This window comes from Cupriavidus sp. 05T42, assembly GCF_056396345.1.
The window spans coordinates 225,920-273,022 of the sequence record NZ_JBFTLH010000007.1 but is presented as its reverse complement, the minus strand read 5'-3'; the positions used below and the strand labels follow the sequence as shown (position 1 = coordinate 273,022).

Genomic DNA, 47,103 nt, shown 5'->3' with positions numbered 1-47,103 from the left:
GCCCCGCCCGCCGCGACGCCACCGCAGCAGCCCGCGCCCGGCGCCGGTGCGCCGGTGGCGCTGCTGCCCTATGGCGGCCCGCCCGCCGCGCCCGCGCAGGCCCCGAGCKCCKCGATCCTGGCAGAACTGACGCGCCCGACCATCTTTCCGCTGACTACCGGCGTACCGGCGCAGCCAGCGCGCGGCCATGGCGCCGACGCAGGGAGCCAGGCCGGCCAACCGGGCCAGCCCGCCGGCGCCACGCCCGGCCAGGCCACGCCCTCGACACCGGCCGCCGAACAGCGCCGTGCCGCGCACGCCAATGCGGCGGCGCATGCTTACCAGATCACGGCCGAGGTGTCGCACGAAGGCCACCATATCGCCCAGGCCCAGCGCGCGGCGATCATCGCCAGCTGGAATGCGCCCGACCAGCCCGCCGCCGCGCCGCAGCCAGACGTCGGCCCGCCAGTCCACCCGGCCAGCGAAGGCGTGGTGCGCCACCAGCTCGAGCTGCTCGCCACGCAGCAGTTCCGCTGGACCGTGGAAGCCTGGCCCGGCATGCCGATGGACTGGGAAGTCACGCGCGAGCAGCAAGGTGAGCACTCGCCTACCTCGGCAGATGCCGCGACCTGGAGCACCCGGCTGCGGCTGGATCTGCCCCGGCTCGGGCATGTCGATGCCGTGCTGACTCTCGGCGCGCACGGTCTGGAAGCGCGACTGGTGGCCGATGACCGCGCCACCGCTGGCCGTCTGGCCGAAGCAGGCGCTGACTTCCGCGGCCAGCTCGAAGCCCACGGCATCTCCCTGCTGAACCTCAACGTCAGCGCAGCCACCGAGGTGGAAGCGCGCCTGGACGCCATTCCCGCAGCCCAGTCATGAGCGAGAACGATCCGAACCGCGGCGCCGCCGTCGCGCTCTCCTACCAGTCCGCCGACAAGGCCCCGCGCGTGGTGGCCAAGGGCTACGGCCTGTCCGCCGAAGCCATCATCGCGCGTGCCCGCGAGGCCGGCGTCTACGTGCACGGCTCCCCGGCGCTGGTCAACCTGCTGATGCAGGTGGACCTCGACAGCCAGATTCCCCCGCAGCTCTATGTAGCCGTGGCCGAGTTGCTGGTCTGGCTGCACCGGATGGAGCAGCCGGATGCGGCGGCATCCCTTCCGGCCCTCACCTGACCCCGCCTGACCCTCATCTGACCCGGTCCCCGAGGCGCCGAAAACGGCACCCCCGCTGAAATAGCGCCAATTTCGGCCCGTGTTCCGGCCGATGGCGCGGAACGTCCCTTGTTACTGTGCATGCATCGATCAGCCCGTCTGCTGTCCGGGCTGACACCGCGCCTTTGCAAAGCACAACGCCATGACCAAGAACGTTTCGAGTCCCGCGCAGCGGACGATCCAGCAGGCCTGGACTGCCTACAACGCCAGCAAGTATGCGGAAGCGCTGAAGCTCGCCCGCGCCGCCAAGCGCAGCGCCGGCACGCTCCCCGAACCGTATTACATCGAATCGCTGTGCCTGTCCGGCATGAACCATAGCGAGGAAGCCAAGCGGCTGGCGGAAGCCGGCATGAAGCGCTTCCCGAACCATCCGGGCTTCCTGGGCCTGGTCGGCGCGCTCGACGTGGCACTGGAAAACTACGCCGCCGGCATTCCGCTGCTCCAGCGCAGCCTGGAACTCCAGCCTGGCTCGGCCCATCTGTGGCAGGTGCTCGGCACGGCCATGTTCTATACCGGCGACTATTACGGCGCCCGCCTGGCCGGCGAGAAAGCCGCCGCGCTGCTGCCGAACGACCCGGTGGCGGTGGGCAACTACGCCTCGGCGCTGCGCGAATCGGGCAGCACCATCGAAGCCATTCCGGTGTTCCGCCGCGCCTGCGCGCTGGACCCGCTGCAGCGCGTGAACCGCTCCAACCTGCTGTTCTCGCTGCTCTACGACGAAACCATCGGCGCCKAGGAACTGCGCCGCGAGGCCACCGACTGGGCCCGCACGCTGGCCCGCACGCCCGTCGAAGCCCCGGCCTTGCAGGCCAGCCAGGGCGAGCGGATCCGCATCGGCATCCTGTCGAACGACTTGCGCCGCCATGCCTGCGCCTACTTCCTGATCCCGCTGATCGCCAACCTGGACCGCACGCGCTTCGAGGTGCACCTGTTCTCGCTGTCGAACGTCAACGACAACATCACCAGGAAGATCCGCGTCTACGCGGAAGGCTTCCACGACCTCTACAGGATGTCCGAGGCCGAGGTGGTCAAGGCCGTGCGCGCGCAGCGCTGCGACGTGATGATCGACCTGGGCGGCTACACGGGCGCCTCGCCGCTGACCTACATGGTCCACCGCCTGGCCCCGAAGCAGCTGACGTGGCTGGGCTACCCCGGCACCACCGGCATGGAACAGATCGAGTACCGCGTGACCGACTGGACCGCMGATCCGGAGGGCTTCGACCACAACTACACGGAAACACTGCTCCGTGCGCCGGTGTTCAGCGCCTACCACCCGATCGTCACCAACCCGCTGAAGATCTACGACCCGCAGTTCCGCGTGCAGCCGACCCCGGCGCTGAACAACGGCTACATCACGTTTGGCTCGTGCAACACCATCGCCAAGCTGGGTCCCAAGACCATGCGGCTGTGGAGCGCCGTGCTGGCACGCTGCCCGAACGCCCGCATGCTGGTGGAAGCCACCGGCTGCGACCGCGACAACGTGCGCGAGATGCTCTACGAGCGCATGGTCGCCCATGGCATCGACACCAGCCGTGTGGAGCTGATCAACCGTGACGGCGCCGCGCAGTACGTGACCTACAACCGCATCGACATCGCGCTGGACACCGCGCCCGTCACCGGCGGCACCACCACCTGCGACGCCATCTGGATGGGCGTGCCCGTGGTGACCTTCTCCGGCGACACCTTCCACCAGCGCGTGTCGGCCCCGTTCCTGCACGCCGCCGGCCTGGACGACCTGATCTGCGAGACCGAGGCCCAGTACGTCGACGTGGCCTGTGCCCTGGCTTCGGACGTGCAGCAGCTCAACKAGATCCGCATGTCGATCCGTCCGCGTGCCGAGCAGAGCGAGATGTTCGACGCGCAGCGCTTCGCCGCCTGGTTCGAGGACCAGTTGACCGAGATCTGCAGCGAGACCAAGCCGATTCCCGCCCGCACCGAACCGCGCCGCTCCGGCCTGTTCTTCGCCGGCGCGTGGTATCCCGCCGAGGACCTCGTGATGTCGGTGGCCGCTCACATCCACCTGAAGGAATGGGTGCCGCTGCTCAACGTGCTGGAGAACCTGACGTCCACCTGGTACCGCAACTGGGTGGTGGCCTACGGCCTGGCCGAATTCAAGTACCACAACGGCGAGGCTGACGCGGCCATCGACCTGCTGGTGGAAGCCATCGGCATGCGCCCGTACGCGCTGCCGCTGTACCGCAAGCTGGCGCTCTGGCTCGACGAACTCGGCCTGGACAAGTCCGCGCTCGCCCAGTTGCTGGACGAGCAGTTCGGCCTGGCGCTGGAAGTGCTGGAAGCCTCCCCACCGCCTACCGTGTTCGAGGTGATCGGCATCGAGGTGGCTACGCAGGCCGCCCCCGAAGCCGCCGCCGAGGAGGTGGCAGCATGAAGGCCGTCATCCTGGCCGGGGGCCTGGGCACCCGCATCTCCGAGGAATCGCACCTGCGGCCGAAGCCGATGATCGAGATCGGCGGCAAGCCCATCCTCTGGCACATCATGAAGATGTACTCGGCGCACGGCGTGAACGAGTTCGTGATCTGCCTGGGCTACAAGGGCTACGTCATCAAGGAATACTTCGCCAACTACTTCCTGCACATGTCCGACGTCACGTTCGACATGCGCGAGAACCGCATGGCCGTGCACCACCGCAAGGCCGAGCCGTGGAGCGTGACGCTGGTCGATACCGGCGAGGACTCGATGACCGGCGGCCGCCTGCGCCGCGTGCGCGAGTACCTGACGCCCGGAGAGCCGTTCTGCTTCACCTACGGCGACGGCGTGTCCGACATCGACATCACGGCCGAGATCGCGTTCCACCGCGAGCACGGCCGCCGTGCCACCGTGGCCGCCGTGCAGCCGCCGGGCCGCTACGGCGCGCTCGAGCGCGACAACGACAAGGTGTGCGGCTTCACCGAGAAGCCGCGCGGCGATGGCGCGTGGATCAACGGCGGGTTCTTCATCCTGCACCCGGAAGTGCTCGACCTGATTCCGGACGACACCACGAGCTGGGAAGAAGCGCCGATGCGCCAACTCGCCCGCTCCGGCCAGATGGCCGCGTTCGAACATACCGGTTTCTGGCAGCCGATGGACACGCTGCGCGAGAAGAACCTGCTGGAAGACCTCTGGCAATCCGGCAAGGCGCCCTGGAAGCGCTGGTAATGGTGTCGACTGCTTCCCCGTCGGCGGCGCTTTCCGCCTTCGCAGGCCGGCGCGTCTTCGTGACCGGGCACACCGGTTTCAAGGGCGCCTGGCTGGCGCTGCTGCTCGCGCGGCTGGATGCGCGCGTCAGCGGCTACGCCCTCGCCCCGAACACCACGCCGAGCCTGTTCGACGCCGCGCGCGTGGCGCCGGCGCTMGCGCAGCATACGGTGGGCGATGTCCGCGATGCCGCCGCGCTCACGCGCGCGCTGCACGCGGCCGAACCCGAGATCGTGCTGCACCTGGCGGCGCAGCCGCTCGTGCGCGCGAGCTACCGCGACCCGGCCGAGACGTGGTCCACCAACGTCATGGGCACGGTCAACCTGCTCGACGCGGTGCGCACCTGCCCGTCCGTGCGCGCGGTCATCGTGGTCACCACCGACAAGTGCTACGACAACAAGGAATGGCTCTGGGGCTACCGCGAGACCGATCCGCTCGGCGGCCATGACCCCTATAGCGCGAGCAAGGCCGGCACCGAACTCGTGGCCGCCAGCTATCGCAAGTCGTTCCTGGCCGAGCGTGGCGTGCTGCTCGCCACCGCGCGCGCCGGCAATGTGATCGGCGGCGGCGACTGGTCCGAGGACCGCCTGATTCCCGACGCCGCGCGCGCTGCCGCCCGTAGCGCCACGCTTGAGATCCGCAGCCCACAGGCGACGCGGCCGTGGCAGCACGTGCTGGAAGCGCTGCACGGCTACCTGCTGCTGGGCGCCCGGCTGCTGGCCGGCGACGCCGCGCTGGCCACCGCCTTCAACTTTGGCCCGGAAGCGCGCGACAACCTCCCGGTAGCGCGCGTGCTGGGCGGATTGCAGCAACACTGGCCGGAACTCCAGTGGGCGCATTGCCCGCCACCGGGCGCTGCGCCGCACGAGGCCCGCAACCTGTACCTCGATTCCTCCCAGGCGCACACGCTGCTGGGCTGGCAATCGCGCTGGACGCTGGACGAGGCGCTGGCCGCCACCGCACGCTGGTATCGCACCGTCCAGCACGAGCCGGGCCAGGCCCGCGCCATCACCGAACAACAGATCGAGCAATTCTGCGCATGACCACTGCTGCCACCGCTCCTACCCCCTGCTGCCGCGCCTGCGGCGCACCGCTGACGCAAACCGTCGTGGACCTCGGCCTGTCGCCGGTCTCCAATGCCTTCATCCGGCCGGAGCACATCGCACAGGGCGAGATGTTCTATCCGCTGCACGCCATGGTGTGCCACAAGTGCTGGCTCGTGCAGCTGCGCGACGCCACGCCGGCGGAAACCCATTTCCACGACGACTACGTCTACTTCTCGTCGTTCTCCACCTCGTGGCTCGAACACGCCCGCCGCTACGTGACGGCGATGACCGAGCGCTTCGACCTGACACCGGCGAGCAGCGTGATGGAGCTCGCCAGCAACGACGGCTACCTGCTCCAGTACTTTCACCAGAACGGCGTGCCGTGCCTKGGCATCGAGCCTTCCGCCAATACCGGCGAAGCCGCGCGCGCCAAGGGCATCGACAGCCGCGAGCTGTTCTTCGGCGAGCGCACCGCGCGCGCGCTGCGCGTGGAAGGCTGGGAGGTGGACCTGCTGCTCGGCAACAACGTGCTGGCCCACGTGCCGGACATCAACGACTTCGTGGGCGGCATGCCGATCGTGCTGAAGCCGGAAGGCGTGATCACGCTCGAGTTCCCGCACCTGCTGCGCCTGCTCGAACAGAACCAGTTCGACACGCTGTACCACGAGCACTATTCCTACCTGTCGCTGACGGCGCTGGTGCCGATCCTCGCCCGCGCCGGGCTGCGCGTGTTCGACATCGAGCACCTGCCCACGCACGGCGGCAGCCTGCGCCTGTTTGCCTGCCACCAGGCCTCGCGCCGCGCCACCACGCCGGCCGTGCAGGCCTGCCTGGATGAGGAGGTCGCCGGCGGCCTGACTTCGCCGGACCGCTACGCCCGCTTTGCCGAGCGCGTGCGCCAGGCCAAGCGCGACCTGCTGGCCTTCCTGATCGAGGCGCGCCGCGCCGGCAAGCGCGTGGCCGCCTACGGCGCCGCCGCCAAGGGCAACACACTGCTGAACTACTGCGGCATCGACGCCGACCTGATCGAGTACGTGGTGGACCGCAACCCGGCCAAGCAGAACAAGCTGCTGCCCGGCACGCGCATTCCGGTGCGCTCGCCCGATTCCATCTACGCCAGCCGGCCCGACTACCTGGTGATCCTGCCGTGGAACATCAAGGACGAGGTGATCGAGCAGATGGCCGGCATCCGCGCCTGGGGCGGCCGCTTCGTGGTGCCCATTCCCGATACCGTGGTCCTGCCGTGATCTTCACCCCGACCCGCATCGCCGGCGCCTGGCTGGTGGACCCCGAACCGCTGCCCGACGCGCGAGGCTTTTTCGCGCGCACGGTCTGCGTGGCGGCGTTCGCCGAGCACGGCCTCGACGCGCACTTCGTGCAGCAGAGCGTCTCGCGCAACACGCGCGCCGGCATCCTGCGCGGCATGCACTTCCAGACCGGCGCGCATGCCGAGGACAAGCTCGTGCGCGTGACCACCGGCGCGGTGTACGACGTGATCCTCGACCTGCGCCGCGCGTCCACCACCTACCTGCAATGGCAGGCCGTGGAGCTGTCGGCGGACAACCAGCGGGCGATCTACATCCCGAAGGGCGTCGCACACGGGTTCCAGACCCGCACGGCGCTCTCCGAGGTGTTCTACCAGATGACGGTGCCGTTCGCGCCCGGCAGCAGTGCCGGCGTACGCTGGGACGACCCCGCCATCGGCATTGACTGGCCAGACTGCGCGGACCGCATGGTCTCCGCGAAGGACCTGGCGCTTCCCCTGCTCGCCGGGCTTGGCGAGCATTGACAACCCCTTTTATTCGATCCTGACAATCCAAGCGGAGCCACCCATGACGACTGAACATCTGCAAAAGCTGTCCGACGCCCTGCGCACGGTGGGCGGCAGCGCCGCCGCCCGCGACAAGGTCATCGCCCTGTGCAAGAGCATCGAGCAAGACCTGGACGCCTACGAAGGCAGCGTGCGTGACGACATTACCGGCCCGATCGTCGACGCCATGTACAACGAGCAGTCGCGCCTGCGCAAGACGCTGGCCGACGGCACGGTGTTCGAATTCCTGTACCGCACCAAGATCGCGCGCGACTTCCTGATGAGCACGCCGCCGCAGCCGGACCACGTGTGGGAGCCGCAGACCACCAAGCTGCTGCTGAAGCTGTGCKAGCGCGGCGGCCATGCCGTGGTGGGGGGCGCCTACTTCGGCGACCAGGTGATCCTGATGGCGCGCCGCCTGGCGCAGGCCGGCGGCACCTGCCACGCGTTCGAGCCGAATGCCGACCAGCTCGGCATGCTGCGCAACAACGCCTCGCTGAACCACGTGGAGAACATCCGAAGCTGGCGCCTGGGCCTGTGGTCGGACAGCACCACGCAACTACGCCTGGTGGGCCACGACTCATTCGCCCATGCCGAGCACACCGACGGCCCCGCCGATGACGACAGCTTCTCGACGATCACCATCGACGAATACTGCGCCCAGCAGAACGTGGACAAGCTCGGCCTGATCATGCTCGACATCGAAGGCGCCGAACTGAACGTGTTCAAGGGCGCGGCGAAGCAGCTGGCCCGCCCGGCCGGCGAAGCCCCGAACCTCGTGTTCGAAGTGCACCGCCACTACGTGGACTGGAGCGCCGGCCTGCAGAACGCCGAGATCATCCGCATGCTCACCGGCTTCGGCTACCAGGTCTACGCCGTGCGCGACTTCAACTCGAACGTGAACATGGAAGGCCGCCCCGTGGAGCTGGTGCCGGTGGACCAGGTCTACCTGGAAGGCCCGGCGCACGGCTTCAACATGGTGGCCGTGAAGGACCCGGCGCTGCTGGCGGGCAAGGACTTCGCGGTCGTGCCGGGCGTGAGCCCCAAGCTGCTGTGGCACCGTGACCCGGCGCTCCACCATCCCGTCAACTGATCGACACCGAGGAAAGCAATGCGCTGTACGGTGATCGGCGGGGCCGGCTTTGTCGGCCGCCGCCTGGCGGACACGCTGCGGCGTGCCGGCCATGAGGTCTGGGTGCCCGCGCGCGGCGACCGCGCGCTCTTCACCCGGGACCTGGGCCATGTGTATTACTGCGCCGGCCTGACGGCCGACTTCGCGGCGCGCCCGTTCGACACCGTCACGGCGCACGTCTCGCTGCTGGCCGATGTGCTGCGCGCGAACCGCTTCGCGCATCTGGTCTACCTGTCTTCCACGCGACTCTACGACACCTCGCAGCTGCCCGTGGGCGACGAAGCCGCCGCGCTGACGCTGCAACCTGCCAGCCCGCGCGCGCTGTACGACCTGTCGAAGGGGCTGGGCGAGAACCTTTGCCTGACCGTGGCCGCCGGCCGCGCCGCCGTGGCGCGGCTCTCGTGCGTGTTCGACTGGGCGCCCGAAGCGCCGGGCTTCCTGTCCGAATGGCTGATCCGGGCCGCCACCGAGCGCGCGTTCACGCTCGACAGCGACGCCGGCTTCGTGCGCGACTACATCCACCTGGACGACGTGGTCGGCGCACTGACCGCGATGTCCACGGGCGGCGCGAGCGGCATCTTCAACCTGGCCAGCGGCGCCAATGTGTCCAACGGCGAGTTGGCCGAGGTCTTCAACCGGCTCGGCTGGGACATCGGGCTGACCCGCGCCTCGCCCGTGCAACGGGCCGCCGTGTGCAGCACCGAGGCACTGCGCGGCCTCGGCGTGGCCCCGCGCGACGTACGCGACGTTGTGGCGAGCTATCTGGAGGGGATCAAGCCATGGAACTGATCGGCCATACCCGCGAGTCGCTGGCCGCCTACACCTGCGCCCAGGTGGCCAACCTGGTGCCGGACGGCCGCCACGCGGCGCTGCTGCCCGTGGTGTCCCGGCACATGGACGAGGCCCTGACCCGCGTGGGCCACTGCATCGACGCCGTGCGCATGTGGCGCCCCGGCCAGTTCAACTACCTGCACTCGTCGCAGTACTGCCAGTACCTGTACTACCTCTCGAACACGATCTGGCGCAATGAGCGCCACGGCGAGGCCTGCACCAAGCTGTTCCTGCTCAACAAGGCCCTCAACGCGATCGACCTGTTCTACGAGATCGAGATGCCCGAGGTGTTCTTCATCGGCCACTCCGTCGGCATCGTGCTGGCCAAGGCCACCTACGGCAACTACCTCGTCCTGTACCAGAACTCCACCGTGGGCAAGAACCACGGCGTGGCCCCGGTCATCGGCGACGGCGTGGTCATGTACCCCAACACCGCCATCATCGGCCGCAGCCACGTCCGCAACGGCTCGGTGATCTCGCAGGGCGTCAGCGTGCTGAACCGCGACACCCCGGGCGACTGCCTGGTCTACGCCGGCGACGCCGGCGACCTGATCTGCAAGCCCGCCTACGAGCGGGCGGCGACGGAGTATTTCAGGGTCTGAGGGGGTGACAGACGGCAAAAAGGCCATGTCGCGGCAGCGCAACATGGCCTTTTTGTCGTTCCCGACCCACGCCCCAACCGCTGCACGGGTCGGAGAACTGCCATCAAACCGGCATATTCATCATTTCCTGGTACGCCGCCGCCAGGCGGTTGCGGACCTGGACGGCGGTCTGGAACGACACGTTGGCTTTCTGCATGTCGATCATCACGTCGTTCAGGGCCACGCCGGGCTTGCCCATTTCGAAGGCTTCGGCCTGGCCGTAGGCGCGGTCCTGCACGGCGTTCAGGCGTTGCATGGAGCGTTGCAGTTCGCCCGCGAAGCCTTCGGTGGAGGCCGCCGGGGCCTGGTTGGTGCTGCCGCCGCCAGCCACCTGCGCCAGGCCGCGCAGTTGCTGGAGCATGCCTTCAATCGAGGAGATCGTCATGACGCGTCCGGTTCTGTGAGAGGGGTTTCCGGAGCAACGCGCCTGATACATCACACGCAGTCCGTTTTCAGTGCTCGCACTGTACCCACCCCCGCTCCCGGCCCAAAGGATKAATTCGGCGGGAAAACCTAGCCTATTCAGCCGATTGTCCATCAGCCTTCTGGCCGATCATCGCTACCGTGCCGGATCTGGCGGATCCAAGCGTATCGACGCACCGCCCCGGCCTGTTATMAACCAGCGGGGAGTGCGCGTGTTTTTTCAGCAGCGTAATGTGAGCCAAGCCGAAATGATTAACGGCAGCCAAGGCGAAAGTGGCAAGGGCAGGACTAACCCTGCCGCGCCGGAGTCGCGCGCATGAACGCGGCAGCTACCCTGCCGAACGGCGCGGCACTGGTCGACAAGCTCAAGGCCAATCCGCGCCTGCCCATGATGCTGGGCGGGGCGGCACTGGTCGCGGCCATCGCCGTGGGCGTGATGTGGTCGCGCACGCCGGACTACAAGGTGCTGTACAGCAACCTGTCCGAGCGCGACGGCGGCGCCGTGGTGGCCTCCCTCCAGCAGATGAACGTGCCGTACAAGTTCGCCGAAGGCGGCGGTGCGCTGATGGTGCCGGCTGACAAGGTGCACGAAATGCGCCTCAAGCTGGCCAGCCAGGGCCTGCCGAAGAGCGGCAACACCGGCATGGAGCTGATGGACAACCAGAAGTTCGGCATCAGCCAGTTTGCCGAACAGGTCAACTACCAGCGTGGCCTGGAAGGCGAACTCGCCCGCTCGATCGAGTCGATCGGCGCCGTGCAGTCGGCCCGCGTGCACCTGGCCATCCCCAAGCCCACCCTGTTCGTGCGCGAGCGCCAGAAGCCCACCGCGTCGATCGTGCTGCAGCTCTACCCGGGCCGCGCCGTCGATGAAGGCCAGGTCGCCGCCATCAGCCACCTGGTTTCGTCCAGCGTGCCCGAACTCACGCCGAAGTCGATATCCATCGTCGACCAGCACGGCAACCTGCTCTCCGGCACCAACGACCGCTCGCTGGATGCCAGCCAGCTCAAGTTCGTGCAGCAGGTGGAACAGAACTACGTCAAGCGCGTGGAAGCCATCCTCGCGCCGATCCTCGGCAAGGACAACGTCCACGCCCAGGTCACCGCGGACGTGGACTTCTCGTCCGTCGAGCACACCGACGAAAGCTACAAGCCGAACCAGGACCCGACCAAGGCGGTCATCCGCAGCCAGCAGACCAGCGAGTCGAGCACGCAGGGCGCCACCCCCGTGGGCGGCGTGCCGGGCGCGCTGTCGAACCAGCCGCCGGCCGCCGCCGTGGCCCCGGTGACCACGCCGCAGCCGCCGCGCCAGCCGGGCCAGCCCAATCCGCCGGCCCAGGCCAACGCGAACCAGGCCACGCAGACCGCCGAGAAGACCGGCCCGAGCACCAGCCGCCGCGACGCCACCACCAACTACGAGGTGGACCGCGTGGTGCGTMACGTGCAGCAGGCTCCGGGCGGCGTGAAGCGCCTGTCGGTGGCCGTGGTCGTGAACTACCGCCAGAAGCTCGATGCCAAGGGCAAGCCGGTGACCGAGGCGCTGTCCGCCAAGGAACTGGCCCAGATCGAGAATCTGACCAAGGAAGCGATGGGCTACTCGGCCGACCGCGGCGACTCGCTGAACGTGGTCAACAGCCCGTTCACCGACAACGCGGAGAAGGAACCCGAGCTGCCGCTGTGGAAGCAACCGCAGATGATCGACCTGGCCAAGACCGGCGTCGGCTACCTGCTGCTGGCCATCCTGGCGATGTTCCTGTGGTTCAAGGTGGCGCGTCCGGTGCTGCGCAAGTACACCGCGCCGCCGCTGCCCGCGCCCTCCGAGACGACGGAAGCCAGCGAGGCCGTGCTCCTGCCGCCGGAAGAAGCCCAGAATCCGGAAGTCCTGCGCCTGGCCGCGAAGTACGAAAGCGATCTCGCCCTGGTGCGCGACGCCGCGCAACGCGACCCGCGCCTGGTCGCCAGCGTAATCAAGAATTGGATGGCCCATGACGAACGCCAGTAAGGGAATGCCCGAACAGGGCCTGCAGAAGAGCGCCATCCTGATGATGGCGATTGGCGAGGACGCTGCCGCCGAGGTTTTCAAGCATCTGTCGCCCCGTGAAGTGCAGGGGCTGGGTTCGGCGATGGCCAACCTGTCGTCGGTGACGCGCGAGGAAATGGCCGAGGTGCTGGCCGAGTTCCGCGGCGAGACCGAGCAGTACCTGGCGCTGAACGTGGACTCCAGCTCGTTCATCAAGAGCGTGCTGAACAAGGCGCTGGGCGAGGAACGCGCGCTGTCCGTGATCGAGGACATCCTGGAATCGCGCGATCCGGGCGGCGGCATCGACTCCCTGAACTGGATGGACGCCACCTCGGTGGCCGAGCTGATCAAGGACGAGCACCCGCAGATCATCGCTACCATCCTGATCCACCTGGACCGCCAGAAGTCGTCCGAAGTGCTGGGCTTCTTCACGGACCGCCTGCGCAACGACGTGATCCTGCGGATCGCCACGTTCGGCGGCGTGCAGCCGGGCGCGCTGCAGGAGCTGACCGACGTGCTGACCAAGCTGCTGGCCGGCCAGAGCCTGAAGCGCAGCCGCATGGGCGGCGTCCGCACGGCGGCCGAGATCATCAACCTGATGAGCACGGCCCACGAGGAAGCGGTCATCGACGGCGTGCGMACGCACGACACCGACCTGGCCCAGAAGATCATCGACGAGATGTTCCTGTTCGAGAACCTGCTGGAAGTGGACGACCGCGGCATCCAGCGCGTGCTCAAGGAAGTGGCTACCGAATCGCTCATCGTGGCGCTCAAGGGTGCCCAGCAGGAACTGCGCGACAAGTTCATCCGCAACATGTCCACCCGTGCCGGCGAGATGCTGCGCGAAGACCTGGAAGCGCTGGGACCAGTGCGTGTGTCGCAGGTGGAGGCCGAGCAGAAGGCCATCCTGCAGGTGGTGAGACGCCTGGCGGAATCGGGCGAAATCCAGATTGGCGGAGGCGACGATGCCTACGTTTGAGCGCGGCTTTGCCGCCAGCCGCGGGCCTGCCCGCGGCGACACCGGCACCAGCATCGGCAATGGCAGTGGCGCCGGTGCCAGCGACCCGTTCGACAACTTCAGCGCGTTCGAGCCGCCCAGCCCGGTGCGCGCCCGCTCGCGCGGGGACGCCTGGCAGCGCTGGCAGATGGTGTCGCTGGACCCGCGCGACGCGCTGAAGCGGGCGCTTGAGTCCGTCCAGCTCCCCGCCGAACCGCCGCCCCCGCCGTCCATCGATTTCGAAGCCCTGCATGCGATGCGCGAAGGCGCCCGCAAGGAAGGCTATGCGCAGGGCTACACCCAGGGCCAGACCCAGGGTTATGGCGACGGCCACCGCGAAGGCTATGCGCGCGGTCTGGAATCGGCCCGCAATGAAGCCGCCCGGCTGCAGGAGCTGGCCGGCAACTTCCGCGACGCGCTTGGCCGCGTGGATACCGAGATTGCCGACGCACTGGTCGGCCTGGCCCTCGATGTGGCCCGCCAGCTGGTCCGCAAGACCATGGAGACCGATCCCGCCGCGCTGCTACCCGCCGCGCGCGAACTGCTGGCGGCCGAGCCGCGGCTGTCCGGCTCGCCCTGCCTGCTGCTGAATCCCGAAGACGTGTCGCTGGTGGAAACCCACCTGGCCGGCGAACTGGAAGCCGCCGGCTGGACCGTGCGCGCCGACGCCACCGTGGCGCGCGGCGGCTGCATCGCCAGCGCCGCCAGCGGCGAACTGGACGCCAGCCTGGCCACCCGCTGGAGCCGTGTGATCAAGGCCCTGGGCCGCAACGACCCGTGGGAGCCCCCGCATGCATGACGCCCAGCCCGCCGCGCCGGCCCAGCCGATGCCCCCGTCGGCACCCGCCGATGTCGCTTCTGCCGCGCTGCACACCGCGCGCTGGCGCGACGCGCTGACCGGCGCCTCGGCAGGTATCGCCGAGGTGGACAGCAAGCGCGCCTGCGGCCGCCTGACGCGCGCCGCCGGGCTCGTGCTGGAAGCCGTGGGGCTGCGCATGCCGGTGGGCAGCGACTGCCTGATCGAACTGCCGGGCACGCAGCACGCCCATGGCGGCCCGCGCACGGCCGAGGCCGAAGTGGTCGGCTTTGGCGCCGACCGCCTCTACCTGATGCCGCAATCGGACGTGGCCGGCCTGGTGCCGGGCGCCCGTGTCTATCCGCTCGAACCGTCGCCGCAACCGTCCGGCATGGCTTCGCCGCGCGAACCCGGCTCGAAGCGCCTGCCGGTAGGCCACGGCCTGCTGGGCCGCGTGCTCGACGCCGCCGGTCGTCCGCTCGACGGCCTCGGCCCGATCACCGCCGCCACCGAAGTCCCGCTGGCCGGCCAGCAGATCAACCCGCTGATGCGCGCCCCGATCGAAACCGTGCTGGACACGGGCGTGCGCGCCATCAACGGCATGCTGACCGTGGGACGCGGCCAGCGCATGGGCCTGTTCGCCGGCTCCGGCGTGGGTAAGTCCGTGCTGCTGGGCATGATGGCCCGCTACACCAGCGCCGACGTGATCGTGGTCGGCCTGATCGGCGAACGCGGCCGCGAAGTGAAGGACTTCATCGAGAACATCCTGGGCGAAGAGGGCCGCAAGCGCTCGGTCGTGGTGGCCGCGCCGGCCGATACCTCGCCGCTGCTGCGCATGCAGGGTGCCGCCTACGCCACGCGCCTCGCCGAATATTTCCGCGACCAGGGCCAGCACGTGCTGCTGATCATGGACTCGCTCACCCGTTACGCGATGGCCCAGCGCGAGATCGCGCTGGCCATCGGCGAACCGCCCGCCACCAAGGGCTATCCGCCTTCGGTGTTCGCCAAGCTGCCCACGCTGGTGGAGCGCACCGGCAACGGCCCCGAGGGCGGCGGCTCCATCACCGCCTTCTACACCGTGCTGACCGAGGGCGATGACCAGCAGGACCCCATCGCCGATTCCGCCCGCGCGATTCTGGACGGCCACATCGTGCTGTCGCGGAGCCTGGCCGAGAGCGGCCACTATCCGGCCATCGACGTGGAAGCCTCGATCAGCCGCGCCATGACCGCGCTGATCGAGCCGCCGCAGTTCGCCTCCGTGCGGCGCTTCAAGCAACTGATGTCGCGCTACCAGCGCAACCGTGACCTGATCAGCGTGGGCGCCTACGTGCCCGGCAACGATCCGGAACTGGACCTCGCAATCCGCATGCACCCGCGCATGGAGTCGTTCCTGCAACAGGACATCCACGAGCGCGCGGACTACGAGGGTTCCATCGCCCGCCTGCACGATCTCTTCGAGAGGACGCACCATGGCTAAGCCCACCCCGCTCAACACGCTGGCCGAACTGGCCCAGGACAACACGGACAAGGCCACGCGCGAGCTGGGCCGGCTGCAGGGGCTGCGCACGCAGGCCGAGCAGCAGCTCCTGGCGCTGACCGAATACCGTCACGAGTACCGCACGCGCATGCAGGCCATCGCGGCGGAGGGCATGACCTCGGGGCGCTGGCAGGACTTCTCGCGCTTTCTCGACTCGCTCGACCACGCCATCCGCCAGCAGACCAGCGCGCTGGCCAAGGCCGAGGCCGACCTGCTGGCTGGCCGTGCCAACTGGCAGCAGCAGAAGCGCCGCCAGAACTCGTTCGACACGCTGATCACCCGCGCCGAAGTGCGCGAGCAGCAGGTCTCCGCGCGGCGCGAGCAGCGTTCCACTGACGAATACGCCGCCCGCATGGCCCGCCAGCCGGCCAGCGGCCAGAACTAACCTGCCAACAAGAACATGATCGATATCAGCCAGCTCGTCGGCAACGCCGGCCTGAAGACCCCGACCTCCGGCACGGCCGGCGACGCCCGCGCCAGCGCCGAAGCGAATGCGTTCAAGGACGCGCTGACCCGCGCGCGCGAGAGCGGCCAGCCCGCCGTGCGCGTGCCCGCCAAGCCGTCCGGCAACAAGGCGGACGCCAGGGACACGGCAGCCAAGGACAAGTCGGCCGAACCATCGACGCAGAACAAGGGCGACACCCAGACGGCGCAGGCCAATACGCGCCCGGCCAAGGATGCCGACGGGAAGACCACCGGCAAGGCCGATGCCGCCACGGACACCACGCAGGATGCCGAGAACGGCGAAGACAGCACTGTGGCCTCTGACGCCGCCGCCGCTGCCGCCGCGCTGGCCGCCGCGATGCTGCTGCAACCGCTGCCCCAGCAACCGGCCCCGACCGACAAGACCGCTGCCGACCCCACCGGGCTGAACAGCCTCGCTGGCCTGAATGGTATGAATGGCGTGAACGGTCTCAATGGTCTCAATGGCCCGGCCACGCTGACCGGCCAGGCTGCCGCGCAAGCCGCCGCACAGGCCGCACAGGCCGCACAAGCCGCACAAGCCGCCGCAGCGGCTGGCGATGCCGCCGCCCCGGCCCAGACCGACCCGCTGGCGCAACTGCCGGCCACGGCCACCGCCGACGCCACCGCCAAGGCGTCCACGCCGAGCCCGGCCGACACGCTGGCGACCATCGCCCAGCAGCGCGCCGCGCTCCAGGGCACCGCACCGACCACCGCCGACAAGATCGCCGCCGCCACGCAGCAGGTGCCGGTCGCCGGCGCGCAGGACGCGCACGGCCAGTCGGGCAGCCACACGGGTGGCCAGTCCGGCAGCCAGCAGTCGAGCCTCGGCCAGACGGCCCAGCCGGCACTGCAAGCCGCCCCCGCGCCGAACGCCAACGCCCCGGCCGCCAACCCGTTTGCCGCCGCTGCGGCTGCGGCGCGTACCGGCGAATCGGCCGATACCGGCGCCACGAATGCCAGCAGCGCCGCCACGCTGGCCTCGGCCATCGCCGCGCAGGCTGCCGTGCATGCCACGCCGGCAGCGGCCGCCGCAGCCGCCGCGMGTCCGGCCGTCGCGCCGAACGTCGGCGACAGCCAGTGGGCGCAGGCCCTCGGCCAGCAGATGGTGCGCCTGTCCACGCAAGGCAACCAGACCGCCGAACTCGATCTCAACCCGCCCAACCTCGGCCCGCTGAAGGTGGTGCTGAACGTGGTGAACGATCAGGCGCAGGCGCAGTTCGTGTCGCCGCATCAGGCCGTACGCGCCGCCGTGGAAGCCGCGCTGCCGCACCTGCGGACGTCGATGGCCGAAGCGGGCATCCAGCTCGGCCAGGCATCGGTCGGCTCGGACGGCTTCGCCCAGGCCGGCAACGGCGGCCAGCAGCAACCGCAGCGCCAGTCCAACGGCGGCAGCGCCTTCGCCCAGACCACCGGCTTCGGCAAGGACACGCCACCCGCCGTGGCCGCTACGCCCGCCCCCCGCACCCCGCGCCCGCTGGCGCGCGGCGAAGTCGATACATTCGCCTGATCGGGTACTGCAGACGCCTGCCCTCTCCCCCAGCCCCTCTCCMAGAGGGAGAGGGGAGAACACCGCGGGTTTGCTCCCCTCGCCCGCTTGCGGGAGAGGGGCCGGGGGAGAGGGGCAGCGCCTGCACGCCCGCCGCCGTCCGGAACTTCCCCGCACGCGGGGCGGTCAGTTGTGCGACGATCCTGTCTCTTCCTCGCACCCCGCCCCCGCCATGTCCCTGCTCCGCCAGACCCTGCTTGCCGCTGCGACTGTCGCCGCGTTCTCTGCATTCGCCGCGCCGCTCGCCCACGCCGCCGATGCCGCTGCATCCGCGCCGACTGCCGATAGCGGCCCCGCCTACGGCCCCGAACTCGAAGGCTTCGACTACCCCGCCCCGGTCCAGCGCTACCGCTTCACCTCCCAGGGCGAAGCCATGCAGATGGCCTTTCTCGACATCAAACCCGAGAAGCCCAACGGCCGCGCGGTGGTCCTGCTCCACGGCAAGAACTTCTGCGCCGCCACCTGGCAGGAAACCATCCACCAGCTCAGCGGCGCCGGCTACCGCGTGATCGCGCCGGACCAGATCGGCTTCTGCAAGTCGACCAAGCCGGCGCGCTACCAGTACACCTTCCAGCAACTCGCCCGCAACACGCACGACCTGCTGGCATCCATCGGCGTCAGCAACGTGACGGTCATGGGCCATTCCACGGGCGGCATGCTGGCGATGCGCTACGCGCTGATGTACCCGCGCGAGACGCAGCAGCTCGTGCTGGTCAACCCGATCGGGCTCGAAGACTGGAAAGCCAAGGGCGTGCCGCCGCTCTCCGTGGACCAGTGGTACACGCGCGAACTGGCCACCACGGCCGACCGCATCCGCAACTATGAGAAGGCCACGTACTACGCGGGCCAATGGCGCGCCGACTACGAACCGTGGGTGCAGATGCTCGCCGGCCTCAACCGCGGCCCGGGCAAGCAGACCGTGGCGTGGAATTCGGCCCTGCTGTACGACATGATCTACACCCAGCCCGTGGTCTACGAAATGGGCGCGATCCAGGCCCCGACCCTCCTGCTGATCGGCGACAAGGACACCACCGCCATCGCCAAGGACGCCGCCCCGCCAGAGGTCCAGGCCAAGCTCGGCCGCTACCCCGAACTGGCCAAAATCACTGCCAAGGCCATTCCGAACACCACGCTGGTGGAATTCCCCGAACTCGGCCACGCCCCCCAGATGCAGGACCCGGCGGCGTTCCATAAGGCGTTGCTGGAGGGGATGGCGCGGCCGAGGTAATCCTCGCTCAGAACGGCAGCTCGATGTAGTACTTGCCCAGTTCCGTCAGTTGCCCATCGCCGCCGAGCAGGCTGGTGAAGTGCATGTCGTTGTTCCAGCGGCCGGTGAACCAGGCGTAGCGGAACACGTCGGCGCGTTGTTCGCAGATGGCGACCATTTCCTTCATCTGCTGTTTCTGTTTCTCGAGGGTGTCGATCTGGGCGCCGTCGGCGTTGCTGTGCCAGTTGGCGAACTCGGTCACCCAGAACGGCTTGTTGTACTTCATCAGCCGGTCGAGCTGGCCGCCGAGGCCGTAGTCGTACCAGTGGAAGGCCAGGTAGTCGATGCGCGGGTCGCGGTTGCCGTTGGCGGTGCGATAGGCGGCGTAGAACGCGTCCATCCAGATCACCGGGTCCTGGTAGCCGGGCATGGTGCCCCAGGTGATGGTCGGGCCGACCAGCTTGACGCCGGTATGGGCGGCGATGGCCTCGTAGCGCGGCCAGACGGTGGCCGCCTGCGCCGGGGTCAGGTTGGCCTGATCGGTGAGGTTCGGCTCGTTCATCAGCAGCAGGTACTTCACGCGCGGATTGGCCAGCAGCCAGGCTTCGATGGCGGCGTCGTTGAAGTTGTCGTTCCAGAGCATGGGGATGAAGTCCATGCTGTACTTGGTGGTGGCATCGGCGGGCGCCGTGCCGTTGGGCTTGGCGGCCCAGTTGTACCACCAGGACACCCCCGGCGCGAGCGCCGCGAAGTCCTGCGCGCTGACCAGATCGTAGGCCACCCCGCGCTTGGCGCTCTTGGTCACGCCGGGCGTGCCGGGGTCCCCCGGGGTCACCGGCGGCACTTGCGRCACCTGTGGGTTGGACGGCGTCAGCGGCGCCCCGGCGCCAGGCGAGCCGTTGGTCGCCTCCTCGCCCCCGCCGCCACAGGCGGCCAGTGCCAGCATGCCGGCGATCAGTCCCGCGCCCAGCAAGCGCCGGACAAGTGTCATCCCGCGCCATGGCGCGAATTGCTTGGTTTCCATCGTATTGACCCCTTCTGGTTATTCCCGTGCGCGCTATGTTTTTGTCGATCCGCGCTACCGTCCCTTGACAGGACTCGCGGATGATAACGGAAGCGCACTCGGAATCCGTGCCGGTTTGCCCATTTACAACGCTGGTCGATGCGCGATGGCACCCAGATAGCGTGAACGCGTTGCACGCCCCGCCACCCGGCATCCCGGCGAGCCGCTATCATCGGCATGCCCCGCCTCACCTCATCATGACTTTCGATCTCTTCGACGCCCTGCCCGCCGACCCCGACACCCCGCCCGCCTCCGAGCCGCTTGGCCCGGGCGCCGTGGTGCTGCGTGGTTTTGCGCGGGATGTCGATAGCAGCCTGCTGGCCACCGTCGAGCAGGTCAGCGCACAGGCCCCGTTCCGCCACCTGATCACCCCCGGCGGGCTGCGCATGTCCGTGGCCATGACCAACTGCGGCGAGGCGGGATGGGTCTCGGACCGCACCGGTTACCGCTACGACCCCGTCGACCCCGATTCCGGCGCGCCGTGGCCGCCCATGCCCGAGGTGTTCCGCGCGCTGGCCGAGCGCGCCGCCGCCAGCGCCGGCTATCCGGGCTTCGCGCCCGATGCCTGCCTGATCAACCGCTACCTGCCCGGCACGCGGCTCTCGCTCCATCAGGACCGCGACGAACTGGACCTGCGCGCGCCCATCGTCTCGGTCTCGCTCGGCCTGCCCGCCACCTTCCTCTGGGGCGGCCTGCGCCGCGCCGACAAGCCGGCGCGCATCCGGCTCGCCCATGGCGACGTAGTGGTGTGGGGCGGCCCGTCGCGGCTGGTCTTCCACGGCATTGCGCCGCTGGCCGATGACGATCACGCACTCACCGGGCGCACGCGCATCAACCTGACCTTCCGCAAGACACGCTGAGCGGGAAAACACAAGCGACAAATCCTCGCGCCGGGACAAGTTGCGCATCCAGCACGGGCCTTGCGGCGTGCAGTACGATACGGCACCACGACAAATGGCTGCCGGCGCCAGACGTCAACAATCGCGCGACCGGCCTCCGAGAGACACCCGCGATGCCTGCCGATTCGACCCCCGCCAATCCCGCCGCCAATCCCGCCGCCGATCCCGCCGTCAAACCGGCACCCACCCCCGCCCCGCAATTCACCGGCCGCCCCGCCGACTCCATCCGCGCCGCCCTGCTGATCGCGGCCAGCATCGCCGCGGTCTGGATCGCCGGCCAGGCCGCCGGGGCCCCGCCGGCGCTGATCTGGGCCGGCGCGCTGGTGGTCTCCACCGTGTGCTGCTGGGCCACCGGCGCACTGCCCGAACCGACCGCCACGCTGCTGTTCTTCCTGTGCGCAGTGGTCCTCCACATTGCGCCCGCGCCGGTGGTCTTCTCCGGCTTCACGTCCACAGCCTGGTGGCTGATGTTCGGCGGCGCAGTGACCGGCGTGGCGCTGCGCGGCACGGGGCTGGCGCTGCGGCTGGCGGACATCATCTTCCACAAGCGCGTCAACACCTATCCGCAGGTGATTGCCACGGTGGCCATGAGCGCGGTGGGGCTGGCGTTCCTGATGCCGTCCACCACGGGCCGGGTGCTGCTGTTGATGCCGATCGTGCTGGCGCTGTCGGACCGCCTCGGCTTCCGGCCCGGTTCGAACGGGCGCATCGGCATGGTGCTGACCGTGGCGGCGGCCAGCTACATGCCGCCCACGTCGATCCTGCCGGCCAACATTCCCAACAGCGTGCTGCTCGGCGCGGCCAATTCGCTCTATGGCATCAACCTGAGCTATGGCAGCTACCTGTTGCTGCATTTCCCGGTGCTTGGCGCGCTGAAGACCGTGGTGCTGGTCTGGCTGGTCTGCAAGCTGTTCCCGGAAACGGCGGCGATGACGCCGCAGCCGGCCACCGCGCGCACGGCCATGAGCAAGCCCGAAACGCTGCTCGCGGTGCTGCTGGCGCTGGCCGTGGCCGCGTTCGCCACGGACGCCTGGCACGGTATCTCGCCCGCCTGGATCTCGCTGGCGGCGTGCATCGTCTGCCTGCTGCCCGGCATCGGGCTGGTCTCGCCCAAGGCGCTGACCGAGCAGGTGCATCTGGTGCCACTGCTCTACGTGGCCGGCTTCCTCGGCCTGGGCGCGGTGGTCGAGCACACCGGCCTCGGCACGGCCATCAGCGCAGCGCTGCTGCACTGGCTGCCGCTGGCGCCGGGCCACACCGCCGGCAATGTCGGCGCGCTGGGCGCCATGGGCGCCGTGCTCGGGCTGATGTCGACGCTGCCCGCGCTCCCCGCCGTGATGACGCCGCTGGCGCGCGACCTGGCCACCGCCACCGGCCTGCCGCTGGAAACGGTGCTGATGTTGCAGGTACCGGTGTTCTCGACGGTGTTCTTCCCCTACCAGTCGCCGCCCATCGTCATCGCCATGCAGCTGGGCGGCGTGGGCCTGCGGCACGGCACGCGGCTGTGCCTGGCGCTGGCGGCCATCACGGTGGTGGTGCTGCTGCCGCTGGATTACCTCTGGTGGCGCGTGCTGGGCTACCTGCCGTAACCAAACCCCCTGTGGGATTCGGCTGACATCGCGGCGCGCCGTTTGCCGGCAGGCGCCGCGCGGCGCCGTGCGTACCCTCCAAAGTGACAGATTCCGATGCTGGCACGAGGATGGAGGCACCATGGGCGACTTTCCGGACGATCACGGCGCGCACGCCCACCTCGGGGCCCTGATCTCCGAGTTCGTCCGGGGCGGCAACATCCCCCTCCCCGGCCATGGCCAGACGCTGGCGCGCTGGCAACTGTTCGCCACCATCGCCGCCAGGCGGGGCGCGGTAGCCATCAAGCTGTTCGAGGCCCATGCCGATGCGCTGGCCATCCTCGCCGAAGTCGCCGGCGCCACGCCGGCTCCCGACTCAAGCTGGGCGATCTGGGCGGCGGAACCGCCCGATGCACGCCTGCGCGTGCAGACCGATGATTCGCCCAGCATCCCGCACATTGCCGGCCTGACCGGCAACGACAGCGGCACCGACAGCTTCACCCCCGCCCGCCTCACCGGCCGCAAGGCCTGGTGTTCAGGCGCCTGGGAGGTCTCGCACGCGCTCGTCACCTGCTGGCTGGATCAGGCGGAGCCCGGTCCGCAGCGGCTGGCCATCGTCGACATGGCCGGACCCGGCGTCACCGTCACGCGCGAGGGCTGGCACGCCGTGGGCATGGCCGCCACCGATAGCGGCGATGTCCTGTTCGACGATTGCCCCGCGCTGCTGCTCACCGCGCCCGATGCCTACCTGCGCCGCCCCGGCTTCTGGCACGGCGGGGCCGGCATCGCGGCCTGCTGGCATGGTGCGGCGCTGCCGCTCGCCCACGCCGTGCGCGCGGCGCTGAAGAAGCGGGACGATCCCCACGCTGCCGCCCACCTCGCCGCCATCGACGGCGACCTGCACGCCAGCGCCGCGCTGCTGCGCGAGACCGCGCAATGGATCGACGCCCATCCCACCGAAGACGCCTTCGTGCCGGCCATGCGCGCCCGCACCGTGATCGAGGCCGCCGTGCTGCGCGTGATCCAGCATGCCGGCAACACGCTCGGCGCCGGCCCGCTGTGCCGCAACCCGGCACTGGCCGCGCTGTACGCCGACCTGCCCGTGCTGCTGCGCCAGAGCCATGCCGAACGCGACCTCGCCGCGCTGGGCCAGCGGCTGGCGCAGGACGATAGCGATATGGGGGCGCTATGACCGCAACCGCCACGGATTTCCACGCCATGTTCGACAACCCCGACCCGTGGGGCTTCGAGTCGCTCTGGTACGAGGCCCGCAAGCGCGACGTGGTGCTCGCCGCGCTGCCTGACGCGCGCTACGGCGCGGCGTTCGAGGCCGGCTGCGCCACCGGCATGCTGACCGATCGCCTCGCCACGCGCTGCGACCACCTGCTGGCCGTCGATCTCGTGCCCCGCGCCGTGGCCTGCGCGCAGGAGCGCGTGGCGCGGCACAGGCACGTGAAGGTGGCCACCGCCAACCTGCCTGCGGAATGGCCGAACGGCCCCGAGGCCGCCTTCGACCTGATCGTGCTCAGCGAGATCGGCTACTTCTTCGCCCCGGATACCTGGCTTGAGACCGCGCAACGCGCGGCCGGCGCGCTGACCGATGCGGGCGTGATCCTGGCGTGCCACTGGCTGCGGCCGTTCGCCGAGCGCACCCAGCCCACGCGGCACGTGCACGCTGCCATCGCGCGGCAGCCGGGGCTGCATCGCCATGTGCGGCATCTGGAGCCGGATTTCCTGCTCGAAGTCTGGTCGCGCGACGCGCGGCCACTCCGCCAGCGGGAGGCGCCATGATCGGCGTGGTCGTGCCTGTTCACAACGAGGAAGACCATCTGGAGGCGTGCCTGCGGGCGCTGACCATGGCMGCCACCCATCCGGCGCTCGGCGGCGAGGCGGTGCGCGTGGTGATTGTGCTCGATGCCTGCGACGACGGCTCGGCCGCCATCGCCCAATGCCACGCGCCGGAGCGCATCACCTGCCTGACGATTGCCGCGCGCAACGTGGGCGAGGCCCGTCGTGCCGGCGCCCAGCACCTGCTGGCCCAGCAGGCGCGCTGGCTGGCCTTTACCGATGCCGACAGCCGCGTAGCGCCGGACTGGCTGGTGGCGCAGCTTGCGCTACGCGCCGATGCGGTCTGCGGACTGGTGACGGTGGAGGACTGGAGCCCCCAGCCGCCGCACGTGGCCGTGCGGTTTGCCGCGCGCTACCGGCGCGAGGAGGGGCACCGGCATGTCCACGGCGCCAACCTCGGGGTCTGCTCACATGCCTACCGGCGCGCGGGCGGCTTCCTGCCGCACCCGGTCAGCGAGGACGTGGCGTTGATCGAGGCGCTGCAGGCCATCAACGCGCATATCGCCTGGAGCACGCTGCCGCAGGTGACCACCAGCGCGCGCGCCCGTGGCCGGCTGGCCGGCGGCTTTGCCGATCATCTTGCGACGCTTGCCGCGCTGCGCGAGGGCGAAACGCTGTTGCCCTGAGCCGGGCGGATTGATCCGGGCCTTACCACTCGAACTTCTGAATTTCCGCTTCCCCGATCGCGCGGTCCTGCACGACGAGATCGAGGTCATAGGCCCCGAGCAGCGCCAGCAGTTGCCCCGCGCTGATGGTCTCGGGGTTCAGCTCCATATGCGAAATCCGGCTTTGACTGATGTCGAGCCGGGCAGCCGCTTCCGCCTGGGTCAGGCCGGCGACCTTGCGTGCGCCTTGCAGCACTTGTCCAAGCTGATCTGGGTTGGAAATCATGACTCTCAGCATCGCGGTCATCCAGGAAAAGTTAAAAATCTATCAATTCTGACCAATGATTGACAAAACCTCCTAGCGCAACATCATGCGGCTACGCATGCCATAGGTAAGTACCCGCTTCGCGGTTTGTAATGTTGTCAAAATAAAACGCTCGCCCGAGCAGCGCGCCGTGGCAATCCCTACAAACGGAGGGAGGCGGCCCCCTCCGGACGGGCGCCGGCGGCGTGGAACGAAGCTTGCGGCGGTCAGGGAATTCCTATTCGATAACGGAGACACCCCCATGGACCCGATCGAGACCCCCATCGACCGCCTGGACGATCCCGAGCGCGCCCCGGTCACCGGCACGCGCCGGCTGGCCGTGGTCACCGGTGCCTCTACGGGCATTGGCTATCACCTCGCGCAGTGCTGCGCGGACCACGGCATGGACCTGATCATCGCGGCGGACGAGCCGCAGATCGAAGCGGCGGCGCAGACACTGCGCACCGAAGGCACCACCATCGAGGCCATCCAGGCCGATCTCTCCACCCCGGCCGGCGTGGACAAGCTGCTGGCCGCCACGCGCGGGCGGCAGGTGGACGTGCTGTGCGCCAACGCCGGGCGCGGCCTGGGCCGCGCCTTCCTGGACCAGGCATTTGCCGATATCGAGCATGTGGTGGAAACCAACGTCACCGGCACGCTCTACCTGCTCCATCACATCGGCCAGACCATGCGCGAGCGCGCCGAGGGCCGGATCCTGATCACCGGGTCCATCGCCGGCTTCATGCCGGGCACCTATCAGGCGGTCTACAACGCCACCAAGGCCTTCCTGGACTCGTTTTCGTTCGCCTTGCGCCACGAACTGCGCGATACCCGCGTCACGGTGACCTGCCTGATGCCGGGGGCCACGGAGACCGAGTTCTTCGACCGCGCCGACATGCTCGACACGCGCATCGCCCAGGAGAAGAAGGCCGATCCGGCCGAGGTGGCGCGCATCGGCTTCGAGGCCATGATGCGGGGCGAGGGCGACGTGATTACCGGCTGGCAGAACAAGCTGCGCGCGGCCATCGCCATGGTCACGCCGTCCGATGTGCTGGCGGAACAGCACCGCAAGATGGCCGAACCGATGAGCGGCGACGCGGTGCCGAGCGTGGAGAACGAGCCGCGCGCCGTGGAAGAGAAGTAAGAAGGGGAATCAGCGCCGCCGCGCGGCAATGACCAGCGCGATCCCGCCGAGGATGGCCACCGCGCTGACGGCCAGCCGCGCGGTCATCGGCTCGCCCAGCCAGGCGATGCCGCCCAGCGCGGCCAGCACCGGCACGCTCAGTTGCACCGTGGCCGCCGTGGTGGACGCCAGCCCGCGCAGCGCGGCGTACCAGATCACATAGCCGATGCCGGACGTCACGGCGCCCGAGGCCACCGCCAGCACCACCCCGCGCCAGTCGACCGAAAGCTGGGCGACCGCCCCCACGCTCACCACGCTCACCACGCTCACCGCCAAGGCTATCGGCACCCCGCGCACGAAGTTGCCGGCGGTGGCGGCCAGCGCGTCCGGCGCGCCCCGGCCCCGCAGCGAATAGACGCCCCAGCCGATGCCGGCGACGGCCATCAGCAGCGTCGCCCCGGGCGGCGGGGCCTGCAAACCCGGCAGCACCAGCCAGACCAGCCCCGCCAGCGCCAGCGCAATGCCGAGCCACTGCACCGCGCGCAGGCGGTCGCCGCGCCGCAGGCCATCGCCGATCATGGTCGCCTGCACGCTGGCGAACAGCACCAGCGCCCCGGTGCCGGCGGCCAGCCGCAGGTAGGCGAACGAAAAGCCGCACGCGTAGACCAGTAGCGCCGCCGCGCCAATCCAGTCGCCCCCCATGCGCGCCCTGCCCCGCGCCCGCAGGTGCAGGATCGCCCCCAGCACAAGGGCGGCCGAAGCCACCCGCACCAGCGTGAACGTGGCCGCGTCGATGCCGGTGCCCTTCAGCGCCGCCCGCGCCAGCAGCGAATTGGCCGCGAAGGCGACCATCGCCAGCGCGGTCAGGGCGGCCGTGGTGGCTGCCGTGGCGGGGGGTGCCGGGAGGGTGGACGGCGGGGTGGACGGCGGGGTGGACGGCGGGCGGGACATCATCGATTTGTCATTTGGGGGAAGGGGGCCGATGAACCATACTGGGCCATGATGCGCCCATGCAGGCGCCCCCCACCAGCCCGATCCAGGAGACCAACATGCTCAGGGACAGCCATGCTTTCAGCGGATTTTCGGTCAACGACCTCGCCATGGCCAAGGACTTCTACGCCAACACGCTCGGCCTCGTGGTCACGGAGGAGCACGGCATGCTCGCGCTCAACCTGGCCGGCGGCAACCACGTGCTGCTCTACCCCAAACCCAACCACGCGCCGGCCACGTTCACGGTGCTGAACTTCCCGGTCGCCAGCGTCGACAAGGCCGTGGACGACCTCTCGCACCACGGCGTGCGCTTTGAAATGTATGACGAACCCGACCTGAAGACCGACGCGCGCGGCATCTGCCGGGGCGAAGGCGGCCCCGTCATCGCGTGGTTCAAGGACCCGGCCGGCAACATCCTCTCGATCCTCGAGGCAGAGTAGCCGGCGCCGCCACAGGTCTCCGGCGTTGCGGGTCGGTGTGCGTGCCAATACACTAGTGCCTCCAACCCACACCCCAACGGCGTGCTGCCTGGCAGGCGCCGTGACGACAGCAACGGTGGAGACACATGACGGTTCGAAGAAAGACGCCCGACGCGCTGCGCAGCGCGCGCTGGTTTGCCCCCGATGACCTGCGCTCCTCGGGCCATCGCTCGCGCATCATGCAGATGGGCTACGCGCCCGACGAGTGGATGGGCAAGCCGCTCATCGCCATCCTGAACACCTGGTCGGACATCAACCCCTGCCACGCCCACTTCCGCCAGCGCGTGGAAGACGTCAAGCGCGGCATCCTGCAGGCCGGCGGCTTCCCGGTGGAGCTGCCCGCCATCTCGCTCTCGGAAAGCTCGGTCAAGCCGACCACCATGCTCTACCGCAACCTGCTCGCCATCGAGGCAGAGGAGTTGATCCGCTCGCATCCGGTGGATGGCGCGGTGCTGATGGGCGGCTGCGACAAGACCACGCCGGGCCTGCTGCTGGGCGCCACCAGCGCCGGCGTGCCCGCCATCTACGTGCCGGCCGGGCCGATGCTGCGCGGCAACTACAAGGGCAACGTGCTCGGCTCCGGCTCGGACGCCTGGAAATACTGGGACGAGCGCCGCGCCGGCAACCTGAGCCAGGCCGAGTGGATCGGCATCGAGGGCGGCATCGCGCGCAGCCACGGCACCTGCATGACGATGGGCACCGCCAGCACCATGACCGCCATCGCCGAGACGCTGGGCATGAGCCTGCCCGGCGCGTCGTCGATTCCGGCGGCAGACGCCAACCATATCCGCATGGCCTCCGAGTCGGGCCGGCGCATCGTCGACATGGTCTGGGAAGACCTCACGCCGGCGCGCATCCAGACCCGGGCGGCGTACCTGAACGCCATCGTGGTGGMCATGGCCATGGGCTGCTCCACCAACGCCATCATCCACGTGATTGCCATGGCGCGCCGCGCCGGGCATGACATCGGGCTGGACGACTTCGACGCCGCCAGCCGGCACGTGCCAGTTATMGCCAACATCCGGCCCAGCGGCGACAAGTACCTGATGGAAGACTTCTACTACGCGGGCGGGCTGCCGGCGCTGATGAGCCGCATCCGGGACAAGCTCGACCTGACCGCGCTGACCGTGACCGGCCGTACGCTGGGCGAGAACATCGCCGGGGCCGAAGTCCACAATGACGATGTGATCCGTACGACGGAGAACGCGCTGTACCGGGAAGGCGCGCTGGCCGTGCTGCGCGGCAATATCGCGCCGGACGGCTGCGTGATCAAGCCGAGCGCCTGCGACCCGCGCTACTTCCGCCATACCGGGCCGGCGCTGGTGTTCGACGATTACCCGTCGATGAAGGCTGCCGTGGAGGACGAGAGCCTCGACGTKACCGCCGACCACATCCTGATCCTGCGCAACGCCGGCCCGCAGGGCGGCCCCGGCATGCCGGAATGGGGCATGCTGCCGATCCCGAAGAAGCTGGTGAAGCAGGGTGTGCGCGACATGCTGCGCATGTCCGACGCGCGCATGAGCGGCACCAGCTATGGCGCCTGCATCCTCCATGTGTCGCCCGAGGCGTACATCGGCGGGCCCTTCGCGCTGGTGCGCACCGGCGACCTGATCTCGGTGGACATCGACCAGCGCAGCATCCACCTGGAGGTATCCGACGACGAACTGGCGCGCCGCCGCGCCGCCTGGACCCCGCCGCCGCCCCGCTATGCGCGCGGCTACGGCTTCATGTTCTCGCAGCACATCCGCCAGGCCAACGACGGCTGCGACTTCGACTTCCTGCAGACCGACTTCGGCGACCCCGTGGGTGAGCCGAGCATCTACTGACCGCAAGCCTTCCGCAAGCATCCTCCCCGATAATCACGGGCGCGCCGCCCCCGGCCGCGCCCCGCCCTTCTTCCCAGATCTCTCCCAGACAGGACCAATTCCGCATGAAACCCCGCCTCCTGCAGCACGGCCGCCTGCCCGAACACACCGAAGCCCGCCTGGCCGAATCTTTCGACGTGCACCCGCTCTGGGCCGAGACCGACCTCGCCGGCTACCTGGCCGCCCACGGCGCCGAGTTCGTGGCGATGACCACCCGGGCCGCCACCGGCGTGGACGGCAAGATGCTGGCCGCGCTGCCGAACCTGCGCGTGATTTCCAGCTTCGGTGTGGGGCTCGACAAGCTCGACCTGGACACCGCCCGCGCGCGCGGCATCGCGGTGGGCTACACGCCGGACGTGCTCAATGACTGCGTGGCCGACACGGCGTTCGCCCTGCTGATGGACGCGGCGCGCCAGGTCAGCGCGGCAGACCGCTACGTGCGGCGCGGCGAGTGGCCCAAGGCCCCGTACCCGCTGACCACGCGCGTCAGCGGCAAGCGGCTGGGCATCGTCGGCATGGGGCGTATCGGGCGCGTGATCGCGCAGCGCTCGTCGGGCTTCGACATGGAAGTGCGCTACTTCGGMCGCAAGCCGCAGGACGGCGTGGCCTATGGCTTCGAGCCGTCCGTGGAGGCGCTGGCGCGCTGGGCGGACTTCCTGGTCGTGGCCACCTCGGGCGGGCCCGAGACGCGCCACCTGATCTCCGCCGGCGTGCTGGAAGCGCTCGGGCCGCAGGGCTACCTGATCAATATCGCGCGCGGCACCGTGGTGGACGAGGCCGCGCTGGTCGACGCCCTGACCCACAAGCGCATCGCCGGCGCCGGGCTGGACGTCTACGAGAACGAACCGCACGTGCCCGAGGCGCTGTTCGGCCTGGACAACGTGGTCCTGCTGCCCCACGTGGCCAGCGGCACGCACGAGACGCGCGCAGCCATGGCCGGCCTCGTGTTCGAGAACCTGGAGAGCTTCTTCGCCTCCGGCGCGGTGGTGAAATCGGCGCTCTGATCCGCCGATCGCCCCCTTGGTCGCCCCGTTACCACGTGTAGCCGGGGCGACACAGACGCGAAACACTGGCGGGGCACCCCCGGGACTACACTGAGCATTCCAGCTTTTTACGGAGCGTGCGATGCCCGACTCTCCTGCCTCGCCACCATCGACAGCATCGATCCCCCGCCGGCGCCACCTGCTGGCGCTGGGCCTGGGCAGCGCCGGCCTGACCGCGCTGGCCCGCGTGGCACCCGCCGCCGAACCCCGGCCGGCCACCGCCGCCACGCTCCCCCTGACCGCCCAGACCACCGAGGGCCCGTATTACTTCGATGCGGGCAAGATCCGGCAGGACATCACCGAAGGCCAGCCCGGCGTGCCGCTCGAGGTGCGCTTCACCGTGGTGGACGTGCAGGGCCGCCCGCTCGCCGGCCAGCGCGTGGATCTCTGGCACTGCAACGCCGCCGGCGTGTACTCGGGCTATGACGGCCAGCGCGACGACAAGGGCCAGCGCATTGCCACGCGCGGCCAGACCTTCCTGCGCGGCAGCCAGCCAGTGGGCGCCGATGGCGTGGCGATGTTCCGCACGATCTATCCCGGCTGGTACGCCGGGCGCGCCACCCATCTGCATATGAAGGTGCTCGACCCGGCCGGCCGGGCGCACCTGACCACGCAGTGCTTCCTGCCCGATGCGCTCAACGAGTATCTGTATAGCCAGCTCCCTGCCTACCGGCGCCGGCAGGTGCGCGGCACGCTGAACAGCAACGACGGCATCGCGCTGATGGCCGGCGAGACCGTGCTCGGCGCCGTGCGCGAGGCGCACGACCGCTACGTGGCCACGCTGACGCTGGTGGTGGACCCCGCCGGCACCGCCCCGCGCGAGGGGTTTTCCGATCATCCGCCACCGGACCGTCCGCCGCTGTCCCGCGATGGCCGCCGCCCGCCCCCTCCCCCCGGCCAGGGCGAGCAGGCCGCCCCCGAGGCAGGCAGCGCCCGCGCCGCCGCGCTCATCCCCGGCGTGCGGCTGTAGGCCCCCTGGCCTCCGGCCGCCATCCACCATCCGGCCAAGGTCTCCATCAATGCCCGCCATGGAAAAAATGCAAAATCCACGGCAATGACCAGACATGACCCGTAATTGTTAGTTATGCTCCCCAGGGGCGGGCCGATGGCCTGCCGATCAACCGGGCGTTGGCGATCCGGTACATCATGGGGAGCGGCGCATCCTTGGGAGCGCCGCGTTCGGCGCGGTTCTCCAGGAGGGGATGTTCTCCGATGCAGCGCAGCTGGTTTCTCGCGTTGACGATTGCCCTGGCGACCCTGGCTACGCTGTTCCCGGTGGGAATCGGCGTGTTCATGGCGCAGCTGGAGGCCAATCGGCGCGAAGCCGACCAACTCGCGGTGTTCGCCGACGCGGCGCTGCGGCGCGGCGAAGCGGTCATGAGCCAGGCCATCAGCGCCATCCAGGACATGGAGCAGCTCCGCGACGAGCCCTGCTCCCCGTCGAATCTCGTCGAACTCCGGCGCATCACCTACAGCTATCGCTTCCTCCAGGACGCCGGCGTCTATGGCCGCGGCCGCCGCCTGTGCTCGGCGCTGCTGGGCCCGGTGCAGGCGCGCACCCTGCCGCTGCCGCCGCCCGACTGGCGCACGCCCGATGGCTACGACTTCTGGTTCGACCTCGCCAACCCGTTCAGCGCGCCGCGTCGGACCATCCTGATGGGCCGCAACGGCAACCATGTGTCGATCGATCCGCAGGTTTTCGTCGATGTGGTGGACCGCGACACGCGCATGCTCGCCGTGGTGCATACCGATGCCGGCCGCATCTTCGCCACCACGCAGGGCGCCAACCTCGCCCGGCTGCAGCGCGCCTACGCCGACCATGCCTACGGCACCGGCGGCGCCGCCGAGCATGAGGACGACGCCGCCGTAGTGCTGCGCAAGTCACGCACGATGCCGTTCGCGGTGGTGGTGCTGGCCCCGCGCGCGGCACTGCTGACCAACTGGAAGGCGCTGCTGGTGGGCGGGCTGATCGTCGGGCTGGCCGCCGGGGTGCCATTCGGCATCCTGGTCTGGCGGCGCGCCACGCGGCGCTTCAGCCTGGAGGGCGAGTTGCGCGGCGCGGTGCGGCGCCACGAGATGGCGGTGCACTACCAGCCCATCGTCGCGCTCTCGGACAACCACTGCGTGGGCGTGGAGGCGCTCGTGCGCTGGCGCCGTAACGGCCGGCTGGTGCGTCCCAACCTGTTTATCCCGATGGCCGAGAACGCCGGGCTGATCCAGCAGATCACCGATCAGGTGCTGGACATCGTGCTGACCGAGCTGGGCACGCTGCTGCGGCGGCATCCGTCGTTCTATGTCTCGATCAACGTGGGCGCGGAGGACCTGAAGAGCCGGCGCTTCCTGAGCGTGCTCGACGCGCGGCTGCGGGACACCGGCATCGCGCCGGCGCAGATCCGCATCGAGGCCACCGAGCGCGGCTTCCTGGAGCCGGACGTGGCGCGCGACACCATCCAGGCCTTCCGGGACGCCGGCCATCCGGTCTATATCGACGACTTCGGCACGGGGTACTCGAGCCTCTCCTACCTGGAGAGCTTCAAGGTGGATGCGCTCAAGATCGACAAGTCGTTCGTCGATACGATGGGACAGGAGGCGGCCACCAGCACCGTGGCGCCGCATATCATCGCCATGGCGCGCTCGCTCGGGCTGGAGGTGGTGGCCGAAGGCATCGAGGACAGCGCCCAGGMCGACTACCTGCGCGAGCAGGGCGTGGACTACGGGCAGGGCTGGCTGTTCGGGCGGCCCGTGCCGGCCGTGGAGCTGGCCCAGTTCCTGAGCAAGAACGCCGCGCCGGCGGCACCGGCGCCGGCCTGACGCAAACCCCAAGATCGATAAAAAAAGGAGGCCCGATGTCCCTGTCCACCCTGTTCCTGACCGCTGCCGGCGTTGGCCTGGCGGTGGCCGCCCCGGTCGGCCCGATGGGCATGCTCTGCATTCGCCGCACGCTGGCCGAGGGGCCGCGTGCCGGGCTGGCGATCGGGCTTGGCATTGCCTGCGGGGATGCGGTCTACGGGATGGTGGCGGCGCTGGGGCTGGTCGGCATCTCGCAGTTCATGCTGGCCTATGACAAGCCGCTCCACCTGGCGGCCGGGCTGTTTTTGGTCTACCTGGGCCTGCGCACGTTCTTCCACACGCCGACCGAGACCGTGGCCACGCTGCGCGGCAACGGCTCGCGCCGCCGGGCCTTCGCCAGCGCCCTGCTGCTGACGCTGACCAACCCGCAGACCATCATCATGTTCGCCGCGCTGTTCGCCACACTGGCGCCGCGCGGGCCGTTCTCGACCCCCATCGCCCTGACCACGGTGCTGGGGGTGTTCTGCGGATCGATTGCCTGGTGGTGCGTGCTGGTGGCGATGGTCACCGGCGCCCGCCACGCGCTGGGCCAGCGCGTGCGGCAGTGGATCGACCGCGTCACCGGCCTCGCGCTGGCCGCGTTCGGCGTGGCGGAGATCCGGCGGTCGATCTAGGCGCGTTGGGCGCTTACTCCGCCTTGGCCCCCGAGTCCTTGGCCACCTTGGTCCACTTGACGGTCTCGGTCTTGATGAAGCCGGCGAGCTGCGGCGGCGTCATGTCGCCGGCGGTCACGCCCTGTTCCTCGAAGCGCTTCTGCACGTCCGGCTGCTTCAGCACCTTGGCCAGCTCGGTGCTCATGCGCTGGCGCACGGCCTCGGGCGTGCCGTGCGGCGCCATCAGCGCGTACCACGTGGTCACCTCGTAGCCCGGCACGCCGCTTTCCGCCACGGTCGGCACGCCCGGATAGGCCGCCGAGCGCTTGGCCGTGGTCACCGCCAGCGCCTTCACCTTGCCGCTCTTCACATGCGGATTGGCCGAGGGGCTGGTCTCGATGGCCATCTGGATCTGGCCGGCGATCAGGTCGGTCATCATCGGCGCGCCGCCCTTATACGGCACGTGGGCGATGTCGGTGCCGGTCGCCGCGCGGAACAACTCGCCCGAGAGGTGCTCGGTGCTGCCGATGCCCGCCGAGCCGTAGTTCACCTTGCCCGGATGCGCCTTGATATAGGCGATCAGCTCCTGCACGGTCTTGGCCGGAATCGACGGATTGACCAGCAGCACGTTCGGCGTCAGCGCCACCATGCCGATCGGTTCCAGGTCTTTCTGGAAGTCGTACGGCAGGGTCTTGTAGATGCCCGGCGCCATGGTGTGGGCGACGGTGGCCAGCAGGAAGGTGTAGCCGTCCGGATTGGCGCGCGCCACGATGGACCCGCCAATGGTGCCGCCCGCGCCGGGGCGGTTGTCCACCACCATCGGCTGGCCCAGCGCCTCGCCCAGTTTCTGGCCCACGGCCCGGCCGATGATGTCGGTGGTGCCGCCCGAGGCGAAAGGCACGACCAGCGTGATCGGCTTGGACGGCCAGCTATCGGCGGCGAAGGTGGGGATGGCAGGGAGGGCGGCAAGGGTGGCGGCGGCGCCAAGGCAGGCCTTGAGCACGGCACGGCGCGGCATGCGGATGGTCATGCGGGTCTCCGGGGGATTTTCTGGATATGTAATCCCCCCACTGTACTGAGACGTCCGCATCACAACCAGCCCCACGCCGGCGGGAGGTCTTCAGGATTTGTGAAGGGTCGCCCCGGGCCAGCGGCCCGCCGTTACCAGCCCGCGCGCCACGCTGTCCAGCACGCTGCGGGCGGCCAGGCCGGCCGGGGACAGTTCGTCGTCGGACAGGCTGACCAGCAGGTTGGGCCGGCGCACGCCCGCATCGGCAATCTCGATCAGCACCAGCGGCTCGCCCAGATGCCGCGCCACGGCCGCGCCGGGCTGGATGGTCGCCCCGAGGCCGGCGCGCACCGCATCCATCAGCACGGCCAGTCCGTCGATCTCCGCCACCACGTTGAGAGAGCGCTCACTACGCGCGAAGGCCGCGTTCAGCACCGCGCGCAGGCCGTGCGCGTTGCTGGGCAGGATCAGCGGCAGGCCGTCGAGTGCCTCCAGATGCACCGGATCGGTGGTCGGCAGGCCCGGCTGGTCCGGCCGGGCGATCACGAACAGCCGTTCCTCCAGCAGCGGCACCACGCTCCAGCGCTGGCCGGGTTCGAGCTGGAACAGCACGGCGAGGTCAAGCTGGCGCGCGCCGATCATCGTGGCGAGGTTGCCCGAGAGGCTCTCCACCAGATGCAGGCGGATGTCCGGGTAGCGCTCGCGCATGGCCAGCATGAACGGCGGGCCCATGACGGAGAGTGTGCTCGGCGCCATGCCCACGCTGACATGGCCCGAGAGGCGCGCGGTGCGCGCGGCGCGGGCGGCGTCATCGGCATGGCGCAGCGCGAGTTGGGCCTGGCGCCAGAAGGCGAGCCCGGCGTCGGTCGGCACCACGCCGGTGGAGGTGCGCTGGAGCAGCCGCGTGGACAGTTCGCTCTCGAGCCGGCTGATCTGCTGGCTCAGCGCGGACGTGACCACGCCCAGCCGCTGGGCCGCCTGGCCCATGCTGCCCAACTCCACCACATGCACGAAGTAGCGCAATTGGCGCAATTCCATCGTCTTCATCCCAGATCTGTCACGCGGAGCCGGTATTGTGCCTGTGCCGGGCCGCCTGGACGGACAAAGCGGGCCAGGATCACCAAACTTCACAGAAGTCATCCATACGCTAGTTGACCGAGCGTCCATACTGGATAAGCATGTAGGCGACCCCTGCGCAGGACCCACCTTCCACCCAAGGTATCCACCGGAGCTTTCCACCATGAACAGCCTTCCACCGACGCTGTGGTCTTTCCCCGCTTTTTCGTTCCAGGGCGCCTACGCGCTGGACGACAAGATGATCGAGAACTGGCGCAAGATGATGGGCCTGAACGCCGATTTCGCGAAATCCTGGATGGATGAAGCCCAGTTCGACTGGGCCTCCTGCTTCATGCCGCAAGACCCCGAGGAACTGTACGCGCGGCAGTGGACCAACCAGATGCCCTTCTTCTCGATCCCGATGCACTACGCCACCGCCATGCTGGAGCAAGGCGCGGCCATGCAGCGCGCCTGGCTCGACAACTGGGGCCGCATGTTCGGCATGTTMGGTATGCCGACGCTGCTGCCCGCGATGCCGGTGATGCCCGACATCGCCGCCGTGGCGACATCCGAAGGGGACATCGTCGACGTACCGGCCGTCGCCGTGCGCGAGACCCCGCGCAAGGGCAAAAGTGTCTGAAAACCGTCACTGAAGCCGACAGGTTCCCCGGGCTTTACACGGTATTTTCTGCAACGCACGGCCCTGACGCGACGTTTGCATCACAAATTGATCGGCACGATTGATGCGTCTACTGTTTAGTCAGTATGCTGATCGAGACACAAAGCGCCACCTGCCCGATGGCTTATAAAGCTGTTGAGGGCGCAGTCGAGGCAGGTATTTGAATCGCRCCCCATCCCGCGAGGCCCTTATGAGCAAGACCCTTATCTMCAGCATGTTCGTCGCCGCCGCTGCCATCGTMGCGATGCCGCTGGCCCACGCCCAACAAAAGCCCGTGGACCCGTACACGCAAGGTGCCAAGGTCGGCAAGCCCGATCCGTACACCGATGGTGCCAAGTCCGGCAAGTTCGATCCGTACACGGATGGCGCGAAGTCGTCGACCAAGACCGACCTGGCGCCGAGCAAGCCGGACCCGTACACCTCGGGCGCCAAGAGCGGCAAGCCCGACCCGTACTTGGACGGCGCCAAGACCGGCAAGCCCGATCCGTACACGGACGGCGCCAAGAAGTAAGGCCAACCGTCAGGCGGCAAGCCAGCCGCCCGTGACATCCGGCGCCTGATACCCGGCAAGCCCGGCACGCCCGCAAGGACGTGCCGGGCTATTTTTTTATCCTCCATCGTGCGGTGGATTTGCTCATCGCGGGCAGGCCATTCAGAATAGCGCTTCGTCCGGCTCGCCCCCGCCGGCGAGGAATCCATCTTGACTAGCCGCGCCCCTGCCGTCAAAGCCGACCCACCGGTCGCCTTTGGTCCGTTTACGCTGCATATCGCGCAGCGCCTTTTGCTGGAGTCCGGCCGCCCCGTGCGGTTGGGTGCGCGTGCGCGCAGCATCCTCGCCGCGCTGGTCGAACGTGCCGGCGAGGTAGTGGGCAAGGCCGCGCTGATCGCCTATGCCTGGCCCGACGGCGATGCCGAGGAAGCCACGCTGCGCGTGCACATGGGTGCGCTGCGCAAGGTGCTCGGCGATGGCCAGGGCGGCACGCGCTACATCGCCAGCGTGGCCGGACGCGGCTACTGCTTCGTCGCGCCGGTGGCACGCGCCACCGCCGAAGGTGCGCCCGGCGCACTCCCGGCAGCCCCCGCCCATGACGCCCACCTCCCCGCCCGCGTGACCCGCGTCATCGGCCGGGAAACCCTGATCGCCGCGCTCGCCCAGAGCCTGCCGCAGCGGCGCCTGCTCACGCTGTGCGGCGCGGGCGGCATGGGCAAGACCACCATCGCGCTGGCCATGGCCGAACGACTGCTGCCGGACTATGCGGACGGCGTGCGCTTCGTGGACCTTGGCCGCGTGGCCGACCCGGGACTGGTGGACGCCGCGCTGGCCGCCACGCTCGGCATGACGGCCGGCCCCACCGCGCGCGCGGCGCTGGTGGATGCGCTGCGGCACCGGCGCATGCTGATCGTGCTGGACAGTTGCGAGCACGTGATCGACGCCGTGGCCCTGCTGGTGCTGGCGCTACTGCAGGGGGCGCCGGACGTCCACCTGCTCGTCACCAGCCGCGAGCCGCTGCAATGCGAGGGCGAATGGGTCCAACGCGTGCCGCCGCTCGCCCTGCCCTCCCCGCGCAACGAAATCAGCGCCGACGAGGCGATGCGCTACCCGGCCGTGCAGCTATTCGTGGAGCGCGCCATCCACAGCGCCGACACCTTCCAGCTGCCGGACGCCGACGCGCCCGGCGTGGTCATGCTCTGCGCCAGCCTCGACGGCATGCCGCTGGCCATCGAACTGGCCGCCGCGCACGTGGAGACCTTCGGCGTCGCCCATCTGCGCCGGCTGCTGGACGACCGCTTCCAGATGTCGGCGTACAACAGCGACATCGTGCAGCCCCGCCACCGCACCCTGCGCGCGCTGCTGGACTGGAGCTACGACGTGCTGCCCGCCACCGAGCGCGTCGTGCTGACGCGGCTGGCCGTGTTCACCGGCGAATTCACGCTGGCCTGGGCGCGCGCGGTACTGGTGGACGCCGAGGTCAGCCGGGGCGATGTGGACACCGGCATCGCGTCGATGGTCGCCAAGTCGCTGGTCAGCGTGGATGCCAGCGAAGGCGTGGTGCGCTACCGGCTGCTCGCCACCACGCGCGCCTATGCGCTGGAACGGCTGGCCCGGGACGGCGCGCTCCGCGACCTCCAGGCCCGCCATGCGCTGCACTGGCGCGATGCACTGCGCGCCACCTGGACCGACGAACCGACGCTGACGCAGGCCGAATGGGCCGCGCGCTACGGCAACGCCATCGACGACGTGCGGGCCGCCATCGGCTGGGCGCTCTCCCCGGACGGCGACGCCGCCCTGGGCGCCACGCTGATCATCGCCGCGCTGCCGCTGGGCTACTTCCTCTCCCGTCTCGACGAATTCTGCGGCTACGCAGCGCGCGCGCTGGCGCTGGCCGACGAGGGCGCCGCCCCGCTCGACCCCACGCTGACCACGCGGCTGCGCGTGGCGCTGGGCACGCTGATCTATCACACGCGCGGCGTGGCCGCCGGCGCCGAAGACGCCTACCAGCGCGCGCTGCGCGACGCCACCGCGCTGGCGCAGCCGGGGGCGCAATCGGGCCCGCAACAGCAGGCGCTGGCCGGCATCGGCATGATCGCGCTGGCTTCTGGCGACTACGCCGCCGGGCGGCGCCACGCCGAGACCATGTGCGCACTGGCCGATCAGGACGGCGATGCGATGGCCCGCCTGTGGGCCGAACACACGCTGGCGCTGGCCCACCACTATCTGGGCGACCACGCCACGGCGCGGCATCTGGCGCGGCACGTGCGCACCCATCCGAGCCCGCTGGTGCGGCCCGTGGACAACCTCACCGCGCTGGTGGACCGCCGCGTCTGCATGCGCATCGTCGAGGCGCGCACGCTGTGGATCGAGGGCTACGCGGACAGCGCCGCGTCGCTGGTCGCCCAGTGCGTGGAAGACGCGCTGACCGACATGCCGCTGGCACTGGCGCAGGCGCTGGCATTCGCGGCCTGCCCGATCGCGCTGTGGCGCGGCGACGAGACCGCACTGGCCGACTACGCCAACCGGCTGCGCGAGCACTCGTTGCAGCACGCGCTGGTGGCGTGGCACGGCTGGGTGGAGATGCTCGACGGCGCGCTCGCGCTGCGCGACGATGCGCCGGGTGCCGTCGACACCGACGCGCACCATCGCCTGCAAGCCCGGATCACGCACACCGGCGGCAAGCAGGCCGATCTCTACGCCACCTTCGGCGCCCGCTTCGTGACGCCGCTGGCCATCACGCGCGCGACGGCGGGCAAGTCCGGCTGGTGCATGGCCGAAGTGCGGCGCGTGGCCGCCGAGGCGCACCCGCATCGGCACACGCACGCAGGCCGGTTGKCCGCCGCATCGGCGTTCGAGGACGCGTTGGACGTGGCCCACGCCCAAGGCGCACGCGCCTKGGCGCTGCGYGCCGCCACCAGCCTCGCCCGGGTGCGCCATGAACTGGGCGATGCTGACGACAGCACGCGCGCGGCTGAGTTGCTCGCGTCGATCTGCGCACGCATGCCCGAAGGACACGCCACGCGCGACTACCGGACCGCGCAGGCTGCGCTGGCGGATTGCGCCGCGATGCCGGCCATCGCACCCGAAGCCGACGCGGCGACCACGCAGGCACGCGCATGATCATGGCGAAGACCGACCCTGACAGCGCGGCCGGGCGCGCGTACCGCTTTGGCGCCTTCCTGCTACGGCCCGCGCGGCGCGAGCTGCTGGCGGACGGCGTGCCGGTGACGCTGGGCAGCCGCGCCTTCGACCTCCTCGCCGCGCTGGTCGAGCACGCCGGGCAGGTCGTTTCCCGCGATGCGCTGACCGCGGTGGCGTGGCCGCGCATGGTCGTGGAGGACAGCAGCCTGCGCGTGCAGATCGCCCATTTGCGGCGCGTGCTGGGCCCGGAAGGGCCGGGCATCGTCACGGTGCCGGGTCAGGGCTATCGCTTCGACGGCGTGGTGCAGGTCGTGGACGAGGGGGCCGCGCCAGCGGCGCAGGTCATACCGGCCGCGCGCGTGCTGCCGCGCCGCCTCACCGCCATCATCGGGCGCGATGCCGAGGTGGCCCGCGTGCAGGCGGCGGTCCAGCCGGGGCGAGTTGTCACCCTGGTCGGCATCGGCGGCATCGGCAAGACCACCGTGGCGCTGGCCGCCACCGAGCGGCTGGCGGGGGACTATGCCGATGGGATCTGCTTCCTGGACCTCGGCACGCTGCCCGACCCCGTACAGGGTCTCGCCGCCGCGTTCGGCGCGGCGCGGATGGACGCGCTCGGCCACGCCATGGCCGGCCATCGGCTGCTGGTGGTGCTGGACGGCTGCGACTACGCACCGGAAGCCGTGGCCGCCCTGCTCGCGCAACTGGCGCAGGCGCCCGGCGTGGCGGTACTGGCCACGAGCCGCCACCCGCTCGGCGCCGCCGCCGAACACCGCCTGCGGCTGCCGCCGCTGGACCTGCCTCCTGAGGGAGAGATCGAGATCGACGCGCCCCGGGCGCTGACCTTCGGCGCGGTGCAGCTATTCGCCTCCCGCGCGCAGGCCAGCGGGGCCGGCTACACGCTGACCGACCGCGACGCCCCGGTCGTAGCCGCGCTCTGCCGGCGACTCGACGGCCTGCCGCTGGCCATCGAACTGGCCGCCGGCTGCGTCGACGCGTTCGGCGTGCTCGGCCTGCTCGACCAGGCCGACGATCGATTCAACCTGCTCGAAGCCCGCCGCCGCAGCCCGCAGGAACGCCAGCGCTCGCTGCGGGCGTCGCTGGATTGGAGTTACACCCGGCTGTCCGCCCCAGCGCAGACCGCGCTGCAACGGCTGTCGGTGCTCGACGGGACGTTCACGCTGGCGTCCGCCACGGCAGCCATCGGCGCGGATGGCATCGACAACGCGGCAGCAGCGGACCTGCTGGAAGCGCTGGTGGCGCAGTCGCTCGTATCGCCGGAAGCCACCGATGACGGCCCGCGCTTCCGCCTGTCCGCCATGGTCCGCGCCTACGCGCGCGAGCGGCTGCGGGCCGTTACTTCGCCTCGATAGACTGGTAGGTGGAGACGTAGGTCGCGTCCGCGTAGACCCACGAGCGTATGAGGTTGATGCGCATGTCTTCGACATAAGACATGGTGTACCGGCGGCTGGTTTCGGCGCCCTCGGTCTCCGTGCAGATCATGTCGATGGCCATGCCGGTTAGCGTGGGCAGGATCTGGCTTGCCGCGTAGCGCCCGCCGGTCCGGCAAACCACCTTCGCCAGCTTCGGCGCGCCCGACACCTCCCCGCGCCACGACGATACGGAGAACGTCATCCGGGCATCGGGCTTCACGGTGGCGGGACGCTGCGCCGGCTCGTTCAGCATGACGTACTGKGGCGGCTCCATGGCTTTGGCGCCGTGCGTGTATTCCTGCTGTTTCATCGTCCACGGGAAGGTGTCCCCGAGGTAGAAGTTGCCGTAATAGGGGACGTCTTCCGTCGTGCTCGCCTGCTGGAAACACTGGAGGATCGGCGCCTTGACCACGKAACACACCGACTTGATTTCGACAAAATCCGATCGTTCGCGGGTCTTGATCGAGAGAAACGAATGCGTCTCCAACTGCTTGAATGGCAGCTTGCCGCCGAGCGAGGTCAGTTGCTTGCGGAAAGCGGGAGGCATGGCGGAGAGGACGAAGTCCGCGTCGAGGACATCCTGGCTGCTCTTGAAAGGCGCGGGCAGCACAGCAGTCTTTGGGCGTTCGGCGCGCGCCCGCCCACCCAGCAGGAGGAGGACGAGATCATCGCGATCCGCTTCGTCGATCTGGTCGACCGCGACGCGTACGACGGCTTCGACAAAGCACGCCGCGTCCTCGTCGGAAAAGTCCTTCTGACCCAGATCGATCAGCTTCTGGGCGCCGCCAGGCATCTTGGCGGCAACCTCAAGTGTCTTGGCACCGAACGTGCGTTCCAGCGCCGCCGTGCGCTCGACTGTCAATCGCGTGTGGGGAACGCTTCTGGCTTCGGCCTGAAGGCCCAGGTAGAACACACGGTAGGCTGCATCCAGGTCGATCGGCGCCGCCTCGTCAATTGGCGCGTTGCGGCGGCACAGCAATGGCATGCCGCTCCGCAAATAGGACATCCGGTTCTGGCTGTCGAGGCGCATCAGGTTCCGCGTCATCTCGCAGTGGCGGCATCCCTCGCTGGCAACCCGGTTCAACCGCGACTGCAATTCCTCGTCAGTAAGCCCCTTCCTGATCTCCGCATCATCCTCCGCAGCCTCCAGCCATTTCCGGACCGCCGGATTGCCCGCCAACTGGCGATCCGCGCCTTCGCGGCTCAGGGCGGAATCGGTCATCGGGTGGCTGCCGGCGCCGGGCGCCGCGGCATCTTCCGCCGCGCCTGCCGTGTGCATGGCAAGGAAAGTCCAGACTGCAACAAACAGCAACTGCAGGGCACGTCGTGTGAGCGTCATGATGGGAGGGAAGGTGCGGCGACTCGCCGAATTGGAGCGAGACCGTAKCACCGACGCCCCATCATGTCGCGGATGGCGAAGGAGGGTGTGTTGCGACCCGCCAACGCAGGACGCAGCGCCTGCTTTAGCAGGCTAGGTGAGCGCTGACTATCGGCGGGGCATGACCCCTCACCCCAACGTTCGCCTCGCCGCAGCCTGGATCGCTTGCACGGCCGCCGCGGTCATGACGCCCATCGCCAATACGCCCAGCGCGCCGAGGGCCACGGCGAGGAAGCGGCCCAGGGGGGTGGTCGGGACGACGTCGCCGAAGCCGATCGTCAGCGACGTAATCGCACAGAAATACAAGGTGCCGCCGAGCGACGCTGGCGACCGGCTGCCCGCGTCGACCGGGCCGCCGACGTAGTACATCGCCAGCGACAGCAGGACGAACAGCACGCTGAGGAAAATCAGGATCGAGCGCAATTGCCACAGCACGGCGGTGAATTCGGCAATGGCGTGGCGGGGGCGGATGGGTAGCTGCCCGGATTCGTTGCGGATGGTGGCCATAAGCGGTGGACTCCCTGGCAAGGTGCGGCGAAGGCCGCGCTAGTCCATGTTAGGTCCCGGATCAGCCCGCCGTGCGCTTCAGTCGCGTCGTGACCGAAAAGGTTTCCGCCGGATGGATGGTCACGGACACCTCGAAGGTGTCGCCGGCCTCGTCGATATAGCGGCGCACGATCTTCAGCACCGCCGCCCCCGGCTCCAGCCCCAGCGCGCGGCCGATGCGCGGGTCCGCCAGCGTGGTGGCGCGCACGTCCTGCTCGATCTCGGCAATCGGCCGCCCATGGCGCGACTCGATCAGGGCGCTGACCAGCACGTCGGGCGTGTCGCGCACGATCGGGCCGATGTCCGCGTAGGCGCTATCTATATAGATATCGGTCCAGGCCATGGGCGCGGCGCTGGCACCGTCGTCCAGCCGCACGCTGGAGATGCGCAGCCAGCGGGTGTCCGGCGCGCCGCCCAGGTCGGCCGCCACTTCTGGCGGCGCCGCCACGGTCTCCACCGACTGCACCACGCGCCGGTGCGCCTCGCCGAACTGCATGAGGTCTTCCACCGAGGCCAGCGTCGGTTTGAACACGGCCCGGGGCCGCGCGGCCTCCACGCGGGTGCCCACGTTCTTGCGGCGCGACACCAGCCCCATGTCCTGCAGGGACTGCAGCACCGCCCGGATGGTGTAGCGGCTGGCCTGGAACTGCTCGCACAGCGCGAATTCGGTCGGCAGCAGCGTGCCCACGGGGAATTGGCCCGTGGTGATGCCATCCAGCAGTTCGCGGGTGATCTCCGCTGCGTTTGTTTTACTCATAAAGGCCCGTTACATCACTTGATTGGCGCGGTGCGGCATGGCTGACGGCACACGGGTGGACGCCCCGGGTTTACGTCTATTTCGCAAATATGTTCGAACATATTTAATAGTCGATATGTTCGAACATATCTGAGATCCCATCAGCATGCCACAAGGTCGCACCATGCCCAACATTTCGATTCCCGCCGCCAGTACCGTTGTCGACTCCGCGCTGTTCCGCGACGCCTTCGGCACGGCGGCCATGCGCGAGATCTTCTCCGATGGCGCGCTGGTCCAGCGCTACATCGACGTCGAGATCGCCCTCGCCCGGGCCGAAGCCCGCGTCGGCGTGATTCCGGCCGATGCCGCCGAGACCATCGCCAGCGCCTCGCGCCTCGATCGCATCGACTTCGACCACATGCGCGAGGAAACCGACATTGTCGGCTATCCGATCCTCCCGCTGGTGCACCAGCTCGTGGAAATGTGCGGCGATGCCGGCCGGTACGTCCACTGGGGCGCCACCACGCAGGACATCATGGACACCGCCGTGGCCCTCCAGGTGCGCGACGCGCTGGACAGCATCGACGCCGATATCCGCACCCTGCGCGGCATCCTGGCCGACCTGGCTGCCCGGCACCGCGACACCCCGATGGCCGGCCGCACCCACTTGCAGCAGGCCCTGCCGGTGACCTTCGGCTACAAGGTGGCGATCTGGCTGGCGATGTTCGACCGCCACCAGCAGCGCCTGGCCGAGCTGCGTCCGCGCGTGGCCATGGTGGAGTTCGCCGGGGCCGCCGGCACGCTGGCGTCGCTGGGCGACAAGGGCTTCGCCGTGCAGCAGGCACTGGCCGAGGAACTGGGCCTGGGTGTGCCTGCCACCACCTGGCACGTGGCGCGCGACGGCTTTGCCGAGGCAGTGAACCTGCTGGCGCTGGTCACCGGCTCGCTGGGCAAGATTGCGCTCGACATCATGATCATGGCGTCCACCGAGTTCGCCGAGGTCTACGAGCCCTTCGTCAAGGGGCGCGGCGCCAGCAGCACCATGCCGCAGAAGCGCAACCCGATTTCGAGCGAACTGATGCTCGCCGCCTCGAAGGCAGTGCGCCAGCACGCCGGGCTGATGGTCGATGCGATGGTGCAGGACTTCGAACGCGCCACCGGCCCGTGGCACGCCGAGTGGATCGCCATTCCCGAGAGTTTCATCCTGACGGCCGGCGCGCTGCACCAGGCGAAGTTCGCGCTGGGCGGGCTGATCGTCGACGTGCCGCGCATGGCCCACAACCTCGGCATCACCAAGGGGCTGATCGTCGCCGAGGCCGTGATGATGCGCATGGCGCCCCACATCGGCCGCCAGCAGGCGCACGACGTGGTCTACGACGCCTGCCGCACCGTCAACGAGCAGGGCGGCACGCTGGCCGAGGCCCTGCTGGCGCTGCCGGCCGTGACCGAGCACTTCGACCGCGCCGCCATCGCACACATGGTGGACCCCGCCAATTACCTCGGCCTGGCGCCGCAGATGGTCGACCGGGCCATCGCGCTGTCCGGCGAAGTGGCCTGAGCCCTCCGGCCGGCGCCACGCACTGCTTTCCACACGATAAGACTGATTCAGGAGACAACCATGCACCGCTTCCCCACCTTCGTGCGCGGCGCGCTCGCCGCCGCCGCCCTGCTCACCGCCGTATCCGCCCAGGCCCAGAACTGGCCCACCAAGCCGATCACGTGGATCGTGCCGTTCGCGGCCGGCGGCCCCACCGACGCGCTGGCCCGCAACATCGCCGAGCGCGTGGGGCGCGAAGTCGGCCAGTCGATCATCATCGACAACTCGCCCGGTGCCGGCGGCACGGTCGGTGCGGCCAAGGCGGCCCGCGCGCCGGCGGACGGCTACACCATGCTCGTGGGGCATATGGGMTACATGGGCGCGGCGCAGGCGCTCTACAAGAAGCTGCCGTACGACCCGGTCAAGGACTTCGCGCCGGTGTTCCGCTTCCCGGACACGCCGATGGTGCTGATGGTGCGCAAGGACCATCCGGCCAAGGACGTGAAGGCGTTCGTCGAATATGGCAAGCAGCATCCGGGCAAGCTGTTCATCAGCAACGCCGGCATGGGCTCCACCTCGCACCTGATTGCGGCGATGTTTGCGTCGGCGGCGGGGATCAAGGTATCGCTGGTACCCTACAAGGGCGCCGGCCCGGCGCTGATCGATGTGATTGGCGGGCAGGTCGATGGCATGTTCKACCAGACCAACACGGCGCTGCCGCAGATCACGGAATCGAAAGTCCGTGCGCTGGCGGTGACCTCGGCATCGCGGGTGGGCCAGCTCAAGGACGTGCCGACGCTGGCCGAAACCGTGATACCCGGCTTCGAGGCCGCGACGTGGTACGGCATCTACGCGCCGAAGGGCACGCCGCAGCCGGTCATCGACAAGATGCAGGCCGCCTACCTGAAGGTGATGCACGACAAGGCGTTCACTGACCGCCTGTCGGCGCAGGCCATCCAGATGCTGCCGGCTGACAAGTACACGGCCAGCGCGCTGGGCAAGCACACCGAGGCGGAAGTGGCGCGCTGGAAGGTG

At 69.4% G+C, this 47,103-nt stretch carries 44 protein-coding genes (1 of these 44 running past the window's edge); 35 read left to right on the top strand and 9 right to left on the bottom strand.

Annotation, left to right across the window (positions count from 1 at the left end; genetic code table 11):
• From fliK to AC1EJR_RS12475, 10 genes are all read left to right on the top strand, one after another.
• Window positions 1–858 (top strand): flagellar hook-length control protein FliK (gene fliK / locus AC1EJR_RS12520; protein ID WP_477147136.1); only part of this gene is annotated, 858 nt, incomplete at its 5' end.
• A complete protein-coding gene (locus AC1EJR_RS12515; RefSeq protein WP_092295452.1) occupies window positions 855–1,151 on the top strand; it encodes an EscU/YscU/HrcU family type III secretion system export apparatus switch protein in 297 nt (98 codons plus the stop codon). The genes fliK and AC1EJR_RS12515, both read left to right, overlap by 4 nt.
• A 181-nt stretch (window positions 1,152–1,332) precedes the next feature.
• A complete protein-coding gene (locus AC1EJR_RS12510) occupies window positions 1,333–3,579 on the top strand; it encodes an O-linked N-acetylglucosamine transferase, SPINDLY family protein (protein WP_477147135.1) in 2,247 nt (748 codons plus the stop codon).
• Window positions 3,576–4,346, top strand: coding sequence for a glucose-1-phosphate cytidylyltransferase (gene rfbF, locus AC1EJR_RS12505; RefSeq protein ID WP_092295458.1), 771 nt, complete (start codon window positions 3,576–3,578; stop codon window positions 4,344–4,346). The genes AC1EJR_RS12510 and rfbF overlap by 4 nt, the downstream gene beginning before the upstream one ends.
• Complete coding sequence (rfbG, locus tag AC1EJR_RS12500) at window positions 4,346–5,428, top strand: CDP-glucose 4,6-dehydratase (RefSeq protein ID WP_092295461.1); 1,083 nt, start codon at window positions 4,346–4,348, stop codon at window positions 5,426–5,428. The genes rfbF and rfbG overlap by 1 nt, the downstream gene beginning before the upstream one ends.
• Window positions 5,425–6,678: a class I SAM-dependent methyltransferase gene (locus AC1EJR_RS12495; RefSeq protein WP_092295464.1), complete on the top strand. Its 1,254-nt coding sequence runs from the start codon at window positions 5,425–5,427 to the stop codon at window positions 6,676–6,678. Before rfbG ends, AC1EJR_RS12495 begins: the two co-directional genes overlap by 4 nt.
• Entirely contained in the window at window positions 6,675–7,220 is a 546-nt protein-coding gene (rfbC, locus tag AC1EJR_RS12490; RefSeq protein ID WP_092295467.1) for a dTDP-4-dehydrorhamnose 3,5-epimerase, read from the top strand. The genes AC1EJR_RS12495 and rfbC overlap by 4 nt, the downstream gene beginning before the upstream one ends.
• 43 nt (window positions 7,221–7,263) lie before the next feature.
• A complete protein-coding gene (locus tag AC1EJR_RS12485) occupies window positions 7,264–8,334 on the top strand; it encodes an FkbM family methyltransferase (protein WP_477147134.1) in 1,071 nt (356 codons plus the stop codon).
• Window positions 8,335–8,352: 18 nt separating this feature from the next.
• Window positions 8,353–9,162, top strand: coding sequence for an NAD-dependent epimerase/dehydratase family protein (locus AC1EJR_RS12480; protein ID WP_477110014.1), 810 nt, complete (start codon window positions 8,353–8,355; stop codon window positions 9,160–9,162).
• A complete protein-coding gene (locus AC1EJR_RS12475) occupies window positions 9,153–9,806 on the top strand; it encodes an LbetaH domain-containing protein (RefSeq protein WP_441645399.1) in 654 nt (217 codons plus the stop codon). Before AC1EJR_RS12480 ends, AC1EJR_RS12475 begins: the two co-directional genes overlap by 10 nt.
• Window positions 9,807–9,909: 103 nt before the next feature.
• On the opposite strand, the gene fliE is transcribed toward AC1EJR_RS12475, so the two are convergent.
• Window positions 9,910–10,230 (bottom strand): flagellar hook-basal body complex protein FliE, encoded by a 321-nt coding sequence (gene fliE, locus AC1EJR_RS12470; RefSeq protein WP_092295476.1) that lies wholly within the window; start codon window positions 10,228–10,230, stop codon window positions 9,910–9,912.
• 354 nt (window positions 10,231–10,584) lie between these two features.
• Here fliE and fliF point away from each other — a divergent pair, with 354 nt between their 5' ends.
• The 7 genes from fliF (at window position 10,585) to AC1EJR_RS12435 (ending at window position 18,854) form a co-directional block, all read left to right on the top strand.
• Window positions 10,585–12,267, top strand: a complete 1,683-nt coding sequence (fliF, locus tag AC1EJR_RS12465; protein WP_477147133.1) for a flagellar basal-body MS-ring/collar protein FliF — start codon at window positions 10,585–10,587, stop codon at window positions 12,265–12,267.
• Window positions 12,251–13,264 carry a flagellar motor switch protein FliG gene (fliG, locus tag AC1EJR_RS12460; RefSeq protein ID WP_092295482.1) on the top strand — a complete coding sequence of 338 codons (1,014 nt, stop codon included), beginning with the start codon at window positions 12,251–12,253 and terminating at the stop codon, window positions 13,262–13,264. The genes fliF and fliG overlap by 17 nt, the downstream gene beginning before the upstream one ends.
• Complete coding sequence (fliH, locus tag AC1EJR_RS12455; protein WP_092295485.1) at window positions 13,251–14,081, top strand: flagellar assembly protein FliH; 831 nt, start codon at window positions 13,251–13,253, stop codon at window positions 14,079–14,081. The genes fliG and fliH overlap by 14 nt, the downstream gene beginning before the upstream one ends.
• Entirely contained in the window at window positions 14,074–15,555 is a 1,482-nt protein-coding gene (fliI, locus tag AC1EJR_RS12450) for a flagellar protein export ATPase FliI (RefSeq protein ID WP_477113207.1), read from the top strand. Before fliH ends, fliI begins: the two co-directional genes overlap by 8 nt.
• Window positions 15,548–16,000: a flagellar export protein FliJ gene (gene fliJ / locus AC1EJR_RS12445; RefSeq protein ID WP_092295488.1), complete on the top strand. Its 453-nt coding sequence runs from the start codon at window positions 15,548–15,550 to the stop codon at window positions 15,998–16,000. The genes fliI and fliJ overlap by 8 nt, the downstream gene beginning before the upstream one ends.
• Before the next feature lie 15 nt (window positions 16,001–16,015).
• Complete coding sequence (locus AC1EJR_RS12440; RefSeq protein ID WP_477147132.1) at window positions 16,016–17,587, top strand: flagellar hook-length control protein FliK; 1,572 nt, start codon at window positions 16,016–16,018, stop codon at window positions 17,585–17,587.
• Between the two features lie 211 nt (window positions 17,588–17,798).
• Window positions 17,799–18,854 carry an alpha/beta fold hydrolase gene (locus tag AC1EJR_RS12435; RefSeq protein ID WP_092295494.1) on the top strand — a complete coding sequence of 352 codons (1,056 nt, stop codon included), beginning with the start codon at window positions 17,799–17,801 and terminating at the stop codon, window positions 18,852–18,854.
• Between the two features lie 7 nt (window positions 18,855–18,861).
• Here the strand turns inward: AC1EJR_RS12435 and AC1EJR_RS12430 are convergent, their stop codons facing one another.
• Window positions 18,862–19,857, bottom strand: a complete 996-nt coding sequence (locus AC1EJR_RS12430; RefSeq protein WP_477147131.1) for a glycoside hydrolase family protein — start codon at window positions 19,855–19,857, stop codon at window positions 18,862–18,864.
• A gap of 236 nt (window positions 19,858–20,093) precedes the next feature.
• On the opposite strand from AC1EJR_RS12430, the gene alkB reads away from it, so the two are divergent.
• From alkB to AC1EJR_RS12405, 5 genes are all read left to right on the top strand, one after another.
• The gene (gene alkB, locus AC1EJR_RS12425; protein ID WP_477113204.1) at window positions 20,094–20,756 is read left to right on the top strand and encodes a DNA oxidative demethylase AlkB; all 663 of its coding nucleotides are present in this window, start codon (window positions 20,094–20,096) and stop codon (window positions 20,754–20,756) included.
• Window positions 20,757–20,908: 152 nt separating this feature from the next.
• Complete coding sequence (locus AC1EJR_RS12420) at window positions 20,909–22,384, top strand: SLC13 family permease (RefSeq protein ID WP_477113203.1); 1,476 nt, start codon at window positions 20,909–20,911, stop codon at window positions 22,382–22,384.
• Between the two features lie 121 nt (window positions 22,385–22,505).
• Window positions 22,506–23,555 (top strand): acyl-CoA dehydrogenase, encoded by a 1,050-nt coding sequence (locus AC1EJR_RS12415; protein WP_477113202.1) that lies wholly within the window; start codon window positions 22,506–22,508, stop codon window positions 23,553–23,555.
• On the top strand, window positions 23,552–24,154 hold the full coding sequence (locus AC1EJR_RS12410; RefSeq protein ID WP_092295506.1) for an SAM-dependent methyltransferase: 603 nt from the start codon (window positions 23,552–23,554) through the stop codon (window positions 24,152–24,154). Before AC1EJR_RS12415 ends, AC1EJR_RS12410 begins: the two co-directional genes overlap by 4 nt.
• Window positions 24,151–24,837, top strand: coding sequence for a glycosyltransferase family 2 protein (locus AC1EJR_RS12405; RefSeq protein WP_092295509.1), 687 nt, complete (start codon window positions 24,151–24,153; stop codon window positions 24,835–24,837). The genes AC1EJR_RS12410 and AC1EJR_RS12405 overlap by 4 nt, the downstream gene beginning before the upstream one ends.
• A gap of 22 nt (window positions 24,838–24,859) precedes the next feature.
• Here AC1EJR_RS12405 and AC1EJR_RS12400 read toward each other — a convergent pair whose 3' ends face one another.
• Complete coding sequence (locus tag AC1EJR_RS12400; protein ID WP_255370847.1) at window positions 24,860–25,102, bottom strand: helix-turn-helix domain-containing protein; 243 nt, start codon at window positions 25,100–25,102, stop codon at window positions 24,860–24,862.
• 280 nt (window positions 25,103–25,382) lie between these two features.
• Here AC1EJR_RS12400 and AC1EJR_RS12395 point away from each other — a divergent pair, with 280 nt between their 5' ends.
• Window positions 25,383–26,264 carry an SDR family NAD(P)-dependent oxidoreductase gene (locus AC1EJR_RS12395; protein ID WP_092295512.1) on the top strand — a complete coding sequence of 294 codons (882 nt, stop codon included), beginning with the start codon at window positions 25,383–25,385 and terminating at the stop codon, window positions 26,262–26,264.
• Window positions 26,265–26,273: 9 nt separating this feature from the next.
• Here AC1EJR_RS12395 and AC1EJR_RS12390 read toward each other — a convergent pair whose 3' ends face one another.
• On the bottom strand, window positions 26,274–27,095 hold the full coding sequence (locus AC1EJR_RS12390; protein WP_255370864.1) for a DMT family transporter: 822 nt from the start codon (window positions 27,093–27,095) through the stop codon (window positions 26,274–26,276).
• Window positions 27,096–27,253: 158 nt separating this feature from the next.
• Between AC1EJR_RS12390 and AC1EJR_RS12385 the strand changes: the two genes are divergently transcribed.
• From AC1EJR_RS12385 to AC1EJR_RS12360, 6 genes are all read left to right on the top strand, one after another.
• Entirely contained in the window at window positions 27,254–27,673 is a 420-nt protein-coding gene (locus tag AC1EJR_RS12385; RefSeq protein ID WP_441592584.1) for a VOC family protein, read from the top strand.
• 125 nt (window positions 27,674–27,798) lie between these two features.
• The gene (gene araD / locus AC1EJR_RS12380) at window positions 27,799–29,538 is read left to right on the top strand and encodes an L-arabinonate dehydratase (protein ID WP_477147130.1); all 1,740 of its coding nucleotides are present in this window, start codon (window positions 27,799–27,801) and stop codon (window positions 29,536–29,538) included.
• A 104-nt stretch (window positions 29,539–29,642) separates the two neighbouring features.
• Window positions 29,643–30,581: a 2-hydroxyacid dehydrogenase gene (locus AC1EJR_RS12375; protein WP_477113201.1), complete on the top strand. Its 939-nt coding sequence runs from the start codon at window positions 29,643–29,645 to the stop codon at window positions 30,579–30,581.
• Window positions 30,582–30,702: 121 nt separating this feature from the next.
• Window positions 30,703–31,590, top strand: a complete 888-nt coding sequence (locus AC1EJR_RS12370) for an intradiol ring-cleavage dioxygenase (RefSeq protein ID WP_441592585.1) — start codon at window positions 30,703–30,705, stop codon at window positions 31,588–31,590.
• Window positions 31,591–31,832: 242 nt separating this feature from the next.
• Complete coding sequence (locus tag AC1EJR_RS12365) at window positions 31,833–33,431, top strand: EAL domain-containing protein (protein WP_477147129.1); 1,599 nt, start codon at window positions 31,833–31,835, stop codon at window positions 33,429–33,431.
• 35 nt (window positions 33,432–33,466) lie between these two features.
• Window positions 33,467–34,084 (top strand): LysE family translocator, encoded by a 618-nt coding sequence (locus AC1EJR_RS12360; RefSeq protein WP_092295530.1) that lies wholly within the window; start codon window positions 33,467–33,469, stop codon window positions 34,082–34,084.
• 13 nt (window positions 34,085–34,097) lie between these two features.
• On the opposite strand, the gene AC1EJR_RS12355 is transcribed toward AC1EJR_RS12360, so the two are convergent.
• Window positions 34,098–35,093, bottom strand: coding sequence for a Bug family tripartite tricarboxylate transporter substrate binding protein (locus AC1EJR_RS12355; protein WP_477113200.1), 996 nt, complete (start codon window positions 35,091–35,093; stop codon window positions 34,098–34,100).
• Window positions 35,094–35,183: 90 nt separating this feature from the next.
• Window positions 35,184–36,110, bottom strand: coding sequence for a LysR family transcriptional regulator (locus AC1EJR_RS12350; RefSeq protein WP_092296191.1), 927 nt, complete (start codon window positions 36,108–36,110; stop codon window positions 35,184–35,186).
• A gap of 202 nt (window positions 36,111–36,312) precedes the next feature.
• Here AC1EJR_RS12350 and AC1EJR_RS12345 point away from each other — a divergent pair, with 202 nt between their 5' ends.
• From AC1EJR_RS12345 to AC1EJR_RS12330, 4 genes are all read left to right on the top strand, one after another.
• Window positions 36,313–36,768, top strand: a complete 456-nt coding sequence (locus tag AC1EJR_RS12345) for a polyhydroxyalkanoate granule-associated phasin (protein WP_477147128.1) — start codon at window positions 36,313–36,315, stop codon at window positions 36,766–36,768.
• Between the two features lie 229 nt (window positions 36,769–36,997).
• Window positions 36,998–37,318, top strand: coding sequence for a hypothetical protein (locus tag AC1EJR_RS12340; RefSeq protein WP_477147127.1), 321 nt, complete (start codon window positions 36,998–37,000; stop codon window positions 37,316–37,318).
• 189 nt (window positions 37,319–37,507) lie between these two features.
• Window positions 37,508–40,420, top strand: a complete 2,913-nt coding sequence (locus AC1EJR_RS12335; RefSeq protein ID WP_477147126.1) for an ATP-binding protein — start codon at window positions 37,508–37,510, stop codon at window positions 40,418–40,420.
• A 2-nt stretch (window positions 40,421–40,422) separates the two neighbouring features.
• The gene (locus tag AC1EJR_RS12330; RefSeq protein WP_477113199.1) at window positions 40,423–41,811 is read left to right on the top strand and encodes an ATP-binding protein; all 1,389 of its coding nucleotides are present in this window, start codon (window positions 40,423–40,425) and stop codon (window positions 41,809–41,811) included.
• Here AC1EJR_RS12330 and AC1EJR_RS12325 read toward each other — a convergent pair.
• The 3 genes from AC1EJR_RS12325 to AC1EJR_RS12315 form a co-directional block, all read right to left on the bottom strand.
• A complete protein-coding gene (locus AC1EJR_RS12325; protein ID WP_477147125.1) occupies window positions 41,795–43,210 on the bottom strand; it encodes a hypothetical protein in 1,416 nt (471 codons plus the stop codon). The two genes, AC1EJR_RS12330 and AC1EJR_RS12325, sit on opposite strands and share 17 nt — an antisense overlap.
• A gap of 168 nt (window positions 43,211–43,378) precedes the next feature.
• Window positions 43,379–43,756, bottom strand: coding sequence for a potassium channel family protein (locus AC1EJR_RS12320; RefSeq protein ID WP_441592590.1), 378 nt, complete (start codon window positions 43,754–43,756; stop codon window positions 43,379–43,381).
• Between the two features lie 61 nt (window positions 43,757–43,817).
• On the bottom strand, window positions 43,818–44,552 hold the full coding sequence (locus AC1EJR_RS12315; protein ID WP_441592591.1) for a GntR family transcriptional regulator: 735 nt from the start codon (window positions 44,550–44,552) through the stop codon (window positions 43,818–43,820).
• A 163-nt stretch (window positions 44,553–44,715) separates the two neighbouring features.
• Here AC1EJR_RS12315 and pcaB point away from each other — a divergent pair, with 163 nt between their 5' ends.
• Complete coding sequence (gene pcaB, locus AC1EJR_RS12310) at window positions 44,716–46,089, top strand: 3-carboxy-cis,cis-muconate cycloisomerase (RefSeq protein ID WP_441592592.1); 1,374 nt, start codon at window positions 44,716–44,718, stop codon at window positions 46,087–46,089.
• 60 nt (window positions 46,090–46,149) lie between these two features.
• A protein-coding gene (locus AC1EJR_RS12305; RefSeq protein ID WP_477147124.1) for a tripartite tricarboxylate transporter substrate-binding protein crosses the window boundary here: on the top strand, window positions 46,150–47,103 show its 5' portion. 33 nt of this gene lie beyond the right edge of the window; 954 of the gene's 987 nt are visible here — the first part of the coding sequence; the start codon lies at window positions 46,150–46,152; its stop codon lies beyond the right edge, outside the window.

Bases quoted from the DNA above. Each gene is read 5' to 3' on its own strand.
- AC1EJR_RS12515 (WP_092295452.1), top strand. From the start codon at position 855: ATGAGCGAGAACGATCCGAACCGCGGCGCCGCCGTCGCGCTCTCCTAC.
- rfbF (WP_092295458.1), top strand. From the start codon at position 3,576: ATGAAGGCCGTCATCCTGGCCGGGGGCCTGGGCACCCGCATCTCCGAG.
- AC1EJR_RS12480 (WP_477110014.1), top strand. From the start codon at position 8,353: ATGCGCTGTACGGTGATCGGCGGGGCCGGCTTTGTCGGCCGCCGCCTG.
- AC1EJR_RS12475 (WP_441645399.1), top strand. From the start codon at position 9,153: ATGGAACTGATCGGCCATACCCGCGAGTCGCTGGCCGCCTACACCTGC.
- fliE (WP_092295476.1), bottom strand. From the start codon at position 10,230: ATGACGATCTCCTCGATTGAAGGCATGCTCCAGCAACTGCGCGGCCTG.
- fliH (WP_092295485.1), top strand. From the start codon at position 13,251: ATGCCTACGTTTGAGCGCGGCTTTGCCGCCAGCCGCGGGCCTGCCCGC.
- fliI (WP_477113207.1), top strand. From the start codon at position 14,074: ATGCATGACGCCCAGCCCGCCGCGCCGGCCCAGCCGATGCCCCCGTCG.
- fliJ (WP_092295488.1), top strand. From the start codon at position 15,548: ATGGCTAAGCCCACCCCGCTCAACACGCTGGCCGAACTGGCCCAGGAC.
- AC1EJR_RS12435 (WP_092295494.1), top strand. From the start codon at position 17,799: ATGTCCCTGCTCCGCCAGACCCTGCTTGCCGCTGCGACTGTCGCCGCG.
- alkB (WP_477113204.1), top strand. From the start codon at position 20,094: ATGACTTTCGATCTCTTCGACGCCCTGCCCGCCGACCCCGACACCCCG.
- AC1EJR_RS12420 (WP_477113203.1), top strand. From the start codon at position 20,909: ATGCCTGCCGATTCGACCCCCGCCAATCCCGCCGCCAATCCCGCCGCC.
- AC1EJR_RS12415 (WP_477113202.1), top strand. From the start codon at position 22,506: ATGGGCGACTTTCCGGACGATCACGGCGCGCACGCCCACCTCGGGGCC.
- AC1EJR_RS12410 (WP_092295506.1), top strand. From the start codon at position 23,552: ATGACCGCAACCGCCACGGATTTCCACGCCATGTTCGACAACCCCGAC.
- AC1EJR_RS12400 (WP_255370847.1), bottom strand. From the start codon at position 25,102: ATGATTTCCAACCCAGATCAGCTTGGACAAGTGCTGCAAGGCGCACGC.
- AC1EJR_RS12395 (WP_092295512.1), top strand. From the start codon at position 25,383: ATGGACCCGATCGAGACCCCCATCGACCGCCTGGACGATCCCGAGCGC.
- AC1EJR_RS12390 (WP_255370864.1), bottom strand. From the start codon at position 27,095: ATGGTCGCCTTCGCGGCCAATTCGCTGCTGGCGCGGGCGGCGCTGAAG.
- AC1EJR_RS12385 (WP_441592584.1), top strand. From the start codon at position 27,254: ATGCAGGCGCCCCCCACCAGCCCGATCCAGGAGACCAACATGCTCAGG.
- AC1EJR_RS12370 (WP_441592585.1), top strand. From the start codon at position 30,703: ATGCCCGACTCTCCTGCCTCGCCACCATCGACAGCATCGATCCCCCGC.
- AC1EJR_RS12360 (WP_092295530.1), top strand. From the start codon at position 33,467: ATGTCCCTGTCCACCCTGTTCCTGACCGCTGCCGGCGTTGGCCTGGCG.
- AC1EJR_RS12355 (WP_477113200.1), bottom strand. From the start codon at position 35,093: ATGACCATCCGCATGCCGCGCCGTGCCGTGCTCAAGGCCTGCCTTGGC.
- AC1EJR_RS12350 (WP_092296191.1), bottom strand. From the start codon at position 36,110: ATGGAATTGCGCCAATTGCGCTACTTCGTGCATGTGGTGGAGTTGGGC.
- AC1EJR_RS12330 (WP_477113199.1), top strand. From the start codon at position 40,423: ATGGCGAAGACCGACCCTGACAGCGCGGCCGGGCGCGCGTACCGCTTT.
- AC1EJR_RS12320 (WP_441592590.1), bottom strand. From the start codon at position 43,756: ATGGCCACCATCCGCAACGAATCCGGGCAGCTACCCATCCGCCCCCGC.
- AC1EJR_RS12315 (WP_441592591.1), bottom strand. From the start codon at position 44,552: ATGAGTAAAACAAACGCAGCGGAGATCACCCGCGAACTGCTGGATGGC.
- pcaB (WP_441592592.1), top strand. From the start codon at position 44,716: ATGCCCAACATTTCGATTCCCGCCGCCAGTACCGTTGTCGACTCCGCG.